General features: G+C 57.8%; 39 protein-coding genes and 2 pseudogenes (1 of these 41 running past the window's edge). 15 read left to right on the plus strand and 26 right to left on the minus strand.

Features of this window, described 5'->3' with window-relative positions; translation table 11 throughout:
* Together AAIH70_RS16465 and AAIH70_RS16470 are read right to left on the minus strand one after the other, a co-directional pair.
* On the minus strand, positions 1 to 1,135 hold the 5' portion of the coding sequence (locus AAIH70_RS16465; protein ID WP_430034837.1) for a Y-family DNA polymerase. 377 nt of this gene lie to the left of the window's left edge; only the first 1,135 of its 1,512 coding nucleotides appear in the window; the start codon lies at positions 1,133 to 1,135; its stop codon lies off the left edge, out of view.
* Positions 1,056 to 1,808: an ImuA family protein gene (locus tag AAIH70_RS16470; RefSeq protein WP_430034839.1), complete on the minus strand. Its 753-nt coding sequence runs from the start codon at positions 1,806 to 1,808 to the stop codon at positions 1,056 to 1,058. The genes AAIH70_RS16465 and AAIH70_RS16470 overlap by 80 nt, the downstream gene beginning before the upstream one ends.
* Positions 1,809 to 2,518: 710 nt before the next feature.
* Between AAIH70_RS16470 and AAIH70_RS16475 the strand changes: the two genes are divergently transcribed.
* Positions 2,519 to 2,710 (plus strand): hypothetical protein, encoded by a 192-nt coding sequence (locus AAIH70_RS16475; RefSeq protein WP_430034841.1) that lies wholly within the window; start codon positions 2,519 to 2,521, stop codon positions 2,708 to 2,710.
* A gap of 254 nt (positions 2,711 to 2,964) precedes the next feature.
* On the plus strand, positions 2,965 to 3,378 hold the full coding sequence (locus tag AAIH70_RS16480; RefSeq protein WP_430034843.1) for a hypothetical protein: 414 nt from the start codon (positions 2,965 to 2,967) through the stop codon (positions 3,376 to 3,378).
* 90 nt (positions 3,379 to 3,468) lie between these two features.
* Here AAIH70_RS16480 and AAIH70_RS16485 read toward each other — a convergent pair whose 3' ends face one another.
* From AAIH70_RS16485 to AAIH70_RS16500, 4 genes are all read right to left on the minus strand, one after another.
* Positions 3,469 to 3,816 carry a hypothetical protein gene (locus tag AAIH70_RS16485; protein WP_430034845.1) on the minus strand — a complete coding sequence of 116 codons (348 nt, stop codon included), beginning with the start codon at positions 3,814 to 3,816 and terminating at the stop codon, positions 3,469 to 3,471.
* The gene (locus tag AAIH70_RS16490) at positions 3,813 to 5,798 is read right to left on the minus strand and encodes an AAA family ATPase (RefSeq protein ID WP_430034847.1); all 1,986 of its coding nucleotides are present in this window, start codon (positions 5,796 to 5,798) and stop codon (positions 3,813 to 3,815) included. The genes AAIH70_RS16485 and AAIH70_RS16490 overlap by 4 nt, the downstream gene beginning before the upstream one ends.
* Positions 5,799 to 5,837: 39 nt before the next feature.
* Positions 5,838 to 6,440: a hypothetical protein gene (locus AAIH70_RS16495; RefSeq protein WP_430034849.1), complete on the minus strand. Its 603-nt coding sequence runs from the start codon at positions 6,438 to 6,440 to the stop codon at positions 5,838 to 5,840.
* Between the two features lie 323 nt (positions 6,441 to 6,763).
* Entirely contained in the window at positions 6,764 to 6,895 is a 132-nt protein-coding gene (locus AAIH70_RS16500; protein ID WP_430034851.1) for a hypothetical protein, read from the minus strand.
* Between the two features lie 627 nt (positions 6,896 to 7,522).
* Here AAIH70_RS16500 and AAIH70_RS16505 point away from each other — a divergent pair.
* The 7 genes from AAIH70_RS16505 to AAIH70_RS16535 all read left to right on the plus strand — a co-directional run bounded on the left by AAIH70_RS16505 (position 7,523) and on the right by AAIH70_RS16535 (position 15,610).
* Positions 7,523 to 7,726, plus strand: coding sequence for a hypothetical protein (locus tag AAIH70_RS16505; RefSeq protein ID WP_430034853.1), 204 nt, complete (start codon positions 7,523 to 7,525; stop codon positions 7,724 to 7,726).
* Positions 7,727 to 7,819: 93 nt separating this feature from the next.
* Complete coding sequence (locus AAIH70_RS16510; protein ID WP_430034855.1) at positions 7,820 to 7,993, plus strand: hypothetical protein; 174 nt, start codon at positions 7,820 to 7,822, stop codon at positions 7,991 to 7,993.
* The gene (locus tag AAIH70_RS16515) at positions 7,990 to 8,700 is read left to right on the plus strand and encodes a hypothetical protein (protein WP_430034857.1); all 711 of its coding nucleotides are present in this window, start codon (positions 7,990 to 7,992) and stop codon (positions 8,698 to 8,700) included. Before AAIH70_RS16510 ends, AAIH70_RS16515 begins: the two co-directional genes overlap by 4 nt.
* Before the next feature lies 1 nt (position 8,701).
* Positions 8,702 to 11,158 carry a Mu transposase C-terminal domain-containing protein gene (locus AAIH70_RS16520; RefSeq protein WP_430034859.1) on the plus strand — a complete coding sequence of 819 codons (2,457 nt, stop codon included), beginning with the start codon at positions 8,702 to 8,704 and terminating at the stop codon, positions 11,156 to 11,158.
* 2 nt (positions 11,159 to 11,160) lie between these two features.
* Positions 11,161 to 12,222, plus strand: a complete 1,062-nt coding sequence (locus tag AAIH70_RS16525; protein ID WP_430034936.1) for a TniB family NTP-binding protein — start codon at positions 11,161 to 11,163, stop codon at positions 12,220 to 12,222.
* A gap of 14 nt (positions 12,223 to 12,236) precedes the next feature.
* Positions 12,237 to 13,778, plus strand: coding sequence for a TniQ family protein (locus AAIH70_RS16530; RefSeq protein ID WP_430034861.1), 1,542 nt, complete (start codon positions 12,237 to 12,239; stop codon positions 13,776 to 13,778).
* Between the two features lie 5 nt (positions 13,779 to 13,783).
* A complete protein-coding gene (locus AAIH70_RS16535; protein ID WP_430034863.1) occupies positions 13,784 to 15,610 on the plus strand; it encodes a TniQ family protein in 1,827 nt (608 codons plus the stop codon).
* A 124-nt stretch (positions 15,611 to 15,734) separates the two neighbouring features.
* Here the strand turns inward: AAIH70_RS16535 and AAIH70_RS16540 are convergent, their stop codons facing one another.
* Positions 15,735 to 16,265, minus strand: coding sequence for a hypothetical protein (locus tag AAIH70_RS16540; RefSeq protein ID WP_430034865.1), 531 nt, complete (start codon positions 16,263 to 16,265; stop codon positions 15,735 to 15,737).
* Between the two features lie 62 nt (positions 16,266 to 16,327).
* On the opposite strand from AAIH70_RS16540, the gene AAIH70_RS16545 reads away from it, so the two are divergent.
* Positions 16,328 to 16,678, plus strand: a complete 351-nt coding sequence (locus AAIH70_RS16545) for a hypothetical protein (protein WP_430034867.1) — start codon at positions 16,328 to 16,330, stop codon at positions 16,676 to 16,678.
* Here the strand turns inward: AAIH70_RS16545 and AAIH70_RS16550 are convergent.
* A complete protein-coding gene (locus AAIH70_RS16550; protein ID WP_430034869.1) occupies positions 16,668 to 17,513 on the minus strand; it encodes a hypothetical protein in 846 nt (281 codons plus the stop codon). The genes AAIH70_RS16545 and AAIH70_RS16550 overlap by 11 nt on opposite strands.
* A gap of 583 nt (positions 17,514 to 18,096) precedes the next feature.
* Between AAIH70_RS16550 and AAIH70_RS16555 the strand changes: the two genes are divergently transcribed.
* Positions 18,097 to 19,779, plus strand: coding sequence for a hypothetical protein (locus AAIH70_RS16555; RefSeq protein ID WP_430034871.1), 1,683 nt, complete (start codon positions 18,097 to 18,099; stop codon positions 19,777 to 19,779).
* A 246-nt stretch (positions 19,780 to 20,025) separates the two neighbouring features.
* On the opposite strand, the gene AAIH70_RS16560 is transcribed toward AAIH70_RS16555, so the two are convergent.
* Positions 20,026 to 20,808 (minus strand): hypothetical protein, encoded by a 783-nt coding sequence (locus AAIH70_RS16560; RefSeq protein WP_430034873.1) that lies wholly within the window; start codon positions 20,806 to 20,808, stop codon positions 20,026 to 20,028.
* A gap of 754 nt (positions 20,809 to 21,562) precedes the next feature.
* Here AAIH70_RS16560 and AAIH70_RS16565 point away from each other — a divergent pair.
* Positions 21,563 to 21,949, plus strand: a pseudogene (locus tag AAIH70_RS16565) (DDE-type integrase/transposase/recombinase); the annotation flags it as partial.
* A gap of 62 nt (positions 21,950 to 22,011) precedes the next feature.
* Here the strand turns inward: AAIH70_RS16565 and AAIH70_RS16570 are convergent.
* The 8 genes from AAIH70_RS16570 to AAIH70_RS16605 form a co-directional block, all read right to left on the minus strand.
* On the minus strand, positions 22,012 to 23,364 hold the full coding sequence (locus tag AAIH70_RS16570; RefSeq protein ID WP_430034875.1) for an LLM class flavin-dependent oxidoreductase: 1,353 nt from the start codon (positions 23,362 to 23,364) through the stop codon (positions 22,012 to 22,014).
* Between the two features lie 49 nt (positions 23,365 to 23,413).
* Positions 23,414 to 24,334, minus strand: coding sequence for an ornithine cyclodeaminase family protein (locus AAIH70_RS16575; RefSeq protein ID WP_430034877.1), 921 nt, complete (start codon positions 24,332 to 24,334; stop codon positions 23,414 to 23,416).
* Positions 24,321 to 24,854: a MaoC family dehydratase gene (locus AAIH70_RS16580; RefSeq protein WP_430034879.1), complete on the minus strand. Its 534-nt coding sequence runs from the start codon at positions 24,852 to 24,854 to the stop codon at positions 24,321 to 24,323. The genes AAIH70_RS16575 and AAIH70_RS16580 overlap by 14 nt, the downstream gene beginning before the upstream one ends.
* Positions 24,851 to 25,678 carry an HpcH/HpaI aldolase/citrate lyase family protein gene (locus AAIH70_RS16585; RefSeq protein WP_430034881.1) on the minus strand — a complete coding sequence of 276 codons (828 nt, stop codon included), beginning with the start codon at positions 25,676 to 25,678 and terminating at the stop codon, positions 24,851 to 24,853. The genes AAIH70_RS16580 and AAIH70_RS16585 overlap by 4 nt, the downstream gene beginning before the upstream one ends.
* Positions 25,679 to 25,700: 22 nt before the next feature.
* Entirely contained in the window at positions 25,701 to 26,927 is a 1,227-nt protein-coding gene (locus tag AAIH70_RS16590; RefSeq protein WP_430034883.1) for an aminotransferase class I/II-fold pyridoxal phosphate-dependent enzyme, read from the minus strand.
* A gap of 124 nt (positions 26,928 to 27,051) precedes the next feature.
* The gene (locus tag AAIH70_RS16595; protein ID WP_430034885.1) at positions 27,052 to 28,020 is read right to left on the minus strand and encodes an AbrB family transcriptional regulator; all 969 of its coding nucleotides are present in this window, start codon (positions 28,018 to 28,020) and stop codon (positions 27,052 to 27,054) included.
* A gap of 68 nt (positions 28,021 to 28,088) precedes the next feature.
* On the minus strand, positions 28,089 to 29,543 hold the full coding sequence (locus AAIH70_RS16600) for an FAD/NAD(P)-binding protein (RefSeq protein WP_430034887.1): 1,455 nt from the start codon (positions 29,541 to 29,543) through the stop codon (positions 28,089 to 28,091).
* A gap of 33 nt (positions 29,544 to 29,576) precedes the next feature.
* Entirely contained in the window at positions 29,577 to 30,806 is a 1,230-nt protein-coding gene (locus tag AAIH70_RS16605; protein WP_430034889.1) for an ATP-grasp domain-containing protein, read from the minus strand.
* 256 nt (positions 30,807 to 31,062) lie between these two features.
* On the opposite strand from AAIH70_RS16605, the gene AAIH70_RS16610 reads away from it, so the two are divergent.
* From AAIH70_RS16610 to AAIH70_RS16620, 3 genes are all read left to right on the plus strand, one after another.
* A complete protein-coding gene (locus tag AAIH70_RS16610; protein WP_430034891.1) occupies positions 31,063 to 31,983 on the plus strand; it encodes a LysR substrate-binding domain-containing protein in 921 nt (306 codons plus the stop codon).
* A 306-nt stretch (positions 31,984 to 32,289) separates the two neighbouring features.
* Positions 32,290 to 32,697 carry a hypothetical protein gene (locus AAIH70_RS16615; RefSeq protein ID WP_430034893.1) on the plus strand — a complete coding sequence of 136 codons (408 nt, stop codon included), beginning with the start codon at positions 32,290 to 32,292 and terminating at the stop codon, positions 32,695 to 32,697.
* 96 nt (positions 32,698 to 32,793) lie between these two features.
* Positions 32,794 to 34,131: a phospholipase D family protein gene (locus tag AAIH70_RS16620; RefSeq protein WP_430034895.1), complete on the plus strand. Its 1,338-nt coding sequence runs from the start codon at positions 32,794 to 32,796 to the stop codon at positions 34,129 to 34,131.
* Positions 34,132 to 34,463: 332 nt separating this feature from the next.
* Here the strand turns inward: AAIH70_RS16620 and AAIH70_RS16625 are convergent, their stop codons facing one another.
* From AAIH70_RS16625 to AAIH70_RS16665, 9 genes and pseudogenes are all read right to left on the minus strand, one after another.
* The gene (locus AAIH70_RS16625; protein ID WP_430034897.1) at positions 34,464 to 35,387 is read right to left on the minus strand and encodes an SEC-C metal-binding domain-containing protein; all 924 of its coding nucleotides are present in this window, start codon (positions 35,385 to 35,387) and stop codon (positions 34,464 to 34,466) included.
* The gene (locus tag AAIH70_RS16630) at positions 35,384 to 35,650 is read right to left on the minus strand and encodes a hypothetical protein (RefSeq protein WP_430034899.1); all 267 of its coding nucleotides are present in this window, start codon (positions 35,648 to 35,650) and stop codon (positions 35,384 to 35,386) included. Before AAIH70_RS16630 ends, AAIH70_RS16625 begins: the two co-directional genes overlap by 4 nt.
* Positions 35,651 to 35,718: 68 nt before the next feature.
* Positions 35,719 to 37,416: an AAA family ATPase gene (locus AAIH70_RS16635; protein WP_430034902.1), complete on the minus strand. Its 1,698-nt coding sequence runs from the start codon at positions 37,414 to 37,416 to the stop codon at positions 35,719 to 35,721.
* Between the two features lie 110 nt (positions 37,417 to 37,526).
* Positions 37,527 to 38,621: a helicase HerA domain-containing protein gene (locus AAIH70_RS16640; RefSeq protein WP_430034903.1), complete on the minus strand. Its 1,095-nt coding sequence runs from the start codon at positions 38,619 to 38,621 to the stop codon at positions 37,527 to 37,529.
* 6 nt (positions 38,622 to 38,627) lie between these two features.
* Complete coding sequence (locus tag AAIH70_RS16645; RefSeq protein WP_430034905.1) at positions 38,628 to 39,647, minus strand: DNA adenine methylase; 1,020 nt, start codon at positions 39,645 to 39,647, stop codon at positions 38,628 to 38,630.
* A 201-nt stretch (positions 39,648 to 39,848) separates the two neighbouring features.
* Complete coding sequence (locus AAIH70_RS16650; RefSeq protein WP_430034907.1) at positions 39,849 to 40,001, minus strand: hypothetical protein; 153 nt, start codon at positions 39,999 to 40,001, stop codon at positions 39,849 to 39,851.
* Positions 40,002 to 40,720: 719 nt separating this feature from the next.
* Positions 40,721 to 42,223, minus strand: coding sequence for an AAA family ATPase (locus AAIH70_RS16655; RefSeq protein ID WP_430034909.1), 1,503 nt, complete (start codon positions 42,221 to 42,223; stop codon positions 40,721 to 40,723).
* Positions 42,224 to 42,337: 114 nt separating this feature from the next.
* Complete coding sequence (locus tag AAIH70_RS16660; RefSeq protein ID WP_430034910.1) at positions 42,338 to 42,955, minus strand: hypothetical protein; 618 nt, start codon at positions 42,953 to 42,955, stop codon at positions 42,338 to 42,340.
* Between the two features lie 1,163 nt (positions 42,956 to 44,118).
* Positions 44,119 to 44,214, minus strand: a pseudogene (locus AAIH70_RS16665) (IS3 family transposase); the annotation flags it as partial.
* Positions 44,215 to 44,471: the final 257 nt, after the last annotated feature.

Below are 44,471 nucleotides of genomic sequence, written 5' to 3' on the forward strand. Positions count from 1 at the left end.
CGAATGGGGCCACCCGGTAGACCCGCTGCCGCCGGTTGGCGAAGATGTCGATCAAAGGCGTTAAATCCGTCGTCTGTTCCTCGATGAGCGACGAAGCCTTCTGCTCCTCAACGAGAGGCTCGGCGGAGACTGCGACGAGTTCGAGCTTTTCGATGCCGAAGCCCGGCTCGATCTTCTCGGTGCGGTCCTTGAATAGCTTTGTCAGCCAACCGGTGTCTCGGGCGGGCTTCGCGGTCCCGGCCCGAATAGCCTGGATCGTGTTATCGACCTTGTGGACGATGAGGTCTGTGCGACGAGCACCGAGACCACGCTTCTCCAGTTCGGTGACGAGCTGAACGACCAGCCTACCGACGTACTTGTCGATCGTTTCAGCGGCGCCGATGGGTTCCTGAAAAGAGCGAGAGACGGCGACCAGTTCGGATGTACGAATGGGATCTATAGGGTCGGACATCCTCCCGAACATCTGGTCGAGCCTGCGTCCCACCTCGGGGCCGAAGCGCAGAGCTATCGGCGCGCGCGGCGTGTTGGATAGCTCGCCAATGGACCGAAACCCCAGAACCCCGAGGTCGGCGACTATTTTTTCAGGCAAGCGTAGCAACGAAATCGGCAGCTTCTCGACAGCCCGTACGACTTCGCCCCGTGGAACGATGACCGTTTCCCGCTTGATAGCCCGCACGCAAGCGTGGGCCGCGCCCCAGGTGTCGGCGATAGCGACCTTCGCAGTGAGGTGTTTTGCGCGAAAGAGGTTGACGATCCCGGTGATCATCGGGAGTTCGCCACCCTGCAGATGATCGGCACCCTCCGTATCGAGGACGATGCCATCGATACCGTCGACCGCCACTATCGGGGAATAGTGACCGAGCGCCCACATACCCAGGCGGTCGAGCTGGATAGCGTCCGCGCCCGGATCGGCATCGACAAGCATAAGACCTCGGAAGATGGCCTGCGCTTTCGCGGCGGGCATGCCTTTTCGGACGCCGATATTGCGGGCCGCGTCATCGGCCGCCGAAACCCATCGCTTGGAGCCGTTCCTCGAGATGACCGCGATCGGCTGATCATCCGGAATAGCGGGATCGGCCCGTCTGATCCTGTCCGTCGGCAGATCCGGTAGATATATCGATACGACCCTGGCCATCACACGCTCCGACGTAAAACTCAGCACACTCGCCTGCACGCGATCTCAACAATTCTAAAAACCAGCGAGGTCGCCCGATGCCCGGCACCGGAAGCTCCTCCGACGGCACGACACTCACCCTCCACCTTGTCGTCGCAGCGGTAGGCTGGCCGAAGTCGTTGGCTTCGGTCTGTCGTCGCCACCGCCGAACGACCAGCGCCATCGTCCCCGTGCGCTCGGCGACCAACTGGAGCCGCCTACTCGTGACCATCGGCAAGCGAACCATCTCGCCCACGACGGCACCGAGACCGCCGAAGGCAAGCGCCTCCTCCATGTTGGCCGCAACCTCTTCCTCTTTATCCGACTCCACGAACACCACTTGGCTGGCTCGCAATCCGACCTGCGCCAGTGCCGGAAAAAAGAGATCCGGCCGCGTCAGGCACCAGACGACCGGCCCGTTCGTCCGAGCTGCGATACCGGCGGCGAACAATGCGGCCGCCGCTCCGTCCACAGTGCCGGATCCGCCTCCCGCGAATTCATGGAGGGCGCCGCCACCTAGACCTCCTCCGGGAAGAACGGCATCTATTGGCGGAACCCCGAACGGAAGGAAGCCGCACTTCCTACCGCTCTCACCCTCGATCGAGGCAATTTGTTCACGCAGGGTAGCCAGAACATCATAGCGGACAGCCGACATCGTTCGCTGAATCCTTCCGGTTCGCGTTTGTTGCTTCACGCGGCTTCATGCCGCCAGAACTCTTGATGTTCCGTATCTGTTCCGTTAATCGACGGGAGTCAAGGCCGCCTGAAATAGGAATACAATCTCACAATTTTAGTAATTCCGCGGATTCGCGTATTGAATCATGGCGCTAGGATCGGTCGTCAATGGCCGGGACAGCCGTAGAATTATCCGGGGCGGAACCAACGTAGCAAGCGCACTGTCGCACGTCGCGGCGGTTGATGGGGCAAAATCTTCAGGGCGACAGCACCGACCGGAGTTCCTCGAGTCGAGTACCCGCACGGCGTGTGACGCTAGACACCGATAAACTGATGGGAAAGGGGCGTCGCCCGCGATCAATCCATGCTAAATCGGAAATATAGACCTCCGACGAGACGACGGCAGGGGGTTGGTGGCAGGGATGGAGAGCAACGCATGCCGAAGAACCGAAAACACAAAAGAAGGACCACGTCTCCCAAGCGGCTCTCGTTCGGGTCTGCACTAGACGAGGTTTCCTTCCGACCGCTTGGACGTCGTATCAAGGTGATACGGGGCATTTCTCAAGCCCGGCTGCGCCGCAACCAAAAAGCTCTCGGCGTATCGGAGCGGGAATGAACCGCGGCAGCCTCTAGTTCCCATTGATCCAACGGGCGCATTCCGCCTCGACATTTCCCATCGAGAGACGAGTAATGAATATTGACGAGCGTCATGCATTGATCGCGAAGGCGTGGCGCAAGGCATTGGCCGAGGGGCCGATCGACGCTGACGCCGAACTGGCCGCATGGTTGCTGGAGTGGGCGTCGGCCGAGATTGAGATCGACGAGTTGATCGCCCGTTACACTGCCCGACAAAAACGACAGCAGAGTGAAAAAGAGACATGATCGGGTGGTCCACTGTTCACGCATACGGCGTTCCCCTCCTGCCGCATCATAGTATCCGGCAGGTTCCCGGTCGATATGTGATCAGATGGCCCAAGAATAGTTGCACTTAAACCCGTAGTGTACGACGGCCGTGCTACGGCCGTTCCAATCTTCCTTCCGTCCGAAGCTCGCCTTCCGACATCTAGCGTAGACTGATTGACAGCGGCCAATTTCCGATCGACCATTAATTATTACGCCGATCGAAAGCCCCCTGTATGAGTATCCGTGAAATACTACCGACCGACGCGACGTCGTCGAAGATGGATGATTTTTCTCGTTTCAATATAACCCACCAGTTGCTGGAGAAACTAAGGTCGTTAGGCGACTTCGGTTGCGAGGAAATTTGGTACGGCTTTCCACCAACATTCACATTGGGCCATCTCGACGGCTGTCGATGGCTATTCGGGGCTCGAAAGCATGCAGGGCAGACCTTGTTTATGATCTTCGCTCCTGAAACCCAGAGTCACGTTTGCTGGGACAATCTGGACAAGCTGGCGATGGAACGCAGCTGGGAGTACATCAAGCCTTTGAAGCAGGCAGCGAACACCGGAGTTCTATCACACGAGGAAGCTCTGTCGGCCATTTTAGTCGCGGCGCGACAATTTCGAAAGAAACGTCCGTTCGGGTGAGTAACTGCACCTCTTCGGCATGGCTCGCAAACACAGCCTGTTGCCGCAAGTGACGATACGACTGCCAGCGGACCGCCGACCTTGCTCTGCTCACTCGAAGGGATATCGAACTCGAAGAGGCTCGCCCAGTTTGTATATGCGGCTGCGGCATCGAGCCCATTTCCTCCCCCGGTCGAGTTGCAGTAACGGAGATGTTTTGCCCATCGTTCCGTCAAGGATAAACGGGTGGCCTTCGAAGTATCCGAAAATGTGCCGATGTCGTTCGCCCGACGTATAGAACACCTCCTCGATGAACCAGTTTACGACCAGTGGAGCGTCGACGAGCTCGGTCTCCGTCGGCACTTGCCCTGAAGCGATTTTGTCGAGCGTGAGACCGTAGTCACGGAGGTATTCCTCCAGCGAGCGCCCGTCGGGCATCCTGACATCGTGCTCGGTCATCGTTTGACCTCCCACTTCATATCCACCGCGTCTGCGTCACGACGCGATGCGTCCATCGCACGAGCCTCGTGCGTCGCCCCGCCCCGACCCGGCTGAAGGATCTTCTGCATATCGGCTCCGCTGATGCGGCCTTTCTCCATAAGCGCGTCCGCCAGTTTCATCAGGTCGGCCTTTCTTGCCTGCAGGGTTTGCTCGGTCCTTCCGAGCGACGCTTTGAGCCGCTTGTCCACCGCCTGCCAGAGATCGGGGTCACGGGAACGGAGCGTCTCAAGCGCTCCGGGCCCGGTTCCCATATCGAGCACGAGATGCTCTCCGAATCCGAAGAGCCTCTCGATGCTCGTCGCCAGCTCGGTAGCGAGGCGGAGATCGGCGGTCAGCGCGCCCCCTCCGCTTGTCGAATGATGCCCGAAAACGACGCGTTCGGCGGCGATGCCCGCGAGATGGATGTCGATCCGTGCCGTCAGGCTCTCTTCCGTCGCGATCACGCTTTGGCTCCTTCTGATTTCCACATGCCCCAGGGAGCTTCCCCGGTCGTCCAGTGGAACCCGTCGACTGATGGCAACCGCGACGAGGTCGTTAGGGTTCGCGACTAACGTCACGAGCGCATGGCCAGCTTCATGGATGGCAACGCGCCTCAGCTCGTCTTCGGAGAGTGATCGGGTAGGCGGCAGCGCGTTCAGAAGGTCCGTCTCCAGAAGCTCCCTGCCCTCTCTGCGTACCGTGCGCCGCACCTCCCTGGCGACGAGCGCGAGGTCGGCACCTCCGAGCCCCGCACTCATCTGCTCGAAATGAGGCATGTCAGACGGCGCGGCCAAGCCACGCAGATGCTGACGCAGGATCGAGATACGCGCGGCACCATCAGGCAACGGAATTCCGATAAGCCTCTCGAGGCGGCCGGGTCTGAGTAGCGCAGGATCGATAACGTCGGGGAAATTCGTGGCCGCGACGACGACTACCCCCTCCCTGCCGCCCGGCGGATCGAGGCACTCCAGCAGGCCGTTGATCACCTGACGCTTGTAATCCGCGTTGTCTCCCGCCGTATCACTGTTACGGTCCCCGAAAGCGTCGAACTCGTCGATGAACAACACGCACGGCGCTTTCTTCCGAGCCAGCTCGAAACACTTTCGCATCGCCTTGAGCATGTCACCGAGATGGCCCTCGGCCTGCCAGCGGGCGGAAGACGCTTCGATAATCGGGATGCCGCAGGTAGCGGCCAGAAGGCGGCCGTAAGTGGTCTTTCCGGTGCCGGGCATGCCGTAAAGAACCGCGCCCCGATCCACGTCTTCCCATTCGATCCGCCCGTTTTTCCAGGCGGCCAGATCCTCTGCGAGCCGAAGGCCCCATGTTGCGGCATCTCCATAACCCGACATGTCACGGAGAGTCTTTTCCGGTTTTTTGTTTTTCGTTTCCGCGACGGCCTTTTCTCGTTCGGCTACCGTCGCCCGCCGGAGACGCCCGATCGCCGAGCGTAGGGTCCTATGGCCGTTGACCGCCATTTTCACTTTGCCGAAATTCAGGCTTGCAAGAAACTCGGCGTCGGCCCGCGTCATATCCTTCATGCCCATCGTTCGCGCAGCGGCGAGGAAATGGGAAGCCTTCGGCGTGTCGAGGACGACTTCGAAGTCCGTGATCAGTTTGATGTCCGCATCCAGTTCGCCGAGGTCGTGGCATAGAAGGATCGTGCGGTGGGCCTCGAAGACCTTACTTAGCGAGCCGACGATCGAGATTTCGTCGAGGCGCGCCACGAAAAGCCGAGGCGCTCCTAGATCGTCGTACAGGTCCTCCGGGTCGAAAAGCCCGGTGACGGCGAGGTAATAGAGCATGCTCTCGTTCTTGAAGCCCGGCGGCATCTGAAGCAGCGCCTTGAACCCCGCCGGGCGGCGGAGGAACGGTCGAAGAGCGTTCCTGACCGCACACATGAGTACGCATGTCGCGAACGTCGGCATCTGCTCGCGGGTCGAGATTTTTCTGATGTTCTTCATCTCTGTCTCTCTGAAATCGGACGTTTGGGACGCGTGATTTCAGCGACGTATTCGACGCACCATCGTCTCGGGTCCGAGCAAGGCCCCGTCGAGATCTACTTCGATCAGGCCCGATAGGATCAGCGCCGCCACTCCGGCCACGGGCTTGGTTTCCTGGATCGCGCCGAGGCATTCCGCGAAGCTGAGGCTACCGTTCTCGTCGAGAGCAGCAAGCAGACGCACCCTGTCACCGAGACCAATTCGCCATTTTGCGTAGCGTAGAAGGTCCCGGGCGTTTTGCAGTCTGAAGCCTTCGTACACCTCTTCGTCGGAAAGCTGACGGTATTCACCGCCGAGACGTTCGCGAAAAGAAGTCTCGGACCGCTTCCTGTCCGGCGCGTCCAGATGATAGGTGCTTCCGTCACCTCGGCACACCAGGAAGTCAGGCGTTCCGAGTTCCGGATACCCTCCCTGGCTCAAAGGCTGGCATCGCCACGAAGATACATCGCCGTCTACGTCCAGGAGGCACCCCACGTCGCGCGCGGCCTGCGATCTGAACAAAGGCGGGCCTTGGCACTTCAACGTGGTCAGGGGATAAAAGCTTGCCGAGGCCGCGGGTACGCCCGGGAAGGCGCCGACACTGAAACGCTCGTTAGTTCGCATGACTTCCTCACTACAAATAGCCATTGACGACGGCCGCGGACGGCCAGCGAAGTCAACGTATTCGTATAGAGTGGGTGAGCGATCTGAACATGGAGGAACAATTGCAGAACAGAAGACGGGCGTCAACCGGCTAAATGTAAGGTTGTTTGCGCCGGTCGGATTGAAAGACACCATGTCGATAACTGGCATCTTGTTGGTCTTCGTCGAGGGTGGAGGCGGCGCGATGAAACCGTGACGAATTAAGCGGCGGGCTGGCGATCGCCTCTCCGATTTCCTTTTTTACATCGGCCGACCGAATCCGCTTGACGTGGCTCGAAAGATCGTTATATCCGGCCGCGCAGCCGAAGTGCCGCGACCTGTTGCAAGGTCATGCGGGCAAGACAAGGACTGCCATAGAGCGAGCGGCCCCAGGACAGCAACGGTCCCGCCGCATAACGCCATGGCTTTGAGACCATGGTGGGCATGCTCCCCGGGGATGGGTCAACCCGGCGGAGTGTTTTGAAACCGTTTTCGCTCACGGAGATGACCCATGTCTGCACGTATCAAATAAGTCCGTCCCATCGCCCGTAGGCCTCGGCCATCGGGAGAGCACGCCATCATCACTTAGAGCGCGTTGGCACATAATAATGTGCGGAAAAGGACCTACCGTGTCTGTTGTCAATCCTTTCCTCGATCCGTCTTTGCCGTCCCTCGCAGGGAGCCATCTCACACAGAATCGCCGTGTCGATGTCGGTTCTGTCGAGGAAGGAGCGCGAGCCCATGTCGATCCGCGAACGGATCTCGTCGCTCGGGCGACGCTTTCCATGACCGAAACGTTGAAGCGGCTTCTTCTGCCATCCCTTCCCACCATGGTAGTTTCCGCCGCGGCCAACCGTCATCTCGAAACGACACACACCTAGCGGCACGTTAACGTTCGCTTTACGCCTTTCCTCCATGGTTGTGTTGCGGGAATTCTCCCGTTACGCCGATCGAGGTTGGAAATGCGAATAGCGAGCACGTCAGGTTGAGCTTCTCGTAAGACCAGAACACGCCCGGAAGGGTGCCTGGCCAGCGAGACAGTCGCAGGTTTCAGGAGCTTCGATATGAGCATCGCTCGCACTCTCGGCCACATTACCTTTTCACCGCGCCCCGTCGTCTTCCAGGATTACGTCCTTGCGTCGTACGATGCCGCGGGCAACACGACCGCGCCTGCCTTTAATTTCGACTTCGACATGTTCGATTTCGACGGCGCGCCTCAGCCTGCAATTCTCCCCTCCGTCTCCCGGCTCATACGCCGGCCAGCGTAGCCGCACCCGCCAATCGGGCTGCAGCTGAATTTCTTCGAACCGGGGGCCTGGCCGTCCACGGCAGGGAAAGCGCGTGCGCGCACAGGGGACCAAATGGACCAGCAAACCCGCATCGACACCATCCATGAACGCCGTGCCGGCATCGACATGTATGCGATGGCCTACGAGCAAACGACGGTTTTCGCCAAGCCCGACCGCCGCCGGAACGGCGAGGGCGCGACCGGAGAAAGGAGCTTTCACATAACGAGGAAGGAGAGCCTGACGTGATCTGGAACCGCGGGTTCGCCGAGCAGGGTGAGGCGGACCGTCACATCGCCCTACGCAACCGCCCCGACCTCATCCCGGTGGAGGAACGCAAAAACATCGTTTCGAACCGGGTGCACGCCATCGACCCGAACACCGACACGAAGGCCCGCCTCGAAAGCGGATTGGAGGACCAAGCAATGACCATTCTGAAATCGGATCCCAAGGTGGTCCGAATCTCGACTCAGTACGGGCCAGTTATGTTCATGCGTAACGGCAAATGGCACCAGACCTACTTCGATCTCTGCGTCGATTACGCGAACGGATGCCGGACGCTTTACGCCATCCGCAACAAAAAGGCATCGGACGATCTCGAGATCGATCTGGACCTGATCCGTGAACAGTCACTCCATAAGCATGCGCATTACGCGAAGCTCTGGACCGAAGAGGAACATATGACGAAGCCCGCTATCTACCGAGCTTGGGAAATTGCCGCGGCACGCAAGGCAGGCAACGACGACGACGCGGATCTCGTGCTGCAGGCGCTGATGGCCTGCGGCGGGCGGGCGCGCGTGGCGAAACTCCTCTGCGGCATCCCCGGCATCGCTTACTCCGTCGGATGGTCGGCGCTCTGGCTGCTCATCGGCCGCGGCATGGTCGAGCATCACCACGATGAGCCGCTTAAGACCTTTCTGAAAAAACATTCCTTTGTACGTGTAGTGGAGAAGTGAAATGGGACAGCACAAAAACAATCCGAATGCGATCGCCAAGGCCGCCGGAAACCTTCCGGCCAAGCCCAAGGAAATCGTGACGAAGTATAAGATCGGCGAGGACGATCTCGTCAAGATCGGAGGGCGCGAACTGGTCTACGTCAAGGAGTACGACGGAGGCATCGTCCTGCGCGCGGCCAACGACGACAAGGCTCCCGCAAAGACGTACGACTGGAAGCATATTGCCACGCTGGTGAAAGCGCGGGTTATGCAGGTGGAGAAGAACCATTTCTCCGAACGCAACGCCATTATCCGCGCACGCAGCATCAAGGCTTTCGAACTGGATCCCGCGACCGTCTTGCGTGCGAAGATGGTATCCGAGTTCATCGCCCAGGAAGAGTGCATCGACGAGGCGGAACAGCAGTTCCATCGTTCGAAGGACGATATCAAGGCGTTCACCGCAAAGTTCTCCGTCGAGAACCATGCCCTCGTGGAAGAGGCACGGGCGTACATCGCCGGACGAGGCAAGGGAAAGCTCTTCGTCGGGCCTCGCCAGTTTTGCCGCCTGCTCGAACGTTTCGAGCAGGCCGAGCTGGATCACTCGGCTATGGGGGACCGCCGCGCCGGGCGAGTGCTGTCACGCAGCACGTTCACGCGGGAAGAATTGGAGTTCCAGCTCGTCTACGCGGATCTCTATCGCACGCCCGACGGGCATTCCATCGTCCACTGCTACGACGAGATGATCGAGGAGAACGACAAGCGCGAGAGCCAGGGGCTCCTCAAGTTCCGTGTCCCGTCGCTTCCGACCTTCCGTCGTCTTATCCGCGAGGGGAACGACTTTCTCAACGAGACGGGACGGACGACGAACAAGCACCGCATCGAGCGCCGATACGCGTTCGCGCAGAAAGGTCTCGCCGTCACACGTCCGCTTCAGATCGTCGAGATGGATTGCCATGAGGTCGATTTGATGCTCATGCTGACGAAGAACGGCATCTGGGACCACCTTCATCCCGAAGCCCAGGCACGAGTCGAGGAAATGGGGCGCGTGTGGCTGTCGGTCGCGCTCGACGCCTACTCGCGCTCCGTCGTCGGCATGAAGGTGGTCAAAGGCTCTCCGAGCGCCGAAGCCACAGTCGCGACCCTCGCGATGGTAGCACAGTCCAAGGACGCGGTGGCGGCGCACGTCGGCGCGCGCAGCGGGTGGTCGCAGTGCGGCACGCCCGAGGGCATCCACACAGACGCTGGCGCTGAATATGTCGCGTCGCATTTCGAGCTCGCCGCGATGATGTTCACCGGACGTCACCGTATCCCGCCGTCGAAACACCCGCATCTTCGTGCGCGGATCGAACGTTTCTTCGGAACGATCAACCGACGCTACATCCATCTCTTCTCCGGACAGACGTTCTCGAGCCCTCTCAAGCGCGACGAGTACGACTCCGCGAAATACGCGCATCTGCTCGACGAGGAGTTCGCCGATCTCATCGTGCGCATCATCGTCGACTGCTACCACAATACCAAGCACCGCTCGACGGGCATGACCCCGTTGCAGATGTGGGAACGTGGCAGCCAGCTTGCCAACGGCGCGGTTCTTCCTCCGCCGACCGACGACGAGTACCGCTCGATCTTCGGGATCACGCTGCATCGCAAGATCGGCAACCACGGGATCGAAATCTGGGGCAGCTATTACTCGAGCCCGGAACTGCTCGAGATCCGCAAGAAATGGTATGCCGCCGAACTGGTCGTCCGCGTCAACGAACAGGATCTCGGTACGATCAGCGTCAAGCACCGCCGCCTGAACAAGTGGATCGACGTGCCCGCGACCTTCGACGGTCTCAACGGCGTGACTCTCGAGGAGTGGACCGAAGTGCCTCGCTACGTCGCCCAGCGCTTCGGCGCGAAGGCCGAGTACTCCGAAGGCGAGGTCCGCACGGGCCTGCGTGCCGTCAAGGAGTTCATCGCCCGTAGCAAGGCGCGGCCGGGTATCGCGCTCCACATGCCGCTGGCTGAGCGTCTCGCCCTGATCAACGAGAAAATCGGTGCGACGTTCGCCTACAGCCAACGGGAAACATACGACTACGGGCGCTATGTCGGCGAGGTCGGGTGCGCGGACGACCTGAAGGATTGGGAGGACGACGCGGCCGAGCAGGAGGCGGAGAAAATCGTGGCTCAGGCCGCGAGCGAGGCCGCCGCCAAGGCCCGGGAAGTCGAGCGCACGGATTTCGCGCCTACCCTGCCCGAGCATGACGACGACGTGGTCTTCGACCGCAGCGGGTTCATGACGACGGAAGAGCGCCGCAGCCAGCGCAAGCCATCGTCGGAAGGCGAGCCCTCGCCCGCCGAGCGCGTCGTCGAGAAACCGGCACGAGCCGTAAAAAAGACCGCGAGCCCCCGCACCGACGCGCCGCAGCCCGCTGCCTCCCATAAAGGCCCGGACACCGCAAAGCCCAAGAAGACCATCGGCTTCGGAAAGAAGAAGTGACCATGAGCGAGCCCAGCCGCAAGGAACAGTCCACCCTCCTCCTCCGTAGCGTCGCTACGGAGGACACGCTCCACCGGGCACGCCTCCTCGAGGAGGTGAACTCGATCTATGTCACCACGGACCGCGACCAGGAGCTGCGCATGGACATCGACACCATGCTCGCCAACATGATGAACCCCTCGACCGCCGAGGGATACGCGGTCGCGGTGATCGGACCGCCGGGCGCGGGCAAGAGCACGCTCGTGAACAGAACTCTCGACACGATCCCGGAGCTCGCTCCCCGGGACGACGGTTACGGCAACGCGGTCGAATTCTGCCTCCGCGTCCAGACGCCCTCCTCATGCACCGCGAAGACCTTAGGGGCGGCCATCGTCAAGGCAACCGGATACCCTCTCGAAAAGACGCCGAACGAAGACGACCTATGGAACCTGGTGAACGCGCGGCTCCAGAAGAAGATGCACAAGATCATCTTTTTCGACGAGTTCCAGCACGTGCTCAAGGGCCCGAAGGCCAAGGGCGGGGCGCATCTCACGAACACGATCAAACTGCTGATGCAGAATATCGACTGGCCCGTATGGATCATCATCGCCGGGGTTCCGGACACACTGGAGTTCGTCGCGCGCGACGAATGGTTCCAGATGGAACGCAGGACGCGGCCACTGGAAATCGACGATCTGGCGGACACGGAAGGGGACATCGAGAATACCCGGGCGATCCTGGAGGCCCTCGTGGAGGCAGCCGAACTAACCTGCGAAATCCCTCTCACCGACCTCTTCATCCGGCGGCTGATGCACGCCGGTCTCTGGCGGTTCGGCATGACGATCCAGCTCATCAAGATGTCGATCGAACGCGCCCTCTGGGACAGCGCGTCCGGGAGCAACCTGACCTACGATCACTTCGTCAACGGTTACAAACGCATGTCGAGCTGCAGCAAGCTATCGAACGTCTTCCTTTCCGACGACTGGCAGCACATCCAGCGGGAAGTGACGCCGAAAGGCAGGCTGACCGGCACCTACAAGACCATTTCCCGAGACCCCGCCTCCTCGACGGAATCGGCCATTTAACGAACGGCGGGCGCATGACCAAAGGACTGCTTTCGGTTCCGTTTCATCCGGACGAGGTACTCATGTCTTTCCTCGCCCGCACCGCGCGGGCGAACGGCAGCCCGCACCTGCCGAGGTTCTTCGCGGACCTCGGCATCGACGGACCCGGCGTTTTCAGCGGCTCGCTTCCGGCGATGGCCAAACTCGGCAACCTGATCGGGTGGTCCCCGGAGGATTTACTGTCGCGCCATCCATGCTCGCGCGGCGACGGCCGGGTCTCGTTCTGCGGATCCGCGTTCGACCGCAACTCCGTCCTGAGATCGACTTTCCGGTACTGCCGACGGTGTCTGGAGCACGACGAGCAGCAGGAAGACCGAATGCCCTGCACGAGGACATACGTCCGCACGTCATGGATCGTACCCGCGATGTATGTCTGCGAAAGGCACTCGATGCGTTTCGACAGTCCGCACCCGCCGAAGCGGAGCCGATGGCCTGCTCCGGATTTCTCGCTGATGCTGGACATGTGCAGTAATCGCGGTAAAGAGGCGGGAACGGAACATTCGACGCCTTTCGAGACCTATGTCTCCGACAGCCTTGCCGGGAAGTGCGGTCACGGCGACGTCCTCGATACGCTCCCCCTTCCTTCGGGCATCACCCTATGCACGCTGGTAGGCATGTCCGCGACCTTCGGCCGCGAGTACATGATGCGCATGGATCCCGAGGTCGAACGGCAGGTGCGCGCCGCCGGTTACTCCATCCTGAAATCGGGAGAGGACGGACTGCGACGCCATTTGGAGTTGCTGGCGGGCGGAGAACGCGTCTCATCGGGTGCGGGTCTCTTCGGGAGAATTGCGCGCGACGTTTCGTTCATGGATAGAAACCGCGAGTTCGCGCGGGTGCGCTCGTTGATGGACGAAATCGCCTTTTCCAGGGGGATCTCCCCACGCGCACCATCGAAGATCGGGGCCAGGCTTTCCTCGTTGGGGCATCTGGCACAGTCTTGCGGTCATCCGCTCTGGGTCGCGAGAAAGCTGCTGGCCGAATTGGGGATGCTTCCGACGCGAGTGAAAGAGATCGAAGATCGCGTGCCGCCCGATGTCGCTGCCCGTATCCGGAAGGTGCTCCACGACGGCCTCGGCATGACCGACTTGGCCGTTCGGACGGGCTGGCCGATCGCGGACTGTCGCCTTCTCGCCGACGCGGGCGTTCTGCAGAGCCCGATGCTCGAGGCCGTCTCTTCGGAAGACCGCCCGCTTTATTCGCTGCGTCTGGCCGCCTCCCTTGCCGAGATGTCGTCCGCCGCGGGAGAGGTCGAAGAATCGGGCCTGGTAAGTTTACGGGACGCGGTCGCATCCTTGCCCGTGAGGCAGGCCCGGATGGTTCTACGCGCCGTTTTCGCCGAACGGACCATTGAAATCAGACGGTCCGTGCCCGGCGCATTGCTGGCGGGAACGTTCGTAGCCGAAGCCGACTTTGTTTCGCTAACGGGCCACGGAAAAAGCCCTGCGGGTCCGGAGTTCGGCGCCTCCGACCCGAATGCGGGTAGGTACCCCACACCTCGAATTTCGGAGAAGTAAGTTCCATGAACGGTCTGTTGCGGGTCCCGCTTTTCGACGACGAATTGCTGGCGAGTTGGCTTTCACGGTTGGCGACAGCCAACGGGCGGCCTTCTTTTCAGTTCTGCGCCGATCTGGGTATCGACCACCGACGCGCGCTGCGTGGCGGAGGACCGGAAGTCGAAAAGTTATCCTTGCTCTCCGGATATCCGTCGGAAAAGATTCGCCGTCACGCCGCGGTTTTGGGCAAGGGGAGTTGCATGACCCTTTTCGGCGAGACGTTCAGCAAGACCGTTATCGAGAAGCATGCGCTCCGTGTCTGCCCGGATTGCCTGGCTGTCGACGAGATGGAGGCCGGCCGCCTTCCCGGAACCCGTAGATATCTGCGGGCCCATTGGCTTCTTAGCGATGTTCGTGCCTGTGACATCCATGACCGCGCCATCGTCAACCTGGGGCTCAGGAGCAGAAGTCGGAAGATCGGCATCTGCGAGGAGCTCCAGCTAAGGAAAGTAGAGATCGAGGAGCTGTCGAAGTCGGCTCCCCATGTTACCGCCACATCTGCTGAACGTTTCGCCCGGATGCGGTTTGCGGCAGCGGGCGGTCACGGGGAACTGGTCGACAGCCTCCAGGCGCATGTTGTCCTAGACTTCTCCCGGATTCTCGGGGCAGTCGTTAAGCACGGCAAACATAAGAGCGAACGCGATATCTCAGCCGACGACCTCCGTTTGGCGACGGCTGCAGGGTTCGATATTCTCTGTGAGGGCGCGCCCGCCGTTCATTCGGCACTCGACGAGTTCGTCGATCCCGACGGTCAAAGGGCGCCGTACTCAACATACGGCCGACTATACTCGGTTCTGTTCGTACACAGGCGGCAGGACAGCTACGCCCCCTTGAGGGAGCTCGTAATGGCCCATGCTCGCCTCAACGTGCTTCCGCGCGCGGCTTCGATGAACTCTTCCAAGTCCAACTTCAAATGGACATCGATTACGGCGCTGGCACGGGACACCGGACTGGACCGCTCCACGGTCCGCCATCACCTGGTCAACTCAGGCGCGATCTCGGAGAACTCGCCGAAGAGTGTGTCCAGCGAAGTCGCTGTCGCATTTCGGAAGGAGGCGAGTGATTTCATCAAGTTAACGGAAGCGAGAAGAATGCTCGGGTGCCAGCTCGAACTTTTCTACCGTCTTCTGGATAAGGGACTGATCGCAAGGCTCTACCCGGCAGACTCTGGAACCCCCGAAACCAAGGCAGCGAAATGGGTGCGGTTCGTAAAAAAATCGGAAGTCCTCCGCTTCAGGTCCGCCCTGTACGACCGGGTGACGGTGAAGCCGGAAAAGGACATGCGATCCGTCAGGGAGGCTTCGCGGGTCACCGGGCTGTCGCAGACCGAACTGCTCGCGCAGATCATCGACGGTCGGCACGCCAAGGTCGCCTCCCGGGGTAAGCCGCTCATTGTCGACGACCTCGCGATCTTCGTCGGACGCCCGATCGACAAGAACGACGAAACATACGTGTCCCTTAGGAACGCGGCGGTGGAGTTGGCGCTACATCATAACGTGGTGTTCAAGCTCACCAAACACGGCGTCTTCACCAAGACCTTTGAAAGGACCGGGCGACGGTTCGTCATGCTCGACCGCACGGAGGTTGCGGAATTCAAGGCGCGGTACATCAGTGTAGGCCAGTTGGTGAAAGAGACAGGCATCGATCGCAATACGCTTCTCGGGCGGGCAAGAGCAAAAAAGATCGAGGCTGTGTTCCCGCCAACTGAGGTGAGAGGATATTTCATTCGGACTGCCGAACGTGAAGCTCTGCTGTCGGATGCAGGTTCGCAGGTGACGGAGCGCAAAAGGTGATCCATCGCCTGCCACGTTCCGCTCCCGTTGCAAGCGCTCCACTCGTGCCCGCGGGGAACGCACGTGTACCCGTATATGGATAATTGGCGCCCAGCGACTGGAATGGGCGGAAAGGCGGGCCGCTTTACGCGTCGACAGGCCCTGACGAGCTCTCCAGTGAAGCGATCATTTTTCGAAGCTCCGCGATGAGGCCTTCCTCGAAGTCCGCGAGAAGCTCCGCGGCGCGCGCATCCTCCCTTCCCGTCATCACGTCGTGTTCGGCCAATTGGGCTTCGCTCGTGAATGTTATCGCGACCCGCCTCTCACGCCGTTGCAGCAACAGGCGCTTGGGGATCCTGCACCCCACGGCCGAGGAGAGGCCGAGAATGTCGAGCTTGCCGATCGGATCCCCGATCTCGAACAAACATGCGACCGCGAAGTCCTCGTTTTCCGCGCCTGCGCCGCGATAGTCCTGCAGGGAGAAGCTCCGTAGTCGGGGGCCCCTCTCGAGAAGCTTTCGCGCGAAGGCGGGTCGCGGCGAATTCAGGAGATCTAGCACCCGGCTTTCGATGACCGGAAACACGTCCAGAACTGTCTGGCGAACACTCTCGAATGGAGCAGTCGAAACTAGAGTATGGTGCTGAACCTCGACAGCGTTGGTACCGAACGTCGCCATGCAAACCTCTCGAATGAGACCTAACGTCACCGCTTGTAGAGAAAAGACGTTTCCAAACAGTCATGGATGGTGTCGATTTGCGCGTGGTTTATGCGCTGGAGCAGTTTTCGTGCATGCAGCCAACTGGTGTCTCGTGGGGTGACGGACAACGTTCCGTCGACGCGCCTGACCCATGCTTCGGCATGCCGCCACTCCCCGTCGTCTTCCAGGCGAAACTGGAATTGAACGGCGGACCTCATCTCCCACTCGATGATCTCGGTGCACCCGCCGACGGATATCTGGTCTACACGCGAAACGATACGACCGCCTTTGTCCAGCCACCCGGACTCGCCAAGCTCCTTGTCGATATCGTTGCGCGGGCTGACAAAGACAGGCGGATGCGAGACAGCAAGTCTACCGGTCTCACCTCGTGAAATTCAGGTTTTCCACGGTGGCTTGCAGCCTGTCGTAAACCAAGGGCAGTTGGTCTCCCCTGAAGATGGGCACAGGCGACCGGAGAGCGCTGAACACATCTCGTCTGACCTTTGGCTTCCGCCTTTTCACGTCGACGAATTCCATGTCGAAGCCATGGCTCTCTCCGATCTGATAGCGGAAACCGACGAGATACTCGTTTTTATCGGTCTGTGCGATAACCCTCACGTCGTCGATGGCGAATGTCGGGGCGATGAAAGCGTCGCGGCTGACGTACTCACCCCAATCACGCTTCTGAAACAGCTTGTCGAGCTCCTTCAGAATATTCAACTTGCATCTCGGGTCCCATAGCATGGCGTGCCGGGCTGCCCGAACGTAGTTCGCCACTCCATCGGCAATGATCTCGCGCGATCTGTCGTCGTCGCCCAGGTCCTGTGCGCGGTATCGAAGCAAACCCTCGTATTCATCGAGTTCCTGGTAGACGTCGAACACTTCGATACTGTCGTCAAAACCGACTGCTCGCCTCACGCCGAACTGATCGTAGCCTTCATTCGGCCTGTCCTTTTCGTCAGGGAAAATGATCTCCCAGGCACCGTAAGTGCGGCGGTTCTTCGGAAAAAGGCGAGCACCGAAAACCGCACGGGAGTGCGCAAGATGGCGGAGTTCGGGCAGGGCATGGGAGATCGCTATCCCAAGTGTCGGTCCGCTCACCTCCACTTGCACGTCGTCGTATTTCGAAAACACGTAGAGCTCGAACTCGCACGGTTTGGCGGCGATGCCATTTCCGGGCATAACGGTAGGTGCCGGGTGTGTCGGCGGCACGGATTGAATGGTCATCGAGATGGTCTTTCGGTTAGCACTTTGAAAAGTGTTCCCCGGATTTCAAACCTTGGCAAGCGCTCGGGCGGCTCTTGGAGCGGGGCTACGCGAGCGCCGCTTAGATGTCGCTTGAGCGGTAGCCGAGTCCTGCCCGGTGACAGTGCGTGCAAGACGTAAATCTTCGGAGCGGCGTATTTTGGAAACTTTTTCACGCCTTCGAGTAGTTCCCGACGATCCCGCGCATAATCGCCTCCCGCCGTCCCGTAGGCGAACTCATCCCGACGCGCGGACGGGTAATCCAGATATCTGCGTGGCAATTTCAGAGAGCGCGTCAAACGGTTAGGACACCCTCAGAGCGTCGACTGGGGACTTAACTTATACTCCGGAGCCTCCGAACCTTGAGTGGAGGATGGGTCTCAAGTGACACCGAACCCGGAAAACACCGCTTCATAAATGCCTGTTGACACTGTAGTCTGCAAGATCGGTCGAGGAGGACAAAATCGTAATCCCGTGGGTCCAGCAATGCTCATTGTCGCGACACATCTCTACGTATCGACTTTAAAGAGGGAAGTTTCGGGTAAGAGGCCAAGCAGGGAAGCGAATGGAATTACATCTCGTCGCCGACACAAATCTCTTTTTCGAGTGCAAGCCTCTGTCGCAGCTGCCCTGGGACGAATTCGACTATGAAGTCGTGGTCATCCTTCTTACAAAGCCAGTCCTCGACGAGATAGACAAACATAAGAACGCAACAAGCCGCACCCGTGCTCGCGCACTGGAGATCTTCGGCCATATCAGAGCAATGATTGAGCGCAACGAGGCCGAGGCGGTTATAAGGTCAGACACCCCTAGAGTACTCTTGCGTCGGATGACCCGCACTAGGCCAGATCCTGATTTCGAAAACGAACTCGATTACGGCAAAGCGGACGAACGCTTGGTGGGCATCACCTCGATGCTCGCCAAGAATGCGTCTGGGGCGGACATCAAGCTTTTCACAAATGACGGTGGCGCGGCGATGACTGCTGCGGACTTCAACGTGCCACATCTCCTTATCCGACAGGAATGGCGGCGGCCGTCCGCCAAAACAGATCAGGACAAGAAGATAAAGGATCTCGAAAAGGATCTCGCAGCCTACCGTTACCTGGAGCCTCGGATAGCCATAAAGTCTTTCGGCGTCCTCGACAGTAATGGATCGGTCAAGATCACTCGCAAGGTTGCGGTCCCGCTTTCGCCGGATCAAATCGAGGATTTGATCGCATCACTGACAACGATGCACCCTAAAGTCGTTGATTTCACCGCGCCCGCCCCATCAATGTCCGAGGATAGCGCGGGGCCCACAATGATCGAGTTCATTACGCCGAGCGACGAGAAGATCGCGGAGTACAGCGAAACCAAATACCCGGGTTGGCTTATGAGGTGCCGTAAGGTTTTCGAGGAACTTCACAAAGGACGCGGCGAGGTCGAGCCCGAAGTCATGCTTGCATGCGCGATTTCGAACGACGGAACCTGCCCGGCCCACAAGGTCCGCATCGAGTTCGAGGCAAAGGGAGAAATCGAGCTACGACGCTTGGACGATGAGGCTGACGACGACGATGCTGGCGAGCGAGAAACGAATGAAAGCAGTTCGGCTGCTCAAGCAACGGCGGTCCTACCCAGACCTCCGAAACCGCCTCAGTTCGAACGACGCTTGACCCGTCCGACACCGCAGATCACGAAGCCGAAGCTCAATGCATCAGGTCTCGAATCCATCGGTGCAGGAGCGCATCTGAGCAATCTTGAACGGTTGTCACGCACGCCCGCACTGAGCGCGACCGATAAACTGACGAGGGACATGGCCAGATTTTCGGATCCGGCGGGATTGAGAGCTCTGATGAAAGGTGGTGCGCTTTCGCCGATACGCGGCCTGGATGCTGCCTACGGGCTGCCGGTTTCGGACAGGTATCGGATGGCTCCGTCCGAGGCAATGCTCCGATCGTATATCCCTCCTAATCTGGGTCGCACGACTTCCTCTCGTGATCCGGAAGGATTTTATTATGCCTGGCCCGCAGGCGAACCCGTAAAAAAGGGTGCTTTCACCTGTGACCTCTGGCGGCATTGCCGGGACGACGAGATCTTCGAGTTTATGGTCACTTTTCCCGAGCACGGGCCCGCTCGCGGCGTCGTTGAATGCGTGGTTCACGCCGACAATCTCACTCAGCCTGCGATCGCAAGGTTGAAGGTGGAACTGGTCGTCAAAAAGGTCGACCTGCTCGCTGTCGCCCGCGCCCTTGTCGAAGCATGCGCATAGCTTCCCCATGATCCGACCGAAAACGCGTTCTTGCGAAAAAACTTCGCTATTCTCCGTGGAGCCGCTCTCGGTGGAAATCAGAACCGGGGAAAAATCCGTCTCCGTTTCCGACCGAAGAAAGCCGCGGGTGTAGACGATGGCAAGTTTCAGCGTATAGGGAAAGAGGACTACGCCTTTCGTCGGGACGCCGCGTGCAGCGTCGACTATTGCTCGGTCTGGATCAGGGCGCTCAGGTAGTGTACGAGCCTACCTGTAGAGATCATTTCGGTCGACCAAGAGCGGGGACTGCCCGACCAGTAGGCTTTCCTTCGTCAGGCGGCGTTCCACCTTGAGGCGGCCGGCGTGTAAAAGCACTTGAAAGCGGTCGTTTGCGAGCGCAAAAGAACTCAACTCGTCCCGAATTGCCACAGCGGCTGCGTCGCCATCGATAACGGGCCAGTACGCGAGGATGCCGAAGACCCTACCCGTAGACAGTCTCCGCTCAGCCATGAGATCGGGAATATCTTGTAGAGGTCCGGTCTGGATCTGGATGACCAGGGGATCGTCTGCACACCAAAGAAAGGCTACCCCGTCTTTAGAGAGGGCTTCGCTGCTCGCGGCGGTGACGGAGGAGGCGCGCGATGCGCATTCGCTCCAGACCGTCTGCCGTAATCGGGCGACGGCCGCTTGCCATCTCGGAGAGCCACGCTCGGGTCCGAGCTGACGGATCTCCCCCAAGCCATGTACCACGGCTCCGCATTCTATCGCAGACGGCAGGGCGAACATGGTTGCCAAGGTAAACCAGTCACCTGACTCCGCAGTCCCGATCAACCAAAAAACACGCCGCAGGTTATTGATTGCCTTTGAAAGATGGCGATCATTTACCGCCTCCTCATCGCCGAGGGCCTTCATGATGTACCCTATATCCGTCCGGATTTCGACGATCTCCTCATTGGATCGGACGAGAAAACCGTAGGGTGCGTCGCAATAGGCTTCGTACGGGTAATCCTTCAGCGGTCGCATGCTCTTGTAAGGATCGTACGCTATCATTCTAACCGCCACGCCATACCACTGCGACCTTGCACGTAATTCCAGCGGTGGACCCTCGCGCCCTTTTCGCGCCGCCCCGCTCTAGTTGCGGTATCTCTCGTAGCCGGTGCCGTTGATGGCGTCCATCATAACGATAAAGGCATCTCGAAGTCAGCGCGCTGTTGCGGCCGGGCTATCGCTACAAAGGAATCGGATGGCCGTCAGGACTCGAATGTCTGGAACGAACTTGACCTACTACCGACACTTCACGTGTCGCGCCCTAGCACCTCGAGTTGGTTGGCGGAAACATAGGGGCCTTCCAAACGGAAACCGGGTTCATGGTGTCAAAAGTTCGTCCGGCGACGTCATCGGCGGATTACCTCGAGCCGGGAAAGCCATACAATACAGCTGTTTCGCGCGTTTTAACGGAGGGATGCGAGACGACGTGGCTCAACGAGGGCCTGTCCGCCGCTGCCGATGTCGCGGTACGGCGAGGTACCGAGACCACCGACTGCTTGGATGGCGTCATGTTGGTTCCGACAAAGGTTCTATCGGAAGACGCGCTGCGGGCGGTTTCTCTAAGTGCTCCGCTGTCTCCTGCCGATCGAACGAGGTGAAATTGTTCCAGCAACTGAAACAACGCGTCGGCTTCCTTCGCCAGCTCGTGGCTCGCGGCAGTCTGCTCTTTAACCATGGCTGCGTTTTGCTGAGCGCCCTATATTTGGTCAGGCACTATTGGGTCACCACTAGCTTCAGGTGGTGTATTATTGGCGCGGGATCCGTCTATCTCTGCGCCGTCATGCACTGGTTCAGCCGGAGGATTCCCGTGGCGGCTGTCGATCACGATGGAAACAGTCTTCTGCGTCGAAGCGGTCGAAGAATCACTGGGCCGTTACGGGAAGCCGGAAATCTTCAATACGGACCAGGGAGCAGTTCACCTCCGTCGATCTTACCCCGTGCTGATGAAGGCTGAAATCGCGATCTCGGTGGATGGCAAGGGTGCCTGGCGGGACAATGTCTTCATGGAGCGGCTGTGGTGCTCGATCAAAGTGAGCGATGGGGCGGACGCTGCCACTCACCCATCAAATCCCAGGAGGTCGATCTTCTCGCCTAAAGAACCGTGCGGGATGCCCGCGTTGGCATCGGCCAATATCTGAAATTTTGAAACAACCGACGCACACATTCATCGCTGGCCCGTTCAGTCAATTCGCTTCCGGTTATTTGTCAGGTCTTGAGACGGCGCGCGATATCGGCTTCCTCAAACCTCGGTCCGGAGCCGAAGAGCTTCTCACGAAGGGTCCCTTTCTCGTATTCCGTCTTGTATCGACCGCGTCGCTGTAGTTCGGGCACGAGGAGATCGACTATGTCCTCGTAACTTCCCGGCATAGACGCGTAGGAAAGATTGAAACCATCGAGATCGGTATCCTGTACCCACTCCTCGATCATATCCGCCACGGTAACAGGCGACCCGACGAAGACCGGCCCCCTGCCGCCGATCCCGCACCACTCGACGATCTCGCGGATTGTCCACTCTTTAGAAGGGTCTGCACTGGTGAAGACTTCCAACACGGATTGTGCCATCTGTGTTTTCGCATAGCGAAGCGGTTCATCGTACGGCAGTTGTCCGAGATCTAAACCCATTGCGCCCGAAAAGATCGCCAGAACGGCGTCGCGGTCCACGAAGCTCATCAGTCGGGCATATTTGTCTTGCGCCTCTTCGTCCGAAGCCCCGAGAACTATCGTCTGCATATTGAATATGAGAACGCTTCGCGGATCGCGGCCTTCCTCCCCGGTTTGGCGGCGAATATCGGTTACTACAGTCCGCATGACCGATTTCGAAGGGCACCCGGTAAAGACGCACTCTGCGTGACGCGCTGCAAATCGCTTCCCGCGTCCTGAACTGCCGGCTTGAAAAAGGACAGGCGTTCTTTGTGGCGATGGCTCACTGAGATGGACGCCGGGCACTTTGAAGTATGGGCCCTCGTGGAGTATAGGGGCGATCCTTTTAGCGTCCACGAAATTCGGTCCCCCGTCGCAAACCGCGTCGTCATGCCAGCTCGCCTCCCAGAGCTTGTAAACAACATCGAGATACTCGTCCGCCATGTCGTATCGCTGGTCATGGTCCGTTATTTTGTCGTGTCCAAGATTGCGGGCGGCACTCTCGAGGTACGAGGTCACGATATTCCACGCGATCCTACCCTTGGTCAGATGATCGAGGGTGGAGATACGTCGAGCGAAGGGGAAAGGATGCTCGAACGATACCGAGGCGGTCAGGCCGAAACCTAGATGTTCGGTTGCATGAGCCATAACGGGTATCAAGGGAAGCGGGTCGTTAACGGGAATCTGTGCAGCCATCCGGAGCGAAGGTTCCACGGAATTTTGATAGGTGTCGTAAACCCCGAGGATATCTGCGAGGAAGATCGCGTCGAAATATCCTCTTTCGAGGGTCTGCGCCAAGCGCACCCAATGCCCGAGATCGTTGTAGTCTCGTGATCTATCACCCTCCGCCCTCCATAAGCCCGGAGATAGATGGCTGATGCAGTTCATTAGAAAGGCGTTGAACCTGACTTGCTTCATAATGGCCTCACACCTCTGAGGGAGATTATTATCGAGCCCGGCCGGACTTTCAGGATAGCAAGCCTGATCGACGGATTACGTGAGCTGTTGCGAGCAGATCGAATGCTCCGTGACCCGAAGAACTGAACACTGTGCGGGCAGCGGGGAGACGAGCTTGCATTCTCGTCATTTCTTCGAGCACGATTGCCGAACCATGACTTGGGCCAGCCTCCTGAACAGCGGTATCGACATCCTCGACGAGAAGGATCGAGGATGACAAAACGAGCGGATCAAGCTCGGTTGTCTCTTGCGAGCGCGCCCCCATGCAGTTCACGTGGACGCCCTCGCCGAGCCAGTCTGCATTTATCAGTGCTTGTCGCGATGTGGTCGACGTTGTCACGACCATCTTGTTCCTTACCGCCTCCTCGACTGACCCGACGAAGGAGAGCGGCGCATGGAAATCGTGGTGTTCGGCGAGATTGCGCCTGAGTATCTCCGCAGATCCGCTACTGCGCGCAAACACCGATATCTCCGATAAGCGCCGCACCCTGGCGATCCCGACGATCTGTGCGCAAGCCAGCGCCCCTGCACCGACAACTCCAAGAGAGCTAACTTCCGGTGCTGAGCAATACCGGGTCACCACACCCGTAAGAGCGGCGCACTTCAGGTGCGTGATGCCGCCGCCATCGACTGTTGCGATCGTACGGCCGGTCACTGCGTCGAAAACAGCGACAAGCGTATTGACGGAGGCGGCCTTGTCGCCACCGCCCGAGTTGATCACCGTTCCGAGCTTCGTTGTAAACAACCCGAGATCGGGTGAGTAACAGGGCATTGCGACAAGCAGGCCTGCGCCTGACTGGGTCGACATTAGTGTTCGGAGCGGGGTTTGCATGCGGCGGCGGTCCCCCGAAGATAGGAAAGCGTCCATATCTTCGATAAGCTCGTCGAGATCGGCCGCCCGGTTGATGTCTGCCCGATCAAGGTGCCGCAATGTCGTCGCCTTCTGGAGTACCGCCGGGACAGGTAGGTATGAGCGCGTGCCGAACGAAACTCATGAAGATCTGATCGTCCGCAGTTTTTCCGACCGTCTTGAACGAAACTATTCCGCAGTTTTCTCGTGATTCCGAGATCCGTTTCCCTTGAATGGTCGTCTCGGCGTGGATCGTGTCACCGACGAAAACGGGCCTTGTTAACCTCACCTCGTCCCATCCGAGGTTTGCGATCGCGTTGGCACTCGTGCTCCGAGTAGTCATACCCGTGATGATCGAGAGCGTGACGAGGCTCGACACTACGGGTCGACCGAATTCCGTACGCGAGGCGTAGTCATTGTCGATATGCAGCGGGTGGACGTTATGGCAAAGTAAAGACATCCAGGTGTTGTCCGCTTCAGTAATAGTACGTGAAGGTCGGTGGAGTATGACATCTCCTATGTTGAACTCGTCGTAGTAAAGTCCTTGGCGCTCGACATATCGATTTGCTTTGTCCCGTTCGAAAGCCCCGATGCTCCTCATGAGGGTGAGCTCATTGCCGCCAGAATGTTCTGCGCGCGACGGAGAAAGGGCGGCCCGATCATCGATCCATCCAGAGTTGCGATGCTCGTTGCGCTGGCACCGGCGGCCTGAACTACCCTGGTGGCCCACGAAATCGCCGCGGGATCGGGGCGGAACACCTCATTGATCGTAGCGACTTGCTTCGGATGTACCGCAAATTTTCCGGTGAACCCCATCTTGTTCGCGCGTTCGCAGTCCTGTCGCAGCAAATGCTGGTCTCGGAGATCGAAAGATGGAGAGTCTATCGCCTGAAGTTCGGACGCCTTTGCGGCATTGACTATCGACCATCGGGCATGAAGCATCAGGTCCCACTCCATCCCGGTGCCTAACGCCATCGAATAGTCGGCAGCGCCGAAGGCTAGTGCTTTCAACCTTCGGCTTGAGGCCGAGATTTCGAGGGCACTCGCCACGCCGCGCGGCGTCTCGATCAATGCGACGAGGCCTGTCACCACTCCCGCGTCGTCGAGCAATTCATCGAGCATCCGAAAACATTGCGCGGATTCGGCTTTCGGCACGAATACGAGATCGGGCTTCACCTCCGACGAAAGAACGCAGGCAAGATCGTGGAGACTATGCATCGACGGAAACGAATTGATGCGCACGCATGTCCGCTCCCGCGCCGTTGTTTCCGTCAACGTCTGCCAATGCCGTCTGGCAGCGGATTTTTCGTTCGCCGGAACTGCGTCCTCAAGGTCGAACATCACCGCGTCGGCAGGTATGTTCCTGGTCCCTCGGTATCGATCGAGCCGTGTCCCGGGAGTTATCAGCACGCTCTTGATAGCCATTTTCCACCTCCTCGACGAATCTTCAGAACACGTCCTTGCCTACTTCTTCAGTCAATGCTTCGGCGAAGGCGACGATATCTTCGGGCCTGTGGTCGGCTCTGACCATCACTCGCAGCCCTTCTTTTCCTCGCGGCGTGATCGGGAAATACACAGGCGCGCAGTAAAAACCGCGTTTCAACAGTCTCTGCGAAATATCCATGGCGGTCTCTGCGTTCCCGGTGGTCACCATCCTGATCGGCAATTCGCCACCAGCGAGACCGGTTGGGTATGCCTCGTCGAATACCGTGATATTCCTCTGCAGGTTCTGCTGAAGCTCGGATAGTTCACCGTCTCGGTGGACGCCGATGCTCGCGACGATACTGCCGAGACTTGCGGTAGTTAGGCTCTGAGACCAAGTGAGAGGTCCGCCGTTCGTTGTGTTGAAAAACGACGTATCGAAGCCTTTGTGCAGCATGGCAACGCCGCCGGAGCATCCGAACCCCTTGTTCAAAGACGCGCTGATGACTGTCAGCGGGTTTATCTCTCCTAGCTGCGATCTGACGAATCCCTCGCCATTAGCGCCCAGTACCGAGAGAGAATGCGAGTCGTCGAACCAGAGAAACAGACCATACTTGTCTTGGAGGTACAGCAAGTCTCGCAGTATCGTTGTTCCGCCGAGCGAGTAAGCGCCGTCGGCGACGTAGGCTACACGGTCCTCGCGTTTGCATATATCTTCGAGAAAATCGATGTCGTTATGCGGAGCGACAAGTACGGGAGCTTCGTCGGCGCAAATCGGTTTCACCATCTCCATGCAGAAATGAGCATGCCGATCGAACACGGTCACACGAGGCAACCCGTCCACGAGATGCCCTGAAGAAACGAGAGGAAGGAGCGCAGATGTCATCACGGAGCACGAAAGACCGATTACGCATGTCGCGTCGAAAAGGTTCGATAGACCTTGCTCGGCGCTTCGCGCTAATGCCGGGCGCATCCTCGTAGGCGCTATGGCGAGACCGGTGATTGCTTCGTCGAGTAGCGCGTCTATCGAGCCCTGGACAATAGCGGCATGACGGTTGAGACCGAGATACGAGTAGCTGCTCATATTTACGAACTTCGTTTCGGTACCGGGCAGGGAGTGTCCTACGCGGTCGGTATCCACGAATAAGTCGACCAGCCCCCTCGCCTTTGCAATCTGCCAGTTATCGTAGCTCAACGCGGTCATTTTCGCCGTGTTTCTGAACTTGTTTCGGATATCGACGCTCATTTCCATTGACTAAACCTTCCTGTTTGGGACGCGGCAGATGAATGCAGGGGGAAGCGCTCTACGCGGCTCGAGAGCCCGCGTTTCGAAAGATCCGGCCGAACGATCGCTCGTCGGATGAAGAACAAGGCTGTCAACCGGGGCTTGATCGCAATTTCAGAAGCGAGACCACCGCGGGAGCCGTTTGCACCAGGATCAACCTGAAGAAATGCAGCTTCATTATGAATGACGCTTCAAGGCCCGAAGATATCGCGATGATAGCTACGCTTTCCACTCCGCCCGGCACATAGGATAGCGACATGGTCGTGAAATCCAGGTTGAGCAAAACTGTCGCAAGCCAGGCAAGGCCCGCCGATGTCAACAGCATCAGGACGATCGCGATCGTGCCCGGCAGCAGACTGGACCTGAACTCTGCAAGCCCCGCGTCTTTGATTCTTATCGTGATTAGAAGCGCGAGAAGTATTTCGCAGACGACGAGAGACCAGTATGGCAGGTCGACACTGACCGCAAATCCTGACCGAAGCCCAACCGCCGTAAAGAACGTGGCTACGATCATATAAGGAGCCGGAACCTTGCACAGCTCTAGCACTCGCCCCACGACCAAGCTCGCCAGGACGACCGCACCGACGGCTATCCAGTTCCAGATGCCTGTCGAGGCAGGCTGACCGACCTCGGGCGAAGAATGGATCATTGCGCTCGCGGCGACGGTCAGCACGATCAACCTGAGAACATGCACCATGATTACTCGTGGGGATGCAGATGTCCTGTCGAACAGATCAAGCACGGCGGCCATCGCGCCGGGATACGAGGCGAGCACGGCATCCGTTGCCGTCCAACCGGATATGATCCTAAGCCAGAAAAAGCTTATCGCTATCTGCGACACCAGGCACAGCGCCAGAAGGGAGGCGGCACCTGCCAGCTCGCCCGTTATGGCGAGATCTCCGGTGGCGAAAAGCGCTCCGAGCTCTATCCCGATCGTGATCTGTACGTACTGTAGGCTGCCGGCCAACACTTCCGCGCGGCGGTAGAGTCTGCAGATTATAAGCGCGGCCAAAAGCCCACCGATCAAGAGTCCGTTCGGAATACCGACCGCTTCGAACACCAGCCCGCCTGCGGCCGTAACCGCTAATGGGAATGCGACCGGCCAAATTCTGGAAAGCCCACGGGTATTCATGGCCCCACACCTCGACCTAAATCAGTAGGCCCTGTCTCCGAGAACATCATAGTGTTTCCCTGCACTTCCCCCCAGTGCTCGAAAGGAGACCCTCGTGCGATCGTGAGCTTCCCGATCTCGTTCGCTATGCGATGAGCTTGGGTTTGAATAATATCGATGTTGCTGACACTGAAAAACGCTCCGGCGGTCGGATGCCCCAACGAAAATAAAGAGCTGCTTGCGCGCTTGCCGATCACCCGGCACGTATCGACATCGATCCGTAAGCCGCCGAATTCATGCGGCTCTGCAGCACCGGATTCAAACATCCTCGAATAGAGAGGAGATGAAAGTGCCGAAGATGGCCCGGTAGCGTTTACGAGCAAATCGGCACTGAAGGTCCCTTGGCGCGTCTGGAGGGTGAAGCCTCCGTCGTCGCCTTCAACGCTTTGCAACCCCTGCCGAACTACGAGCCTGCCGGAGGCCATGTACGTATCGACAAGCTCTCGTTTTTGCGGCGGCACCGGCACGCGCGCGGCGTTCCAGACGGACGACCATATCTTTTTGAACCGGAGCGCCTCCTCCGTGGCAAGCGAACCCCAGAAGATCGGCGCAAGGTTGTTCATCGAGGCCAGTATCGAGTATATTCTTCGCTTGAGGTTCTCGTCTCTTTGCCAGGCTGTGGATCTGAGCATCCTGCCGACCGTGATCGGTGCGTCCTGAGCTTCGAATTCTCGGTCGATGATCCGGGCGACCTCCGTCAGCTTCAATCCGCGGTCGGAAGCCCGGCCCCGCAGCAGTTCTTCAGAGACGCTGACAAGAGAGATGTGCTCATAAGTGTCGCTTGACAATGGAAGGGCGGATTTCCGGCTATATAGCGTGACCCGTCTTCCATCGTCGCGGTCGAGAATTGCCACGGCGGCGTCGATGGCAGAAAGTCGTGTTCCGAGGATCGCTACTTCTGAGCCTACGCTCTGCTTGAACTGTGACGTCGGATAAGGGTCCGATATGAAGCCTTTCAGCCCCGACAACCCGTATGCGTCGTTAGGTGCCTCGTTGCCCGTTGCGAGGATGGCCGCATCGTAGCTCCGCGGTGTCCGGGCAGTCACAGTGACGCCTTCCACCGTTTCTTCGACCGATATCACTCGCTCTTTCAAAAAGCGCGGAGCACGGCAACTGCGTGCTACCGCGGCGGTCAGGGAATAATTCACGAAATCACCGAACAAGCCACGCGCAACATACTCGTCGGAGTTGCTTCCTAGCCATCTTCTGAAGTCCCCCTTCTCGGAGAAATACATCAAACTCGCGGGCCGATTCAGCAAATTCGATCCATCGTCTGCCTGATAAGCGTAACCCCTTCCGACGCTCCCTTTTTCGTCATAGACGTCGATCGTCGCACACGCCCCGTACCTGTCCAGCAGGCGATTGAGCACTACCGCGCCGCCGTAGCCGCAACCAATAATAGCTATCTTCATATTAGCTCCGGTGATGAAGGCCGCAACGCCGTGTTACTGTTGCCAGACGAAGTTCGTAGCGACCCAGGCATCGAATTCGCTCAACCTGCTTGCGACATGGGCTTCCGTTGCACCCTCTACGACAGCGCACACCACTTCCCCGTTGGTCAGCTTCATCTTCTCGTATTTTTTGCCGCGCTGACCCGTGATATTGTAGGAGCGGATGAAGTCGTGCTGTGGGCTGTCGGGGAAATCGACAAGCATCCCTTCGCGCGGAGGCACCGCGATGTAGCCCACCAGAGCTTTTGGCTCCAGGGTCACACCCCGGAGCGAAGAAACGCCTCTCTCGGCCCGGATAAACTCGAGCCGCGGGCTGATTCCGAAGGCCTCTATAACTTCTTGATTGACGCCGTTACCGCCCAGCCGAGAGGCGATCTCGCAAACCACGAGTTCGCCGTCGACCACGAACAATTCAAGATAAAACAGGAAGTTTCGCGGCGACGGCAGCGCCACTTCGAGAATACGTTTCGTGAGTTCGACCGTCCGTGTGCGTAACTCGCTGTCACGGTCCAGCATCGCGACACCTAGACTTTCACCGTCGAGAAAGGCCAGGCAGCCGATGTTAGCTCTTACAGGAGTAATGAAAACCGCTTCGCCGTCCACGTACAAGCCGTTCACGTGTAGCATCGGCGCTTCTACGAATTTTTCGACCATGAGGTTCTGGAAGGTCGTGGCGTCCATAGTGGATATGTAGGCAAGGAAGTCCGCGTGCTCCCGCAAAACACGAACGCCTCCGGAGCCTCTCCCATCCCGAGGCTTCGCGACGACGGGGTATCCGTGAGTGTCGATGAAGTCCTTCAGCTCCAGCGCGCTGTGAAACGTCCGCATCGGATGGATTTTAATTCCGTGTTCGGCCAGTCGCTGCTTCATTAGGAATTTGTCACGAAAGTACTGCGTGTTTTGCTCATGTCTCGTCGTGGAGAAGTTCAACCGGTCCCGTACGCGCGCGGCACGCAGCAGGTCCACCTCCGCCAGAGCGATCACGAGATCGGTCGTCAGATCCCTCGCGACGTCGAGCGCACGTAGCTCAACGGCCGGGTTATCGTTGAAGTCATCGAAAAACTCCATGCTGCCGAGCATGTTCGGGAGGTGCTTTTCAAGCGCGTCGCGGCCACCCGCTGCTGTCAGTATGACGAACTTCTCGCCGAGCGCTTCCAACCATTCCGATTCCGAGGTTTCTAGAAGGATCTTTGGTGGGACGAAGAGGACCACTGGTTTGGACATTGTAAAACCCTGTTGAAACTACGATATCGGGTCCGCCCGGATTTCCACGATACGGGGCGCGAGTTCGCAACCATCGATAAGTATCGATCGGCGCCGAACAGCCAGCGGCACTCCGTTGCCACGGAGCACGCTCACTAACCAGCACTTGAAATCTGAGCGGGATGCTATGTATGAGTGTTTGCCCGCCAGCTATGCCGCGGTCGTGCGCGAAGCGCAAAATAGATTGTCGAAGAGTACCATAAGCAGGGCTAATGGCGTGACGCAGAAACTACCTCATCTAACGTCCATCCGCGCGTTCGAGGCAGCCGCGCGCCATCTCAATTTCACACGTGCCGCCGAGGAACTGGGAATAACCCAGGCCGCCGTGAGTCAGCAGGTAAGGACGCTCGAGACGACAACAGGGCAGCAGCTATTCGCGCGAGGCGCGGGCAAGCTCGCTTTGACACCCGCAGGAGAGGCGTTGGCAGAGAGCGTGTCGGAGGCGTTCGATCTTCTTCGCACCGCATTCAAGGAATTCCGTCACCGCGACGAGAACAACTTGTCGATTTCCGTATTGCCCAGCCTCGCGGCAACCTGGCTTACACCGAGACTGAAACACTACCAGTCCGCCCACCCGTTGATCGCCCTGAAGGTTCAGGCATCGCATATGCAGCCTTTGGACGTGAACGGTAACGACATCGGCATCTGGACGGGGTTGGGAAGCTGGCCGAATTTGCGCTCTCACGAACTGTTCCCGATAAGTTTCACTCCCATGTGCAGCCCGGACTTCCTGGCGAACAACGGACCGCTGAATAGCCCTTCGGACCTGTTGGTCGTGCCTTTGATCGCCCGCTATGACCCCTGGTGGAAGCTATGGTTTTCCGCGGCCGGATTTCCCGACGCCCCTATCCCGGAGGGACCGGATATCTCTTTCGGGGCCCAGAACCTCGAATACCTTTCTGCGGTAAACGGAGAGGGTGTGGCATTGTTGACGCCTTACCTGTTTCGAGAGGATCTGGCACGGGGGCGGCTGATAATGCTCTCCGACATTATAGCGAACGATGGTCGTTCCTACTGGCTCGTCTATCAGGAGGCTCGACGACGGTCGTCCAAGATAGCCAATTTCAAAAACTGGCTTCTTGCAGAAGCTCACGCAAGTCGCTCGCTCGATTTTAAAAAGTATCGACTCCCGACGTAGCATTTCGGTCAGTATGAATACCTCATCAGATCGAAAATCGATGTGCATGATCGGTCTCGCTTGTGCAGACGCCCGTGCCTCCCGAACCGAATTCCGAGTAGTGTTTGCTATCAGGACAGACTACCTAATGAGAGAGCCGCATGCCGACTTTCTCGACGATAATGATACCGAGCGAAGCAGCGCAAACAGCGAAGCAATAAAAAAAAGACGGCCCGAAGTACCGATCTCTTCTGACGTTCGCCCTTTCGTATTTGGATAGGCGACCCAAACAACTAAGTCGCTGTGAGGCTGGCAAAAGGAGGCGCTATGATCGACGAAGACGCGACGATATCGATGGTCTTGAAGGACAAGACGCTTATAAAGCGAGAGCACTATCTTCACGCGGTGCTGATCAACTGCTGGGATCTATTCCGGCTCGAGCGATGGCCTCGTAAGAAGATTTCTGTTCGGATCGGTCGAATGGGTGACGGTAAAGCGCCGAATTACAGGATCGAGCTCAACACCGATGCGGCACCCACACCGGAACAGTTCGCGGAGCATATGGCCGGGCATGCCCGGCATGAGGGTGTCGAGACGGCTATCGAATTCAACGGTCTAAGCCATAGAAGGCGTGGCTACGGGTTCGACAAGGAAACCTGGAGTACGGCTGTCGAGTCTCTCGAGGAACTAGAGGCATTAGAGGAACAGTTCAAATTGAGTTCTCGGTCCCGCTGATACCGCCCGATGTAGTTTTCTCAAGACAACTCGTGACGCGCTCGCTCGTTGAAATGGTAAGCGTGATCGTCATAACTCTATTCGCGGTGGACTGTAATGATATCAGATGTAATCCACGTTTCTTTCCGAAAACTCCTCGAACTGGAGGAGGATCACGGCTATATTCGAGACCTCGACGGGTCGCTAGAGGAGGCCGTCAAAGGATCTACCCAGATCGATATTCTCGGCGGATACTACAGTGAGGCGTGGTTCGCCAAATTTCTAAAAAAAGTGCCTTGGAAAGACCGCTCCGGCTGTCGTATCCGGATAGCCGTGGGCCTGGATGCAGGTGTCAGGATAACTCAGCACTGGGAGGCAATGACGAACCTGAAAGCGGAACTCCGGAGACTTGGCTTCAGAGACGTCAAGCTGTTCATCGTTCAGGGCCATCCCCACTTCCACACGAAGTTGTTCCATTTCCTGAAACGTACCCGGCACGTCTGGTTCGTAGGGTCGGCAAACCCGGGCAGCGAGCGGCACGAGCTCATGGTTAGTCTCAGCGGACGGCACCAAGCTCTTCAGGACTACATGTCCGCCGCGTTCAGGGAAAGCAACGAGGTCAGGGGCTTGCCACCCCGCAATTCTCCCCGCACCTCCAGAGAGTTTTTTCTTACGGGCTACCTGGTTCATAAGCCGCATAGACCGAACCCCTTCACATTCGACGCCTTCAGGCTCGAGCCGGAGGACCGCGCACGGATAATGGCGCGCCTTACGGTTGACGTAGTGCCCCATGCGCGGCCGAATACCAGCGGGTTTGCTTTTAGTTTGCGTAGCGCCGTCGGGTTCGACGACGATAACGAGCACGCGGCGGTGCCTCAGGTTCGCCTTCGACAGCACTCGGTCGACACCGTTCTGGGCGCATGGATACCGCGCCGATACCGCGAGGAAATTCTCGACCATGTCGGTCAGGCGGAAAGCGTCCGCCGAGAGGGGCTCACGCGGTTGGCCCATGTAATACGTGGCGAGGGTGCCGCGAGGGTCATGTCCGGGTTCGAAGAGTACGTCGATGGGATGGAGCGGTTATTGAGAGCCGCGGGTCTGGAACCCAGAAGGCTGGATGGGTCGAACGCATCCTTCCAGAGGTTTTTGACTTCGCGACAGAAAATGCTTTCGGACGAAGAGACTATTCAGAAGCTAGCTCGGCATATGCAGGTCTCCCCCATGCCCGACATATGGAGCGACCGGCGCGCCGTGTCCGATTTCGAAAGCTCTTTTTTCGACGACGTCGCCTATCGGTTGGCCAGTGGTCCGAGACATCGGGTTATCCGCGCTCTAGCCGAGGGGTTGGGGCGTACAGGTCGTGAGTCCGAGTATGTCGCTCCGGCGGTTCTCGTGAGATCGCTGGAGAAGCGTCTGGGTAAAAGGCCTTGGCTGGATATTGAGTGGGACTGTTAGACTATCGGGAGAGCAGCGCCGGCGCGGCGGATATTTCTGCAAATGGCTGGCTTGATCCGGGTTTTCTGCCGTTGTGAGGGAAAACCACGCTGCTGCGCTAGAGGATCAGTCAAAAACGAACAGTCAGCCTGATGATTTTGCAGGATGACGGGTTCATTGACTGATACGGCGGTGACTGTCGCAGAAACAGAGATGTTCTGAACACAGAGCGAGCGATCAATGTCGGAATCCGACGCTTAGGCGGATATCGCGTGGTGGGTGGCTACGTTAGAAACAATCGGGCATCTGCTGAAGGCACTTGCTCTGACACGACCGCGCGCAAGCTCAATTCATTACGACTTGACGGATATCACGGAAATCAATGCCATATCACCATTGGCGACGCGGCCGCTGGTGCCCGGGGTCTGCACCATTGGAACGCGCTTCCCCTCCGGGGCTGACCAAGGGGTGTGGTCGACCTCGATGACATCTAAAGTGGTTGGTCCTGCCTGTTCCCTGTGACTGCGAAGTATGTCTTCCGTCAGAGCATCGTTGCTCAATGACTCCCCACGATCAACGACTTGCAACACCCCTCCTGAACGGAGGACCTTATCGGCCAGCTCGTACGCTGCGTTCTGTACAAACAGTCGGTGGGCATAGTCAGATTCCACGCCCGCATCTCGAACCACCTCATGGTCTTGCCGTTGCATGTGGACGCCGTTCAACCAAACAGTTACGGCGTCAAATAAACCATCTGCCTGAAGTGCGGACAATAGATGCGGGTCGGAACACACGTCAGCCTGCAGCAAACAAATAGGCGCGGGCAACTCTTCGGTAATCGCACTATAAACGGAGCGATACCCGAAATTCGTGGGCTGCGTTTCTATTCTACTTACGAGTGCAGGGGCATGCCCAGCCTTTTGTAACGTATCTTTGGTCGTTGAGAGACAAGATGGATTTTCGTCGACCGCGACTACCCGAAGATCGGAGCCAAACTCGCTTAGCATCGATAGAATTCCATGCCCACTGCCACAACCGATGTCGAGAAGACGGTTGATCCCGTACTTTTTCAACTGCCGCGACATCCAATCATAGTCCCCACGTTTGGATTGGGCATCGGCAGTGACCCGCCAATTTACCGCATATATCCTCTGGGCTTCAGAATATTTGTCTTCCGGTGCGGCTAAATCGATTGCGCGATGGCACTGCTTGTATTTGCGGGTGGAACCACACCAGCACGGTTCATTAGGACCAGGCATCGCATAACGAGTGCTCAAGTATACTCCTGAAGATTGGGCGAACCGCCCTGCGTTGATTCCGCCCGCATTAGATGACTGACCGGGACGACTTCGTCCCGAAGCTTCTTCCAAGGCTTACGTCCTTGCCTGCAAGCGTCGAGGTCGGTGATGGACACCTCGCTCTCTGACATTTCTGCGATCAGAGCTTCTAAGACGTCAAGCGCGACACCATCGGGTTCGGAAACGGCGTCGTATAACCTCGTAAGTCCCATCAGATCGAAGACCCCATCATTGGAGCTCATCCCCGTATCCTACTTCGTGACAAAACTGCTTGCTTGGATTGCTTGCCGCCCGCGAGCGCACGGAAGTACTATGCGACGTTCTTTTTCTTCTCTTTAGGCCAAATCCGCCCGTCTATAGAGTAAAAACCAGCGGTTTTCTGAAAAGCAGCGTACAGGCTATCTCGAAATTTGAAAATCGCGGCTTGGTTATCTCCGCTCTTGAGCCAGGCTTTGATGAGGAGATCGTAGAATGGCTTGTTGTCGTTGAAGTGTTCCTTGCTCTTTTCGCGTTGGACTCCCTTCGCTGATCCCTTCTCCTCTTTGGCCTTGGCAATGGCCGTCGCGATCCCATCATAATCTTTGAGGACGTCGTCGGCCGTCAGCTTCGAGTAGCCATGAAGCGAAACTTCCTGCCAGAAGGCCTTCGCATTCTCGTCCTTCATGAGTTTTCGTAGGAACTCGGAAAACATTCGGTCCGGGGCGTCATCGCCGGGGAGCGCGATGATATGATTGGCAAGGTCGGGCTTCTGATCACCGTCGAGGATACAGATAGCTCGCATCGTGGATTGATTTATCTTGAGATCGCCGAAAAGATTTCGAAGCGACTCCGAGCCGATGTTCGCGCCGACCATGTGCAGAAGGTTTTTCGCGGGGGCGAAACCAGGGTCGAGCGTCTTGCTGATATAGTCCAAGAGCTGCTCAAGGAAGAATCGCGCCTCTTCGTCTTCCGTATACACGGGAATGTACACGTTCTGATAAAGCGCCGCGTACTGGAGGCCGCTGAGGTGCATCTCGATCTGCGCGGGACCGGGGTCAGGCATCATGCTGACGCTATCCAGCTGGTCGACGAGGTAGATGATGCGGTGCTTTAGCTGATAGGCATACTTGAGGATAAACAGGCTGTGCGTCGTGAAAAAGACCTGTATCCGATATTCCTTCGCATATCGGGCGATGAGATCGAATAATTTCTTCTGCGCAGTCGGATGGAGCGTGGCATCGAACTCGTCGATGAGAAGGACACTCTCGATTTCCCGTTCCTTGCCCGGCTTCACGCTCTCAGTTATGTTTCGCAGGCAGTTCAGCGCGGTGAGTATGATGCTGATGTTGTCTTCGCCCGACGATATCGTGTTCGAGTCGATACCGGCCGACTTGGTCGTGAAGTCGTTACGTTTCTTGACGCCGGATATGTTTTGATTGAGGGCCTGGACAATCTCCATCCTGGTGAGGTCTTCGTACTGCTTCACGAAGGCGTCGTGGATGTGAGAAGGCAGCTGGCCGCGCGGTTTCTCGATTTCGTGAGCGTCGCTGAGCTCGCCATACGGAAACAGCCGTGACAGGCCGAGATACACGACGGGTACGAACGGCAGGCGATCCAGCTTGTTACGGCCATATTGCGGTTTGATGGAGAACCTGAAGTTGTTGACTTTGCTTTCATCAGTGGAATTGTGTCGCCTAAAGCCGATAGAGTCGCCGTTGACGTAGTTGACGGTAAAGAGCGTTCCTGCTTTGCCCTCGGCCGGATTGCTGTAGCTGCTCTTGTCGCCGCGGGACACGGTTTCGATTTTCGGGTTCACCTTGTCGACGAACCTGCTGAGTATCGTTATCGACTCGTGGCTGGTGAATCGGTCGTCGTTACGTTTGAGCGCCTGGTACGAGTTACCGATAACATGCATCAAGGTGGATTTGCATGTTCCGTTCGTTCCCGAGATCAGGTTTACGCCCTTATCGAACTCGAAGGTGATTTCCTTGAGCTTCCGGTACTGCACGAACTCAATGTCATTGATCATTACTTGACGGCCCCGCCCTGATTCCCGAAAGCCATATGACCAACTGCCAAAGCCGAAAGCAATCTAGCCGGGTGTCAGGCGGCAGAGACATCTCAAGGCTTCGATGTCTTTCAACAGGAAAGGTGCAGGGCCATTCTAATATTAGAGCTGTTAAAAGACTTGAGGTCTTCGGAGAGGTTCGATCCGTCAGCCGTAACTCCTTCGGCGATGAACTGATGGCCCACTTCGAGGTTCTCGAAGAAGTTCACGCGAATGTCTTTAAAACCGGGCTTCGCGCCGATCCTGTAGCGCACCGTGTTATCCGCAAAGACATCTGCGATTGAGCTTCCGCTATCCTGGTCATTGGCGTTGGAATACTCACCGTTGATGTCGAGGATTATCTGGCCGATCGGCGTGTCGGACTCGAATGCCGACAAAGCGACCGCAGAGACCATTGTTTTCGTGGTATTGGATTTACCCGTACGCGTCATGCCAAAGACCGCCGTCCGCCTGGCGAGAAAGTCTCCGGGAAAAATCTTGACCGGGACTTGAGCCTGCCCCGGCCTTAGTGCCAGCTGATTTGACGACGTGAACCGAACGGTACCGATTTCGAATGCCGCCGGAGCCGTCTTCATTCCTAGATCGCGCGCGTCTTTCTCGGCCTTGGCTTTCCGGATCGGGTCTACGAAATTCACTATCGTGGCCAAGGCGTCGGGTCCCGGCTTCCGGACGACCATATGCCTCGCTGCGAAGAAGTCCTCGGCGTCCGCGCCAAAATTCAGCGCTGACGAGCCGTTGAGGAAGAATGTGCCGAGGACCTTGCACTCGACGCCGCTCCACTGGAGCATCGAGAAGGAAATCGGCTCGTCCATCCGGAAGGCCGGGTCTTTGGTCGCCGGGTTGTCCTGGAAATGCTCCATGACCGCTCTGACCATGTCGCGATCCGTCGCGAGTTCAGCGCGCCCGACCACCCGTAGCAGCAGGATGCGTTTATCGATCGGATGGGCGCTCACGATGTCGTTCGGGTCGGCGCTGCAGGCCAGCAGGTAGCTGTTCATCGGGATGCCACCAGCACCCTCGCGCCACTTGTCATTAGTCATGACGATCGCGGCGTCGTAGGACATATGTATGGTGTGGCCTACTAGGGAGGCACCGGACCGCTCGTCAAGAAGCGCGCTGAGTGGGTTCGTTCCGGCAGAGAGCGTAGTGACGAGGCTGTCGATCATCCGAGACTATCCGATTGCGATGTTTCGTTCCAAGACTTCGATATTGGCGGCCGCGTTCTGTCGACGACGGGGGATCGGGATGATCTCCGCGCCGTCCTGAAGTTCTCCGCGCTGCCGGAGGTCCGCGATCACGTTCGACACGACAATCTCCTTCGCGACCAATCTTTGCTTCTCATCGATCCGGGCAGAGTACTGAAGGTTCACGAGTGCGAAGCCGGGATGAGCGTTATAGAGCGTGTGAGCGTCCGGATGGCTGTCGTACGAGAGCAGCCAGTTCCCCGGTAGGTCCTCCACGCCGCGAGCGAGGGCCTCGTGGTCCAATCTGTCGAAGTGGCAGCGGTACAGCTTATCCGCCTTCGCGAAGAACGGGGGATCGAGATACCAGAAGACGTTCTCTGGATTGCCCCTGAAAATTGCGGTTTTGCGTATGTCGCGCACCGTCTTGATATAGCTCTCGTTCCTGACGAATCGGACGCGGTGGCGTAGCCGCGATAGCTCGAGAACCCGCTCAGCCAGCTTGGTCTGGTTGAAACGACAGCCGATTTTATAGTCGCTCGCCTGGCTCATGCCTCCTATCGGCCCTGCCTTGCGATGAAGGGAACCCGAAAAACTTGTTCTGTTTAAGAATAGGCACTTGAAGGCAGATGCAAGCCCTGGCTCAGTCTCCAATCCTTTAAGGCGCTTCCATTCTTCGAGGCTGACATCTGCGTCGCAGATCATGTCAGCCAGCGCGTTGGCTTGATCCGAAAACACCGTAGCCCAGAAGGACGCCACCAGGGGATCAGCGTCAACGAGAGCAATTTTGTCCACATAGTCCGCTTCAAGAAGCGATATGGAAACTGACGCGCCCCCGGCGAACGGCTCGATAAACAACTTAGGCCGAACCCGTGTTTTTGAGATCAGGTCGGCGATGAAAGGGGCTAGTTTACGCTTTCCGCCCGGATAGCGGAGCGGTGAGATATCCGAACGGGTGCACCAATTCACAACGCGTGGCTTGTCAGCTTCTAATTTTGAACCAGTACCCATTCTGCCACCCCGACGCGAATCTTCGCGTGATCAGCGTAAGTCGGTGGATTCATTTGCACAACACCGCCGAAGCTTCATGGGAGATTATTCCAATAGTCATTACAAGATTTACTTACGACCAAGTGGAGGCGGTTGCTGACAGTGCAGCGCTAGCTCTTGCACACGCGCGGACGGCGGGTCGATTCCGGCTAGGGCATCCTCCTACGAGGTGCCCGAGCTTGTCGAGGGCAGCCACTGCCAGAACCAATTGGTATCGGCCAGTGCCGCATAGGTCGTGCGATTCCAGCCGTTCAGATCGTAACCCGGCTCATCCGCTGCTTCCAAAAGATATTCGCGGAAACCGTCAGATGTCATTCCTCGCAAGGTCCCGCGCCTTTGGCCCACGACCTTGTTGGCCTCGGCCCCAGCCAGCGTCTTATAGCGATCAGCGAGCCTATAGTCCGTGAAGTGGCTATATGCGCGCGCCTGCTCCGTTGGAGACCATGTCGTCGGAGCGGCACAATAGAAGACCACTCCGATCGGATCGGTGGGTACGAGGCGGGCTCTAATCCAACGTTCGGTGAAAAACTTGGGGTCGTCTGCGTATGGATGCAGAGGCTGTTGTTCGGCCGTAGTTCCAAAAGCTGCGCTTTTTCCGGTGTTGCAGTCGCGACAGCATGGCACGAGGTTCGTCGGCAGCACGGAGAACAGAGGAAAGCCAGATTTGGGCAAATAGTGATCCAGAGTGGCGACGTATCCCACTCCGCCGCAGAACGGACAGTGGCCGCCGGCCGCAACTTGAATGTCATCGTAGACGCGTCGGGCTTGCCCCGACGTCCTGACCATGCGGTCCGTGTAAAGGGAAGTAAGCTGTCCCTTGGTGAGGGAGCCTGCCACGACGGTATCGGGCATTCCCCGAGGCGCACGCGGAAGGAGGTGCCATGACTTGGCCACGGAGGCAGCTTGATAGTCGGCTGCCGCATTTTCGATGAAGCTACGGTTCACATCGTAAGGTGTCCGATCGCCCACGGCGCATTCCCCCACGCACAGATCGTAGACGTCCATAGCTAGCTGGGGCGGAGTCGGCATCTGTCTCATGCTTGTCGGTTCAACGAATCCGGGTCAGTGACCATGGCGCGGAGAATACCTTTGGCCTCCTGACCCAGCTGACCGTTATAGTCGGCGACGATTTCCTCGTACGCCGCTCCTTTTCGCGCGTCAGCCTCGAGGAGCGAATGGAAACCTGAATTGGTGACCTCCAAGCCGAATACTTCTCTGGTGAGAACGCCGACGTTTTCCCCGAAGGTTTCTATCGATGGCTGCTTGGTCGACGCCGACAATCTGAGACGAGTGACTATGGTGACGCACGACCTCGGAATCTCCTGGATCACGACTGGCGAATGAGTCGCCACGATCGCCAGCCCATTGCGGTGGTGAAGTAGTTCACTGAGCGCCCGCGTGAAGGCAGATAGTAGCGGAGGATGCAGATGACTTTCCGGCTCGTCGAGAAGGACCAGGGTCTTCTCCTCGACGCGAGCTGCTAACTTTGAAATGGTCAAAAGGACGATCGCGTGCCCTGCGCTCATGTTGTGGATGAACCAGGCAGCGTATTTCGTCCACTGGTCCTCCTGCATCATGGTGAGTTGCCAGAGCTCCATTTGAGCAAAGTTTTCATCCGATCCCAAAGTCAGTATCGCGTCCCGCCATCTGTCTTTTTTCCTCGGATCGGCAAAACACTCCTTCAGGCTGGAAAGGCACTCATTCCGGAGGGCGTTGAGTGTTTTCAGCGTGCCGGAGGGGCCATCGCCAACCTTCAGGCCAATATACGAATAGCCAGGTCCGAGCTCTGGATCAGAACGTTCCTGCGGAGGATCGAAGGGATCGAACGCGCTGAAGGACACGGACACGAGGCTGGCGAAGTAGTCTCCGGAGATAGGAGTGCGCTGCCAGCCACTGTCGTCGTAAAACGTCCCGATAGCGCCTTCCCCTCGCATGACCGTGTTGATCATGTCATTCAGGATCGTCGTTTTTCCCACGCCATTGCGGCCAATAAGGGCATGAATGTTGGTACTGGGCTTCGAGTCGGCCGTGACGATAAATCTAAGCTCCAGGCCAGCGGATTGATCGCTTTGTGGTCGCAGGTATGTAAACTGGTAGTCCGTCAGCGGTGACATGCCGTTGAGCACACGCGCGTACTGACCATTGATTGATGCCATGCCAACGTATCGCAGGAGCGAGGTCTTGAAAACGGGCTCTCCGGTCGCATTCCGCATCGCACCCACGTCAACGACGATGTCATGTAACCCTCTGAGAAATGCGTCGCGGGTCGCCGGAGACACCGTATGGCCAAGGATGCGATAATAATCGACATCGCACCCTACGGAAAAGAAACCTTCAGGTAACGCGGGAAAATTTGGAGGGAGCGCCTGGAATGTCGGCTGGTTGGTCGTTTGTCCCTTGAAGCCGATCTTGACGTTTTGCAAGTCATGACGAATGCCGTGTTCGTCGTACAGGACCACGTCAAACATCGTGACGTAGTCGTAGTCATTCCAGTGGTCGATCCAAAGATAAACCGCGTCGACGCCTCTTTGAGGCACTTGTTGGCTCCGCGGTACTAAATGAAAGAGCACGACTTCCTCGTCAGAGCGTTGGATTAAGTGCATTCCGGCAGTGATTGCAGCTTTCACAAGGTGTGGAAGCCACTCGCTCGTCTATGCAGTCATTAGTTCCGCAAGCTGCTTGAGCTCTGGTTGAATGACCGGCGTAACCGGATCGATGATGTCTTCCTTGATCATCAGCGAGATAGACCCGACGAGCTCCGTCTTATTGACTGAGTAGTCTTTCTCGGCGCGGACAACGTTGCCGTAAAATCGCTCGGACAGCTTCATGGACAGCCGCTTGGTCGGCATGTCGCGCAGCTCCTTTCGGAGCCCTCTAAAATCTTGGGCACGCCGTACGAAGCGCTCCGAATTTTCTTTCGTTGAGAGCGCCTGCAGCAGATAATAGGCGATCAGGGGCTTACGGAATTGCTGAGTAGTCAGCGGGTCCACCGTAAACGCCGCATAGTCTATTACGTCAACCATGGTAGCGGGTAGCATAACCTCGAGCGGCTTGAACGCGCGCTCGCGTGCCTCGCGAATAGCCGGAGTAGACTGCGCGGGAATGGCTAGAACAGCTTCACACGTATCGCAGACGTCGACGAGAACCTGCTTTGCCACCCCGATACCGTCATCAAAGGGTACGTCGCGGTATTTTAGGGTCGTGGTCTTGAAGGCCGCGCACGCATCGCAGTAAGCTTCACTCTTATCGCCATACATGAACATTTTCATGATTATTTTCCTATCTCATGCACGCTGATAAAGAATGTGTTCGGGTCTTTATAGAAGAACTTGATGTACCATCCGTCTCGCTTGAGGATATGGACGGTAACGCTCTTGTCGCCATGATGCAGCGAACTCTCGTGATGGTTCCCGTTGCACTTCGCAATCAGGTTATGCACCTGGACGTTTGTAACACGCCCCATCTGCAGTAGGTTCTTGGATTCGATTCCTCTTCTCGCCTCGTGACGGTAGGTGCCATCCAACAACGCCTTTAGAACAAGTGGCTTAACTTGCTTGAACCTCATATACACCCCATAAATACGAAATATTTCGTATAAGTCAATATGCAATCTGCCTGGGCCTTTTTGGCCGCAAAATATCAAAAATATGTTGTCCTTTGGAAATTGTGCTGTGTTTCAAACAATTCAGCCAAAAGCGACCGCCCTTGCCTCTGACTCTAGATCAGTCGAAGCTGATGCAGCGACGGAGCACCCGATGAATAAAGACTACCACATATGCCACCCCTACCGGTTCGAACGGCTGGCGAAAGATCTGGCTAAGTGGTCGGCAGGTATTAGCTCGGCTTCGTTGTCCGAGGATCAACCTCGGATCGAATACGCCGGGATGAATGACTCAGAATTCTCTGAAAGACTTCAAGATTACAATCGCGCGGGATGGTTTCGCGAACGGTGAGCCTCATGCGTCCGCGAGATCGTTGACCTGGCCGCACCGCCCAAGACCGACATGCTTGCCTCAGAGATACCTCAGTTCCGCCCAGAGCAAACGATCTATATCCACTTCGGTGAGAATGCCGGAATACCCGTCAGTGGCCTGCGGGACCACTATGTCGACGGCGTGTATTTGTCCGCTGGGGGAAGTCGATGAACAGCCAGGATGTCACGTTCTCATTGCGGAGGCCTTCATAGCGACGCTCCCCAGCGCCTCACGGTAGGGGAAATACTTGCCGAGCAGAGCTGATTTTGCACCAGATCCGCATAGCTCCATACCGGCCAGCGGCTGTATCCGAGCCGCACAATAGGCCCGATACATGACCGTACGCGATCACACGTTCGAAATCGCTCGAAGAACTGCTTGCATGAACGGGGGCATCCATACATGACCTGGCGGGTGCTGCGGATAAAAACCTGGACTGTTTCAAAATGCTCAGGCCTTTAGATGCTCAGGCCGAGACTCTTACGATATTCGAGCGGGCTGAGTGATCCCGGTGATAATTTGATGCGCGTCTCATTGTACCATCGGATGTAGCCGCGGGTGTAGACGATAGCAAGTTTCAGCGTATAGGGAAAGAGGATTACACCTTTCGTCGGGACGCCGCATGCAGCGTCCACTATTGCTCGGTCTGGATCAGGGCGGCCAGGTAGTGTACGAGACTACCTGTCGAGATCATTTCGGTCGACCAAGAGCGGGGACTGCACGACCAGTAGGCCTTCCTTCGTCAGGCGGCGTTCCACCTTGAGGCGGCCGGCGTGTAAAAGCACTTGAAAGCGGTCGTTTGCGAGCGCAA

The sequence above is a fragment of the Neorhizobium sp. BT27B genome (assembly GCF_050455485.1).
Classification (GTDB): domain Bacteria; phylum Pseudomonadota; class Alphaproteobacteria; order Rhizobiales; family Rhizobiaceae; genus Neorhizobium.

What these genes read in the sequence shown, in the direction of transcription:
- AAIH70_RS16470 (WP_430034839.1), bottom strand. Translation starts at nt 1,808, where the DNA reads ATGTCGGCTGTCCGCTATGATGTTCTGGCTACCCTGCGTGAACAAATT.
- AAIH70_RS16475 (WP_430034841.1), top strand. Translation starts at nt 2,519, where the DNA reads ATGAATATTGACGAGCGTCATGCATTGATCGCGAAGGCGTGGCGCAAG.
- AAIH70_RS16480 (WP_430034843.1), top strand. Translation starts at nt 2,965, where the DNA reads ATGAGTATCCGTGAAATACTACCGACCGACGCGACGTCGTCGAAGATG.
- AAIH70_RS16485 (WP_430034845.1), bottom strand. Translation starts at nt 3,816, where the DNA reads ATGACCGAGCACGATGTCAGGATGCCCGACGGGCGCTCGCTGGAGGAA.
- AAIH70_RS16490 (WP_430034847.1), bottom strand. Translation starts at nt 5,798, where the DNA reads ATGAAGAACATCAGAAAAATCTCGACCCGCGAGCAGATGCCGACGTTC.
- AAIH70_RS16495 (WP_430034849.1), bottom strand. Translation starts at nt 6,440, where the DNA reads ATGCGAACTAACGAGCGTTTCAGTGTCGGCGCCTTCCCGGGCGTACCC.
- AAIH70_RS16500 (WP_430034851.1), bottom strand. Translation starts at nt 6,895, where the DNA reads ATGGTCTCAAAGCCATGGCGTTATGCGGCGGGACCGTTGCTGTCCTGG.
- AAIH70_RS16505 (WP_430034853.1), top strand. Translation starts at nt 7,523, where the DNA reads ATGAGCATCGCTCGCACTCTCGGCCACATTACCTTTTCACCGCGCCCC.
- AAIH70_RS16510 (WP_430034855.1), top strand. Translation starts at nt 7,820, where the DNA reads ATGGACCAGCAAACCCGCATCGACACCATCCATGAACGCCGTGCCGGC.
- AAIH70_RS16520 (WP_430034859.1), top strand. Translation starts at nt 8,702, where the DNA reads ATGGGACAGCACAAAAACAATCCGAATGCGATCGCCAAGGCCGCCGGA.
- AAIH70_RS16525 (WP_430034936.1), top strand. Translation starts at nt 11,161, where the DNA reads ATGAGCGAGCCCAGCCGCAAGGAACAGTCCACCCTCCTCCTCCGTAGC.
- AAIH70_RS16530 (WP_430034861.1), top strand. Translation starts at nt 12,237, where the DNA reads ATGACCAAAGGACTGCTTTCGGTTCCGTTTCATCCGGACGAGGTACTC.
- AAIH70_RS16535 (WP_430034863.1), top strand. Translation starts at nt 13,784, where the DNA reads ATGAACGGTCTGTTGCGGGTCCCGCTTTTCGACGACGAATTGCTGGCG.
- AAIH70_RS16540 (WP_430034865.1), bottom strand. Translation starts at nt 16,265, where the DNA reads ATGGCGACGTTCGGTACCAACGCTGTCGAGGTTCAGCACCATACTCTA.
- AAIH70_RS16545 (WP_430034867.1), top strand. Translation starts at nt 16,328, where the DNA reads ATGGATGGTGTCGATTTGCGCGTGGTTTATGCGCTGGAGCAGTTTTCG.
- AAIH70_RS16550 (WP_430034869.1), bottom strand. Translation starts at nt 17,513, where the DNA reads ATGACCATTCAATCCGTGCCGCCGACACACCCGGCACCTACCGTTATG.
- AAIH70_RS16555 (WP_430034871.1), top strand. Translation starts at nt 18,097, where the DNA reads ATGGAATTACATCTCGTCGCCGACACAAATCTCTTTTTCGAGTGCAAG.
- AAIH70_RS16560 (WP_430034873.1), bottom strand. Translation starts at nt 20,808, where the DNA reads ATGATAGCGTACGATCCTTACAAGAGCATGCGACCGCTGAAGGATTAC.
- AAIH70_RS16570 (WP_430034875.1), bottom strand. Translation starts at nt 23,364, where the DNA reads ATGAAGCAAGTCAGGTTCAACGCCTTTCTAATGAACTGCATCAGCCAT.
- AAIH70_RS16580 (WP_430034879.1), bottom strand. Translation starts at nt 24,854, where the DNA reads ATGAGGAGCATCGGGGCTTTCGAACGGGACAAAGCAAATCGATATGTC.
- AAIH70_RS16585 (WP_430034881.1), bottom strand. Translation starts at nt 25,678, where the DNA reads ATGGCTATCAAGAGCGTGCTGATAACTCCCGGGACACGGCTCGATCGA.
- AAIH70_RS16590 (WP_430034883.1), bottom strand. Translation starts at nt 26,927, where the DNA reads ATGGAAATGAGCGTCGATATCCGAAACAAGTTCAGAAACACGGCGAAA.
- AAIH70_RS16600 (WP_430034887.1), bottom strand. Translation starts at nt 29,543, where the DNA reads ATGAAGATAGCTATTATTGGTTGCGGCTACGGCGGCGCGGTAGTGCTC.
- AAIH70_RS16605 (WP_430034889.1), bottom strand. Translation starts at nt 30,806, where the DNA reads ATGTCCAAACCAGTGGTCCTCTTCGTCCCACCAAAGATCCTTCTAGAA.
- AAIH70_RS16615 (WP_430034893.1), top strand. Translation starts at nt 32,290, where the DNA reads ATGATCGACGAAGACGCGACGATATCGATGGTCTTGAAGGACAAGACG.
- AAIH70_RS16620 (WP_430034895.1), top strand. Translation starts at nt 32,794, where the DNA reads ATGATATCAGATGTAATCCACGTTTCTTTCCGAAAACTCCTCGAACTG.
- AAIH70_RS16630 (WP_430034899.1), bottom strand. Translation starts at nt 35,650, where the DNA reads ATGAGCTCCAATGATGGGGTCTTCGATCTGATGGGACTTACGAGGTTA.
- AAIH70_RS16635 (WP_430034902.1), bottom strand. Translation starts at nt 37,416, where the DNA reads ATGATCAATGACATTGAGTTCGTGCAGTACCGGAAGCTCAAGGAAATC.
- AAIH70_RS16640 (WP_430034903.1), bottom strand. Translation starts at nt 38,621, where the DNA reads ATGATCGACAGCCTCGTCACTACGCTCTCTGCCGGAACGAACCCACTC.
- AAIH70_RS16645 (WP_430034905.1), bottom strand. Translation starts at nt 39,647, where the DNA reads ATGGGTACTGGTTCAAAATTAGAAGCTGACAAGCCACGCGTTGTGAAT.
- AAIH70_RS16650 (WP_430034907.1), bottom strand. Translation starts at nt 40,001, where the DNA reads ATGACATCTGACGGTTTCCGCGAATATCTTTTGGAAGCAGCGGATGAG.
- AAIH70_RS16660 (WP_430034910.1), bottom strand. Translation starts at nt 42,955, where the DNA reads ATGAAAATGTTCATGTATGGCGATAAGAGTGAAGCTTACTGCGATGCG.